48 protein-coding genes and 1 pseudogene are annotated in these 48,210 nt (G+C 74.9%); 21 read left to right on the forward strand and 28 right to left on the reverse strand.

All coding sequences use genetic code 11. The features are described from left to right. A partial coding sequence (locus JZ5iCDA_RS01730; protein ID WP_139122911.1) for a tetratricopeptide repeat protein occupies nucleotides 1-1,239 on the reverse strand: 1,239 nt, incomplete at its 3' end. 10 nt (nucleotides 1,240-1,249) lie between these two features. Continuing rightward, nucleotides 1,250-2,608 (reverse strand): AAA family ATPase, encoded by a 1,359-nt coding sequence (locus JZ5iCDA_RS01735; RefSeq protein ID WP_069385547.1) that lies wholly within the window; start codon nucleotides 2,606-2,608, stop codon nucleotides 1,250-1,252. 135 nt (nucleotides 2,609-2,743) lie between these two features. Here JZ5iCDA_RS01735 and JZ5iCDA_RS01740 point away from each other — a divergent pair, with 135 nt between their 5' ends. The 4 genes from JZ5iCDA_RS01740 (at nucleotide 2,744) to JZ5iCDA_RS01755 (ending at nucleotide 5,794) form a co-directional block, all read left to right on the forward strand. Continuing rightward, the gene (locus JZ5iCDA_RS01740) at nucleotides 2,744-3,220 is read left to right on the forward strand and encodes a hypothetical protein (RefSeq protein ID WP_069385548.1); all 477 of its coding nucleotides are present in this window, start codon (nucleotides 2,744-2,746) and stop codon (nucleotides 3,218-3,220) included. Further along, the gene (locus JZ5iCDA_RS01745) at nucleotides 3,217-3,549 is read left to right on the forward strand and encodes a winged helix-turn-helix domain-containing protein (protein ID WP_069385549.1); all 333 of its coding nucleotides are present in this window, start codon (nucleotides 3,217-3,219) and stop codon (nucleotides 3,547-3,549) included. The genes JZ5iCDA_RS01740 and JZ5iCDA_RS01745 overlap by 4 nt, the downstream gene beginning before the upstream one ends. 88 nt (nucleotides 3,550-3,637) lie before the next feature. After that, on the forward strand, nucleotides 3,638-4,270 hold the full coding sequence (locus JZ5iCDA_RS01750) for a DNA-3-methyladenine glycosylase I (RefSeq protein ID WP_069385550.1): 633 nt from the start codon (nucleotides 3,638-3,640) through the stop codon (nucleotides 4,268-4,270). A gap of 114 nt (nucleotides 4,271-4,384) precedes the next feature. Then, nucleotides 4,385-5,794 carry an L-serine ammonia-lyase gene (locus JZ5iCDA_RS01755; protein WP_069385551.1) on the forward strand — a complete coding sequence of 470 codons (1,410 nt, stop codon included), beginning with the start codon at nucleotides 4,385-4,387 and terminating at the stop codon, nucleotides 5,792-5,794. Nucleotides 5,795-5,959: 165 nt separating this feature from the next. On the opposite strand, the gene JZ5iCDA_RS01760 is transcribed toward JZ5iCDA_RS01755, so the two are convergent. The 7 genes from JZ5iCDA_RS01760 to JZ5iCDA_RS01790 form a co-directional block, all read right to left on the reverse strand. Continuing rightward, complete coding sequence (locus JZ5iCDA_RS01760; RefSeq protein WP_069385552.1) at nucleotides 5,960-9,868, reverse strand: LamG-like jellyroll fold domain-containing protein; 3,909 nt, start codon at nucleotides 9,866-9,868, stop codon at nucleotides 5,960-5,962. Nucleotides 9,869-10,063: 195 nt separating this feature from the next. Further along, entirely contained in the window at nucleotides 10,064-12,193 is a 2,130-nt protein-coding gene (locus tag JZ5iCDA_RS01765; RefSeq protein WP_083259543.1) for a glycoside hydrolase family 31 protein, read from the reverse strand. A 70-nt stretch (nucleotides 12,194-12,263) separates the two neighbouring features. Beyond that, nucleotides 12,264-14,228, reverse strand: coding sequence for a glycoside hydrolase family 127 protein (locus JZ5iCDA_RS01770; protein WP_083259544.1), 1,965 nt, complete (start codon nucleotides 14,226-14,228; stop codon nucleotides 12,264-12,266). A gap of 76 nt (nucleotides 14,229-14,304) precedes the next feature. Further along, nucleotides 14,305-15,123, reverse strand: a complete 819-nt coding sequence (locus JZ5iCDA_RS01775) for a carbohydrate ABC transporter permease (RefSeq protein WP_069385553.1) — start codon at nucleotides 15,121-15,123, stop codon at nucleotides 14,305-14,307. Further along, a complete protein-coding gene (locus JZ5iCDA_RS01780) occupies nucleotides 15,120-16,100 on the reverse strand; it encodes a carbohydrate ABC transporter permease (RefSeq protein WP_069385554.1) in 981 nt (326 codons plus the stop codon). The genes JZ5iCDA_RS01775 and JZ5iCDA_RS01780 overlap by 4 nt, the downstream gene beginning before the upstream one ends. A 58-nt stretch (nucleotides 16,101-16,158) precedes the next feature. Further along, a complete protein-coding gene (locus JZ5iCDA_RS01785; protein ID WP_069385555.1) occupies nucleotides 16,159-17,421 on the reverse strand; it encodes a sugar ABC transporter substrate-binding protein in 1,263 nt (420 codons plus the stop codon). 93 nt (nucleotides 17,422-17,514) lie between these two features. Next, nucleotides 17,515-18,546 (reverse strand): LacI family DNA-binding transcriptional regulator, encoded by a 1,032-nt coding sequence (locus JZ5iCDA_RS01790; RefSeq protein WP_069385556.1) that lies wholly within the window; start codon nucleotides 18,544-18,546, stop codon nucleotides 17,515-17,517. Nucleotides 18,547-18,757: 211 nt separating this feature from the next. Between JZ5iCDA_RS01790 and JZ5iCDA_RS19560 the strand changes: the two genes are divergently transcribed. Further along, nucleotides 18,758-19,336: a shikimate kinase gene (locus JZ5iCDA_RS19560; protein WP_171905265.1), complete on the forward strand. Its 579-nt coding sequence runs from the start codon at nucleotides 18,758-18,760 to the stop codon at nucleotides 19,334-19,336. Nucleotides 19,337-19,339: 3 nt separating this feature from the next. Here the strand turns inward: JZ5iCDA_RS19560 and JZ5iCDA_RS01800 are convergent, their stop codons facing one another. From JZ5iCDA_RS01800 to JZ5iCDA_RS01815, 4 genes are all read right to left on the reverse strand, one after another. Beyond that, a complete protein-coding gene (locus JZ5iCDA_RS01800; RefSeq protein ID WP_069385558.1) occupies nucleotides 19,340-20,212 on the reverse strand; it encodes an RNA polymerase sigma-70 factor in 873 nt (290 codons plus the stop codon). Beyond that, entirely contained in the window at nucleotides 20,209-20,856 is a 648-nt protein-coding gene (locus JZ5iCDA_RS01805; protein ID WP_069385559.1) for a carboxymuconolactone decarboxylase family protein, read from the reverse strand. Before JZ5iCDA_RS01805 ends, JZ5iCDA_RS01800 begins: the two co-directional genes overlap by 4 nt. A gap of 101 nt (nucleotides 20,857-20,957) precedes the next feature. Further along, nucleotides 20,958-22,316 (reverse strand): glycerophosphodiester phosphodiesterase family protein, encoded by a 1,359-nt coding sequence (locus JZ5iCDA_RS01810; RefSeq protein ID WP_069385560.1) that lies wholly within the window; start codon nucleotides 22,314-22,316, stop codon nucleotides 20,958-20,960. A 160-nt stretch (nucleotides 22,317-22,476) separates the two neighbouring features. Beyond that, the gene (locus JZ5iCDA_RS01815; protein ID WP_069385561.1) at nucleotides 22,477-23,790 is read right to left on the reverse strand and encodes a glycosyltransferase; all 1,314 of its coding nucleotides are present in this window, start codon (nucleotides 23,788-23,790) and stop codon (nucleotides 22,477-22,479) included. A 123-nt stretch (nucleotides 23,791-23,913) separates the two neighbouring features. On the opposite strand from JZ5iCDA_RS01815, the gene JZ5iCDA_RS01820 reads away from it, so the two are divergent. The 5 genes from JZ5iCDA_RS01820 to JZ5iCDA_RS01840 all read left to right on the forward strand — a co-directional run bounded on the left by JZ5iCDA_RS01820 (nucleotide 23,914) and on the right by JZ5iCDA_RS01840 (nucleotide 27,581). Then, nucleotides 23,914-24,573: a TetR/AcrR family transcriptional regulator gene (locus JZ5iCDA_RS01820; protein ID WP_171905266.1), complete on the forward strand. Its 660-nt coding sequence runs from the start codon at nucleotides 23,914-23,916 to the stop codon at nucleotides 24,571-24,573. Between the two features lie 31 nt (nucleotides 24,574-24,604). Next, nucleotides 24,605-25,204 carry a sulfite oxidase-like oxidoreductase gene (locus JZ5iCDA_RS01825; protein WP_069385563.1) on the forward strand — a complete coding sequence of 200 codons (600 nt, stop codon included), beginning with the start codon at nucleotides 24,605-24,607 and terminating at the stop codon, nucleotides 25,202-25,204. Next, nucleotides 25,197-26,033: a ferredoxin reductase gene (locus tag JZ5iCDA_RS01830; RefSeq protein WP_253181910.1), complete on the forward strand. Its 837-nt coding sequence runs from the start codon at nucleotides 25,197-25,199 to the stop codon at nucleotides 26,031-26,033. The genes JZ5iCDA_RS01825 and JZ5iCDA_RS01830 overlap by 8 nt, the downstream gene beginning before the upstream one ends. Before the next feature lie 278 nt (nucleotides 26,034-26,311). Then, the gene (locus tag JZ5iCDA_RS01835) at nucleotides 26,312-26,917 is read left to right on the forward strand and encodes a serpin family protein (RefSeq protein WP_069385564.1); all 606 of its coding nucleotides are present in this window, start codon (nucleotides 26,312-26,314) and stop codon (nucleotides 26,915-26,917) included. After that, nucleotides 26,808-27,581, forward strand: coding sequence for a serpin family protein (locus JZ5iCDA_RS01840; protein WP_083259546.1), 774 nt, complete (start codon nucleotides 26,808-26,810; stop codon nucleotides 27,579-27,581). The genes JZ5iCDA_RS01835 and JZ5iCDA_RS01840 overlap by 110 nt, the downstream gene beginning before the upstream one ends. A gap of 15 nt (nucleotides 27,582-27,596) precedes the next feature. On the opposite strand, the gene JZ5iCDA_RS01845 is transcribed toward JZ5iCDA_RS01840, so the two are convergent. Further along, nucleotides 27,597-28,436: an NAD(P)H-binding protein gene (locus tag JZ5iCDA_RS01845; protein WP_069385566.1), complete on the reverse strand. Its 840-nt coding sequence runs from the start codon at nucleotides 28,434-28,436 to the stop codon at nucleotides 27,597-27,599. Between the two features lie 48 nt (nucleotides 28,437-28,484). Beyond that, complete coding sequence (locus JZ5iCDA_RS01850; protein WP_253181911.1) at nucleotides 28,485-28,940, reverse strand: Rid family hydrolase; 456 nt, start codon at nucleotides 28,938-28,940, stop codon at nucleotides 28,485-28,487. A gap of 68 nt (nucleotides 28,941-29,008) precedes the next feature. On the opposite strand from JZ5iCDA_RS01850, the gene JZ5iCDA_RS01855 reads away from it, so the two are divergent. Continuing rightward, nucleotides 29,009-29,518 carry a MarR family winged helix-turn-helix transcriptional regulator gene (locus tag JZ5iCDA_RS01855; protein WP_069385567.1) on the forward strand — a complete coding sequence of 170 codons (510 nt, stop codon included), beginning with the start codon at nucleotides 29,009-29,011 and terminating at the stop codon, nucleotides 29,516-29,518. Between the two features lie 24 nt (nucleotides 29,519-29,542). On the opposite strand, the gene JZ5iCDA_RS01860 is transcribed toward JZ5iCDA_RS01855, so the two are convergent. After that, nucleotides 29,543-30,115: a pyridoxamine 5'-phosphate oxidase family protein gene (locus JZ5iCDA_RS01860; RefSeq protein ID WP_083259547.1), complete on the reverse strand. Its 573-nt coding sequence runs from the start codon at nucleotides 30,113-30,115 to the stop codon at nucleotides 29,543-29,545. 112 nt (nucleotides 30,116-30,227) lie between these two features. Between JZ5iCDA_RS01860 and JZ5iCDA_RS01865 the strand changes: the two genes are divergently transcribed. Together JZ5iCDA_RS01865 and JZ5iCDA_RS01870 are read left to right on the forward strand one after the other, a co-directional pair. Further along, on the forward strand, nucleotides 30,228-30,431 hold the full coding sequence (locus JZ5iCDA_RS01865) for a DUF2945 domain-containing protein (RefSeq protein WP_069385568.1): 204 nt from the start codon (nucleotides 30,228-30,230) through the stop codon (nucleotides 30,429-30,431). 3 nt (nucleotides 30,432-30,434) lie between these two features. Further along, the gene (locus JZ5iCDA_RS01870; protein ID WP_069385569.1) at nucleotides 30,435-32,027 is read left to right on the forward strand and encodes a phytoene desaturase family protein; all 1,593 of its coding nucleotides are present in this window, start codon (nucleotides 30,435-30,437) and stop codon (nucleotides 32,025-32,027) included. On the opposite strand, the gene JZ5iCDA_RS01875 is transcribed toward JZ5iCDA_RS01870, so the two are convergent. After that, on the reverse strand, nucleotides 32,024-32,911 hold the full coding sequence (locus JZ5iCDA_RS01875; protein WP_069385570.1) for a GNAT family N-acetyltransferase: 888 nt from the start codon (nucleotides 32,909-32,911) through the stop codon (nucleotides 32,024-32,026). The genes JZ5iCDA_RS01870 and JZ5iCDA_RS01875 overlap by 4 nt on opposite strands. An 87-nt stretch (nucleotides 32,912-32,998) precedes the next feature. Continuing rightward, nucleotides 32,999-33,442, reverse strand: coding sequence for an SRPBCC family protein (locus tag JZ5iCDA_RS01880; RefSeq protein ID WP_069385571.1), 444 nt, complete (start codon nucleotides 33,440-33,442; stop codon nucleotides 32,999-33,001). Nucleotides 33,443-33,582: 140 nt separating this feature from the next. Between JZ5iCDA_RS01880 and JZ5iCDA_RS01885 the strand changes: the two genes are divergently transcribed. Then, nucleotides 33,583-34,437, forward strand: a complete 855-nt coding sequence (locus JZ5iCDA_RS01885) for an SDR family NAD(P)-dependent oxidoreductase (RefSeq protein WP_069385572.1) — start codon at nucleotides 33,583-33,585, stop codon at nucleotides 34,435-34,437. Here the strand turns inward: JZ5iCDA_RS01885 and JZ5iCDA_RS01890 are convergent. Beyond that, complete coding sequence (locus JZ5iCDA_RS01890; protein ID WP_253181912.1) at nucleotides 34,404-34,853, reverse strand: hypothetical protein; 450 nt, start codon at nucleotides 34,851-34,853, stop codon at nucleotides 34,404-34,406. The two genes, JZ5iCDA_RS01885 and JZ5iCDA_RS01890, sit on opposite strands and share 34 nt — an antisense overlap. A gap of 138 nt (nucleotides 34,854-34,991) precedes the next feature. On the opposite strand from JZ5iCDA_RS01890, the gene JZ5iCDA_RS01895 reads away from it, so the two are divergent. The 3 genes from JZ5iCDA_RS01895 to JZ5iCDA_RS01905 all read left to right on the forward strand — a co-directional run bounded on the left by JZ5iCDA_RS01895 (nucleotide 34,992) and on the right by JZ5iCDA_RS01905 (nucleotide 37,031). Beyond that, nucleotides 34,992-36,074 carry an App1 family protein gene (locus tag JZ5iCDA_RS01895; protein ID WP_069385573.1) on the forward strand — a complete coding sequence of 361 codons (1,083 nt, stop codon included), beginning with the start codon at nucleotides 34,992-34,994 and terminating at the stop codon, nucleotides 36,072-36,074. Nucleotides 36,075-36,166: 92 nt separating this feature from the next. Continuing rightward, nucleotides 36,167-36,814 (forward strand): hypothetical protein, encoded by a 648-nt coding sequence (locus JZ5iCDA_RS01900; RefSeq protein ID WP_069385574.1) that lies wholly within the window; start codon nucleotides 36,167-36,169, stop codon nucleotides 36,812-36,814. A gap of 34 nt (nucleotides 36,815-36,848) precedes the next feature. Continuing rightward, a complete protein-coding gene (locus JZ5iCDA_RS01905; protein ID WP_069385575.1) occupies nucleotides 36,849-37,031 on the forward strand; it encodes a hypothetical protein in 183 nt (60 codons plus the stop codon). A gap of 10 nt (nucleotides 37,032-37,041) precedes the next feature. Here the strand turns inward: JZ5iCDA_RS01905 and JZ5iCDA_RS01910 are convergent, their stop codons facing one another. From JZ5iCDA_RS01910 to JZ5iCDA_RS01925, 4 genes are all read right to left on the reverse strand, one after another. Continuing rightward, entirely contained in the window at nucleotides 37,042-38,211 is a 1,170-nt protein-coding gene (locus tag JZ5iCDA_RS01910) for a hypothetical protein (RefSeq protein ID WP_139122914.1), read from the reverse strand. Nucleotides 38,212-38,306: 95 nt separating this feature from the next. Beyond that, nucleotides 38,307-38,666 (reverse strand): hypothetical protein, encoded by a 360-nt coding sequence (locus JZ5iCDA_RS01915; protein ID WP_069385576.1) that lies wholly within the window; start codon nucleotides 38,664-38,666, stop codon nucleotides 38,307-38,309. Between the two features lie 181 nt (nucleotides 38,667-38,847). After that, nucleotides 38,848-39,291, reverse strand: a complete 444-nt coding sequence (locus JZ5iCDA_RS01920; protein WP_069385577.1) for a DoxX family protein — start codon at nucleotides 39,289-39,291, stop codon at nucleotides 38,848-38,850. 80 nt (nucleotides 39,292-39,371) lie between these two features. Then, nucleotides 39,372-39,767 (reverse strand): RidA family protein, encoded by a 396-nt coding sequence (locus tag JZ5iCDA_RS01925; protein ID WP_069385578.1) that lies wholly within the window; start codon nucleotides 39,765-39,767, stop codon nucleotides 39,372-39,374. Nucleotides 39,768-39,898: 131 nt separating this feature from the next. Here JZ5iCDA_RS01925 and JZ5iCDA_RS01930 point away from each other — a divergent pair, with 131 nt between their 5' ends. Further along, nucleotides 39,899-40,909 (forward strand): helix-turn-helix transcriptional regulator, encoded by a 1,011-nt coding sequence (locus tag JZ5iCDA_RS01930; RefSeq protein ID WP_069385579.1) that lies wholly within the window; start codon nucleotides 39,899-39,901, stop codon nucleotides 40,907-40,909. Here JZ5iCDA_RS01930 and JZ5iCDA_RS01935 read toward each other — a convergent pair. Next, nucleotides 40,879-41,532, reverse strand: coding sequence for a response regulator (locus JZ5iCDA_RS01935; RefSeq protein ID WP_069385580.1), 654 nt, complete (start codon nucleotides 41,530-41,532; stop codon nucleotides 40,879-40,881). The genes JZ5iCDA_RS01930 and JZ5iCDA_RS01935 overlap by 31 nt on opposite strands. Next, nucleotides 41,529-42,830: a sensor histidine kinase gene (locus JZ5iCDA_RS01940; RefSeq protein ID WP_083259548.1), complete on the reverse strand. Its 1,302-nt coding sequence runs from the start codon at nucleotides 42,828-42,830 to the stop codon at nucleotides 41,529-41,531. The genes JZ5iCDA_RS01935 and JZ5iCDA_RS01940 overlap by 4 nt, the downstream gene beginning before the upstream one ends. A gap of 160 nt (nucleotides 42,831-42,990) precedes the next feature. Between JZ5iCDA_RS01940 and JZ5iCDA_RS01945 the strand changes: the two genes are divergently transcribed. Further along, nucleotides 42,991-43,716, forward strand: a complete 726-nt coding sequence (locus JZ5iCDA_RS01945; protein WP_216093385.1) for a ZIP family metal transporter — start codon at nucleotides 42,991-42,993, stop codon at nucleotides 43,714-43,716. Between the two features lie 6 nt (nucleotides 43,717-43,722). On the opposite strand, the gene JZ5iCDA_RS01950 is transcribed toward JZ5iCDA_RS01945, so the two are convergent. Both JZ5iCDA_RS01950 and JZ5iCDA_RS01955 read right to left on the reverse strand, forming a co-directional pair. Beyond that, nucleotides 43,723-44,367, reverse strand: coding sequence for a lysophospholipid acyltransferase family protein (locus tag JZ5iCDA_RS01950; protein ID WP_069385582.1), 645 nt, complete (start codon nucleotides 44,365-44,367; stop codon nucleotides 43,723-43,725). Nucleotides 44,368-44,404: 37 nt separating this feature from the next. Beyond that, a complete protein-coding gene (locus JZ5iCDA_RS01955; RefSeq protein WP_069385583.1) occupies nucleotides 44,405-45,817 on the reverse strand; it encodes an amino acid permease in 1,413 nt (470 codons plus the stop codon). Nucleotides 45,818-46,022: 205 nt separating this feature from the next. Here JZ5iCDA_RS01955 and JZ5iCDA_RS01960 point away from each other — a divergent pair, with 205 nt between their 5' ends. After that, complete coding sequence (locus JZ5iCDA_RS01960) at nucleotides 46,023-47,237, forward strand: cation:proton antiporter (RefSeq protein ID WP_216093386.1); 1,215 nt, start codon at nucleotides 46,023-46,025, stop codon at nucleotides 47,235-47,237. 47 nt (nucleotides 47,238-47,284) lie between these two features. On the opposite strand, the gene JZ5iCDA_RS01965 is transcribed toward JZ5iCDA_RS01960, so the two are convergent. Beyond that, a complete protein-coding gene (locus tag JZ5iCDA_RS01965) occupies nucleotides 47,285-47,614 on the reverse strand; it encodes a cupin domain-containing protein (RefSeq protein WP_069385585.1) in 330 nt (109 codons plus the stop codon). A gap of 38 nt (nucleotides 47,615-47,652) precedes the next feature. On the opposite strand from JZ5iCDA_RS01965, the pseudogene JZ5iCDA_RS19565 reads away from it, so the two are divergent. Then, nucleotides 47,653-48,042, forward strand: a pseudogene (locus JZ5iCDA_RS19565) (AraC family ligand binding domain-containing protein); the annotation flags it as partial. Nucleotides 48,043-48,210: the final 168 nt, after the last annotated feature.

Here is a 48,210-nt window from a genome sequence, read left to right on the forward strand (position 1 = left end):
GGCGACACCCCGCGCGTCGGGCCGGGCGAGGGTGCCGGGACCGACCGCCGCGACCACGACGGCGACGGGCGCCAGCAGGAGGCCCCAGCGCACGAGGCTCCGGCGCAGGCCCGCGCGCAGCGCGCCGACCCGCGCGAGGCCCACCGCGTCCGGCGAGAGGTACCCGAGCTCGTGGGCCTGCAGCAGGAGCGCCCGGTGACCGACGGCGGAGACCGTCCCGGCCGCGACGACCGCCACGGCGAGCACCACGAGCGCCCAGCGCACGACGACGGCGTCACGCACGACGAGCAGCAGCACGAGCGCCGTGAGCACGCCGGACCACGCGACGAGGACCATCCAGCCGGTCGCACGACCCGTCGGGGTCGCGCGCAGCGACCGGCGCACGAGCGCCCGCGGCACGCGCCGGAGCACGGGCAGCGTGCGCAGCGCCGTGATCCCCACCCACACCACGAGGACCCAGCCCCAGATCGCGACGGACCCCACGAGGGAGTCGCTCATCGCGAGCGTCACGACGAGCGCGGCCGCGCCCATGAGGATGACCGAGGTCGCGACGAGCCGCAGGAGCTCCTGCCACACGCGCAGGTGCAGGAGGTACCCGGCCTCGGCGTGGTCCGGGTCGAGCGCGAGGACGCCGCTCAGCCCGCGCGCGCTCGCGCCCGCGTCGGGCGACAGGCTCGCGTGGGCGTAGAGCAGGTCGGGGTGGTCCGGCGCCGCGGCGAGGCCTCGCTCGACGAGCTGGCGCGCCCCGGCGTCGTCGCCGAGACGGGACCGGAGCCGGGCGGCCGTGAGCAGCCGGTCGGGATGCTCGGGGGCGAGCTCGAGAGCGGACGCGATGCGCTCGCGCGCGAGCGCCCGGTCCTGCCGGCGGACCTTCCCCAGGAGGTGCACGTCGGCGAGCTGGAGGTGGTAGCGCGCGTCGTCCGGGTCGAGCTCGAGGGCGCGGGCGGCCGTCTCGCGCGCAGCGACCACGTCGCCCGTGTTCTGCTGCGCGATCGACAGCAGGTAGAGGGCGCCGTCCGCGTCGGGCTGTGCCGCGACGACCTGCTCGAGCAGGGGGACCGCCTCGGCGGAGCGCTGGAGGCGCAGGCGCACCCACCCAGCCGTCGCCAGGAGGCGCAGGTCGTCCGGCGTCGCGGCGAGCGCGGCGTCCACCTCGTCGAGCGCGCGCTCGGGCCGCCCCATCTGGACGAGGAGCTCGGCGCGCGAGACGACGGCCGACGGGTCGGTCGTGGTGCTCACCCGGCCCGCCTCAGAGCATGCGTCGCGCGCGCAGGTACGCCGCGAGGTCGTCGTAGCGGCCGTCGGCGTTGGCGAACGTCACGACGTTGCGCGCCGACTGCAGCCACGCCGTCGTCGAGGGCCGGACCTCCTGCAGCGCGGCGCGGACGTCGTCCATCGTCACCGGGCGCACCTCGCCGGACGCGATCGAGTCCATCATCGCCTTCTCCGCCGCCGAGCCGCACAGGTGCTCGAGGTCGGCGCCCGAGAAGCCGTCGGTCTGCGCGGCGATCGCCCGCAGGTCGATGCCCGCGACCGGTCGCCCCGCGAGGTGGTGGCGCAGGATCGCCTCGCGCGCGGGCTCGTCCGGCGGGAGGACGAGCACGACGCGGTCGAACCGGCCCGGGCGCAGCAGCGCCGTGTCGACGTCCCACGGGTGGTTCGTGGCGCCGAGGACGAACAGGCCGTCGTTGTCCGAGCCGATGCCGTCCATCTCCTGCAGGAGCTGGTTGACGATCGTGCGCATGCCGGACGAGCCCGAGTACTGGGCGCGCTTGCCGCCGATCGCGTCGACCTCGTCGAGGAACAGCACCGCGGGAGCCATGCGACGGGCGCGCTGGAAGATGTCGTGCAGGGTCTGCTCCGACTCCCCCTGCCAGCGGCTGAGGACGTCCGCGAGCGTCACGGTGAGGAACCGCGCGCCCAGCTCGCCCGCCACCGCGCGTGCCATGAACGTCTTGCCCGTCCCGGGCGGACCGTAGAGCAGCAGTCCGCCGCGCAGCGACTTGCCGAACGCCCGCGCGATCGCCTGGTTGCGCATGGGCTCGAGGAACGCCTCGCGGATGCGCTTCTTCACGGGCTCGAGGCCGCCGACGTCGGCGAGCGTGACCGTCTCGCGCGAGACCTCGAGCAGGCCCGAGCCGTCGTCGGGCTCGTCGTCGCGCGCGGGGACGGGTCGCGGGGCGGGAGACGTCGAGGCCCCGTCCGTGACGAACGGCGGCGGGACGCGCAGGTCGAGCTCCGACTCGAGGCGCGTCCAGTCGACGTCGCCCGGCGCGTCGGCGCCGACGGCCGCCGGCGGGACGGCTGTGGCTCCGGAGCCGGGGGCCGCGTCAGGGATGGGCGCCACCGTCGGGGCGGGCGCGACCGTCGATGCGGGCGCCACCGTCGAGGCCGGCGCGCCCGCGGACAGCTCCGCGGTGCCGCGCTGGAGGAGGTCGACCGCCTCGGCGCTCGTCGGGTCCAGGCGCAGCGCGACGCTCGCGTGCTCGACGGCCTCGAGGGCCCGCCCGGACGCGAGCAGCAGCGACGCGTAGCTCACCCGCAGCGGCGCGTTCTCGGGCGCTGCCCGGACGGCCGCGGACAGCGCGGACAGGGCGGCGTCGGACATGCGATCTCCTCGTTCGGCGGACAGGGCCGGCCCTAGTCTGCACCGCTCGGGCGACGTCCGACGCGCTTCCCGATGGGGAGTTGGCACCTGCGCACGTACTTGCCGCTACGGAAAGTACGTGCTTCGATGGCACCCATGAGCACCTCCGGAACCCCCGACGCCCTCGACCCCCGCACCCAGCTGGCCCGCGCCGCGGAGCTGACGACGCGCACGCGTGCCGCCGCGTGGCGCTGGGTCCGCATCTACCTCAGCGGCTGGGCGGCGAGCAGCGTGGCGCTCGTCGCGGCGATCGGCCTGGGCGGCCGCGTCGGCATGGTGGTCGGCCTCGCCGTGTGGGGCGCGCTGGTCGCCGTCGGCGTGACCTGGGCCCGGCGCCAGGGCTTCGCGCTGGCCGTCGCGGGTCGGCGCATCGGGATCGGGGCCGGGCTGTGGGCGGCGACGTACGGCGCGCTCCTCGCCGTCGGGCTGACGGTCTTCGCGGGCGACGCCCGCTACTGGGTCCCGGCCGCCGTCGTGAGCGCCGTCCCCCTCCTCGCGGCGGCGTGGTGGCCCGCCCCCGCTGCCGAGACGGCCGCCGACACCGGCGCCGACGTCCCGGCCGGTGCGCGATGACCGCCGCGGCGAGCCACCCGCGGCACGACCTCGACGAGCTCCTGCAGTCCCCCGTGCGCCTCTCGCTCGTCGCGGCGCTCGCGGGGGTCGAGAGGGCCGACTTCCGCGGCCTGCGGGACACGGTCGAGCTGAGCGACTCCGCGCTGTCCAAGCAGCTGTCGGCGCTCGAGACGGCCGGGTACGTCGCCCTCGCGAAGGACCGCGTCGGACGGCGACCGCGCACCTGGGTGAGCGTGACGCCCGCGGGTCGCGCCGCCCTGGCCGGCCACCTCGCCGCGCTCCGGGCGATCGCGGCGGTGACCGTCGACGCGCCGGACGACGAGGCCTGACCGTGCACAGCCCGGGTCGTCGGCCGTCCGCTCCACAGGGCGCGGTCGGTGGTGGTCGGGTGTCGGCCGTGCGGGGCAGAGTGACGCCATGACGACCGACGCCTCCGCCGAGCCCACGACCCCCCTCGCCGCGCCCGACGACGCCCCGGCCGCTCCCCCGCCCGGAGCCCGCTGCTTCGGCGACGGCGACGCGCTGTACGAGGAGTACCACGACACGGAGTGGGCGGTGCCGGTCCACGGCGAGGAGGCGCTGTTCGAGCGGCTCGCGCTCGAGGGGTTCCAGTCCGGGCTGTCGTGGATCACGGTGCTGCGCAAGCGGCCCGCGTTCCGCGAGGCGTTCGCGGGCTTCGACCCGGCGGCGGTCGCACGGTTCGGCGAGGACGACGTCGCCCGGCTCGTCAGCGATGCGGGGATCATCCGCAACCGGCAGAAGATCGAGGCGACGATCGGGAACGCCCGTGCGCTGCTCGCGCTGCACGAGAGCGGGCGCACGCTCGACGAGCTGTTCTGGTCCTTCGCCCCTCCCCCGCGCGACGAGCGCCCCCGCACGTGGACCGACGTGCCGTCGTGGACGAGCGAGTCGGTCGCGCTGTCGAAGGCGCTGAAGAAGGAGGGCTTCCGGTTCGTCGGCCCGACGACCGCGTACGCCGCGATGCAGGCGTGCGGGCTCGTCGACGACCACCTCGCGACGTGCCCGGTGGTGACGAGGCGGTCCGCGTAGTCCTCGCCCCGCCTCGTCCTCGCTCCGCAGGGACTGGTCCGCCTGAACTCGATCCGCCGCGGCGCCGCCATCGCCCGGCGCCCACATCGTGAGACAAGGTGCGACGATGGGGGCATGAGCCCGTACGTGTCCGTCCTCGACCTGTTCTCGGTGGGCCTCGGCCCGTCGAGCTCGCACACGGTCGGGCCGATGCGGGCGGCCAGAGCGTTCGTCGCGGGGCTCGAGGAACGTGGCGAGCTCGACCGCGTCTCCGGTCTGCGCGTGGTGCTGTGCGGGTCCCTCGGGGCGACCGGCGTGGGCCACGGCACGCCCGACGCCGTCGTCGCCGGGCTCGTCGGGCTGGACCCGGAGACGTGCGACCCCGACCTCGTCCCCGGCCGCTGGGAGAAGCTCGGCGAGGGGGTCCGGCTGCCGCTGCTCGGCCGGCACGAGGTCGTCGTGACGCAGGACGACGTCCGCCTCGCGCCCCTGACGCGGATGCCCGGCCACCCCAACGGCATGCGGTTCACGGCCGTCGCGACCGACGGCTCGGTCGTCGCGGAGCAGGAGTACTACTCGGTCGGCGGCGGCTTCGTGCTCACCGCCGACGAGGTCGGCGCAGCGCTCGACGCCGAGGCGGCCGACCGCGCCGCCGACGCGGACGACGTGCCCTTCCCGTTCGCGAACGCCGCCGAGCTCCTCGCCCTGTGCGCCCGTGAAGGCCTGTCGGTCGCGCGCATCGCGTGGGAGAACGAGGTCGCCCTGCGCCCGGCCGCCGAGGTCGAGGCCGGTGTCGACCGCATCTGGGACACGATGAGCGCGTGCGTCGACGCGGGCCTCGAGCGCGACGGCGTGCTGCCGGGGCGGTTGAAGGTGCGACGCCGGGCCCGCGCGCAGCGCGAGCGCCTGGAGGCCGCCGACGAGCGTGGCGAGGACACGACGATCGAGTGGCTGCAGGCGTTCGCGATGGCGGTCAACGAGGAGAACGCCGACGGGCGTCGCGTCGTCACCGCGCCCACGAACGGCGCCGCAGGCATCATCCCCGCCGTCGGGCGGCACTTCCTGCGGACCCACCCGCACGTCGCCGCGGACGGCGAGCGGCGCCGTCGGGCCATGCGCACGTACCTCCTGACCGCCGCCGCGATCGGCGCGCTGTACAAGCGCAACGCGTCGATCTCCGGCGCCGAGGCGGGGTGCCAGGGCGAGGTCGGGTCCGCGTGCTCGATGGCGGCCGGCGCGCTGTGCGCGGTGCTCGGCGGCACGCCGGCGCAGGTGGAGAACGCCGCGGAGATCGCCATGGAGCACAACCTCGGCCTCACGTGCGACCCCGTCGGCGGGCTCGTCCAGGTGCCGTGCATCGAGCGCAACGCCATCGCCGCGTGCACCGCCGTCTCCGCCGCCCGGCTCGCCCTCCAGGGCGACGGCTCGCACGTCGTCTCGCTCGACACCGTCATCGAGACGATGCGCCAGACGGGTGCCGACATGTCGACGAAGTACAAGGAGACGTCGACGGGTGGCCTCGCGGTCAACGTCATCGAGTGCTGAGCGCTGAGCGCTGAGCCGGGAGCAGCGAGCGTCCGCGCGTCAGGGGGGCGGGACGTGCCACCCTCCTGCCCCGCGCCGGTGGCTCACCCGCTCCCAGGGCCCAGAACGACGTTGGTGCCGTTATCCCGCGGATAACGGCACCAACGTCGTGTTCGGCCCGGTGGGTCAGCCGCAGGTGGCGCCGTCGAAGGCGTGCGTGGTGGTCACGCCGCCGGCGGTGACGGTCGCCTCACCGGCGTCGACGCCCGCGGAGCGGACGGCGAACGCCTGGTAGAGGCTCGCGTCGGGTGCGACAGCGTCCGACGCCTTCGAGCCGTACGGGGTCGAGAGCTCGACCGCGACGGCCGCGTCGGACGTGTTCGTCGCGCGCACGGCCACGTACGCCTTGCCCGCGAGGCAGCGGGCCTGGGCCGTGACCTCGACGGGGCTGGCGGGCGTCGACGCCGTCGCGCTGAGCGGCGAGACGGTGATGCGGTCGACGATCGGCGCCTCGTCGGCCCGCAGGTTGTAGTCCGCGGGCCACGTCTGCGACGCGTACGTCTCGCCGTCCCAGTTCGTCGCCTCCTCGGAGCGCAGCGAGATCGTGTTCTCGCCCTCGGCGAGGTCGAGAACGACCGTGCGCTCCCAGAAGTTGTTCTCGTGGAACGTCGGGACGAACAGCACGCGGTGCGCGTCGCCGGCGTTCACCGAGATGTCCGCGTGCCGCGCGACCGGGTTCGGGTTGTAGTGCGTCCCGTCCACCTGCTCCGGGTTGGAGAAGCGGAACACGACCGCGTGCGGCCCGGCCTCGGTGGCGTCGACGTGGAACGTCAGCGAGCTGTCGTTCCCCGGCGCACCGCCCACGCCGGCGACGGCCTGGCCGCCCTCGGCGAGGGACAGGTCGACGACGGCCGCGGACCCGGTGAGGTCGGCGTCCTCCGCCTGGTAGTCGGCCGTGGGCAGGACGCCCTCGCCCGGGGCGACGGTGAGCCGGTCGAGCACGAGCCCGTCGGCGCCGCCGGTGATGACCACCTCGTTGACGCCGCCCTGCAGGTGCGCCGCGACCTGCTGGCCGTCGGCGAGGTCGAGCACGTCGTGGTCGTTGACCGTGAGCGTGCCGTCGTCGCCCATGAGGAGGTCGACGCCGAACGTCGCCTCGGCGTCACGCTCGCCGTAGACCCAGAAGGTCGCCGACTCGCCCTCGCCGAGCCTGACGGTCCCCGAGCCGGAGACATCGCTCGATGCTCCGTCCGGCGCTCCATAGACGGGCTCGCCGCCCTCGGTCGCGGCCAGCTCGGCCTCGTAGACCGCCGTGGTCGCGTCGGGGTTGGCGAGCGACAGCGTGATGCGGTCGACGATCGCGTCGCCCTGCGTCGAGCCGTTCCCCTGGGTGCTCTGCGCCGCGAGGGAGATGGTGTGCGTGCCGGCCGTCAGGTCGACGGTCGTGTCGGCGTGGTCCCAGACCACCCACTTGTAGCCGAGCGGCAGGAAGATCTCCTGCTCCTGCTCGCCGTCGACGCGCACGAACACGTTCGTCGGGCCCTGCTCCTGCACGAGGCCGTACGTGTTCAGGCTGTTGGCGAAGACCGACAGGTCGTAGGTGCCGTCCTGCGGCACGGTGACCTCGAAGTCCAGCACGACGTCGGAGCCCGCGCGCAGACCGCCCACGTCGTATCCGCCGGACGTGTAGAACTTGCCCACGTCGGACGGCGAGCCCTCCGGGCCGTTCAGCGAGTAGCCGCTACCGGTGTGCGCGGCGTCCTCGGCCTCGTAGCTGCCCTGCCAGAGGGTCGGCGTGGAGGACGTCGAGTCGCCGACGCCCGCGGGCGTCACGACGATCTCGTACGCCGAGGACTCCTGGAGCTGCGGGAGCGCCTCGCCGTCGAACTCGACGACGACCTTGCCGTCGACGACGGGGAGCGTGAGCTCGGCGAGGTGCCGCGGCTGCTCGGAGTCGCCGAGCTGGCCGGTCCACGGGATCTCGCGGACGAACGCGCGGACCTCGTCGCCGAACACGTCGGTGGGCACGTTCACCAGCTCGACGGGCGCGGCGCCGTCGGCCCCGCCGAGGATGGTGCGCGAGACGGCGCGCTCCTCGTCGAGCGTCGAGACGCCCTGGAGCGTGTAGTTCTCGCCCGGGAACGGCGGCGTCACCTCGACGGTGTGGCCGCTCATCTGCGCGTACGCGTTGTACAGCCACCACTGGCCGTTGCCGCGGTTCTGCTGCACCGCCGAGTCCGAGAGGTTCCCGTTGATGTTCCAGAACGCGATCATCGCGTCGATCTTGGAGTCCTCGATCGCGGAGATCCACTGGATCATCTGGCCGGGGACGGACGTGTGGTAGTTGAACGCGTACTCGTTGACGTTGACCGGCAGCTCGGTGCCCTCGTATTCCGTACCGGCGAAGACCTCGGCCTCCCAGCCGCGGTACTTGGCGACCGACTCGCGGATCGCCTGCGGGTGCGTGAGCTCGTGCCACGTGATGATGTCCGGCACCGTGCCCGCCTCGACGGCGTGCTCGAGGAAGCCCCTTACCTGGCCGAACAGCTGGCTCGTGCCCGGGCCGGCGATCCGCATGTCGGGGTACGCGGCCTTGATCGTGCGGTACGTCTCGTCCCACGCGGCGAAGTAGTCGGTCGGGTCGTCGAGCCACGACGTGCGGTCGAGGCTCCACTCGCCGGTGCCGAACATGTTGCCCTCGGGCTCGTTGAACGGCTCGATGACGAGGTTGTCGCGGTACTCGGGGTCGAGCTCGCCGATCTTCGCGAGCTGGTCGTCGAGCACGCGCGCGTAGTCGGCGAGCTTCTCCTCCGGGGTGTCGCCCGGCCACTGGTACGGGAAGCCCCGGTAGTAGTCGGTGACGCGCAGGTACACGTCGCCGTCCGTCGCGTCCGCGAGCGGCTTGACGACCTCGAGCGCGTCGGACCCCGGGTGCTGGGCACCGTCCTGCGCCTTGGTCGCCACCGTGCGGACGTTCATGCCCTCGATGAGGTTGTCCGTCGGCATGCCCTCGCCGTACAGGCCGTAGAGCAGGCCGGACGCGCCGCCGAGGAAGTCACCGGTGTTCGTCCCGAGGTCGACGCGCAGCTCACCGCGGTGCACGGTGACCTCCGCGGTGACCGGGGTCCCCGCGGCGTCGCCCGAGACCGTGAACGTCCCCGTGGTGGCGTACTGCTCGGGCGCGATCTCGTCCCACACGACAGGGACGTCGCGGTCGTAGCCGTCGGAGAACGACCCGCGGACGGCGCCCGGGAGCTCGGGCGCGACGCCGACCGTCGTACGGACGTCGAACGCGTCGTCGGCCAGCCCGGTGGCCGTCGGGACGTCGTCGCCGACGAGCTCCGTGACCTGCTCTTCGGTCAGCGCCGACCGGTAGATGCGGAAGTCGTCCACGGCGCCGTCGAACAGCGGGTCGGGGTAGAAGGACCGACCGATGTACCCGGCCGACGTCGCTCCTGACGTCAGGAGGTCGCGCGCCGTGATCGTCGTGGGCGCCGACGCGACGGCCACGCCGTCGAGGTACGTCGTGACGCGGTCGGCCTCGGTGTCGAGCGTCGTGGTGAGGGTGACCCAGTCGCCGGCCTGGAGCGGCCCGTACCCGGTGACCTGCGCCTCGCCGCCACCGCCGTTCGTCGTGACCGCGGTGCGCAGCCGGCCGTCGCCGTTCGACGGCGTGGCGAACAGGTAGCGGGTGGTGCTGCTGCCGAGGTCGAAGACCCGCTGCCACGCGCCGCCGGTGCCGTCCCAGCGCACGCGCGCCGACACGGTGAGGTCGGTCGCGTCGGCGAGCGCGCCGCGCGGGATGGTCACGTAGCCGCCGGCGGCACCGCCGGCGAGGTCGAGCGCGGTGCCGCCGTCCTCGGCGTCCACCACGGCGGTGCTGCCGGAGACCGTGCCGTCGAGGCCGTTCCCGGACGCGTCGGGGACCGTGGACCCCGTGACGTCGTCCATCGTGTAGTGCAGGTCGGGGTCCGGCGTCTCGGCGGACGCCGGCAGCGCGAGCGCGCCGCCGAGCATGCCGCCCGTGAGCGCCATGGTCGTGGACAGCGCGACCGCCGTCCGTCGCGGCGAGCGCCGCGAGGAAGTCGTGCTCATCGTCGAGTACCTCTCTGGTCGTCGCGCGCCGTGCGGCGCACGCTCGGACGTCGTCGTTCGAGCTCTGCCCCTGCCGGGGCCCTGGTCCTCCTTCCGTCTCGTCGTCGTGCGGAGGGGTGCCGTCGAACCGGTTCGACGGCGTTCGTGCGGGCGGGTCGTGCGGGCGGCACGCGGGCGCTGACCCGCGCCCGCCGGTCAGGAGGCGGGCGTCCCGGGGGCCACCGCGCCGGTCGTGCGCCCGACGACGTGCGGCAGCGCGCCGTCGCGCAGGAACACGGGCACGACGTCGAGGGGCGCGTCCGCCCGGACGGTCCGCCCGCCGTCGTGCACCTCGCCGGTCGCCGCGTCGGTCCACCGCGCGCCCGCAGGCAGGTACACCTCGCGCTCACGAGCGCCCGCCTCGAGCACGGGTGCCACGAGGACGTCCGGGCCGAGGAGGAACTCGTCGTCCACGTCCCACGCCCGGGGGTCGCCCGGGAAGTCGTGGAACAGCCCGCGCATGACGGGCTGGCCGTCGGTGTGCGCGGCGCGCATGACGTCGCGCACGTACGGCCGCAGCGCCTCACGCAGGTGGACGTAGCGCTCGAGCACCCCGTACACCTCGTCGCCGAAGCTCCACAGCTCGTTCGGCCCGCCGGACCGCAGGCGGCGCGAGCCGTCAGCGGCCTCGACCTCCTCGTACGGGAGCCGGTCGCCGTGCAGCCGCATCACCGGGCTGAACGCGCCGAGCTGGAACCACCGCACGAGGAGCTCGTGGAACGCCGGGTCGGTGACGTCCCCGCGGTGGAAGCCGCCGATGTCCGTGGTGAACCACGGGATGCCGGCGACGCCCATGTGGATGCCCGCGGTGACCTGACGGGCCATGTCCTCGAACGTCGAGCTGATGTCGCCGGACCACACCAGCGCGCCGTACCGCTGACTGCCAGCCCAGGCGCACCGCACGAGGTTGACCACCTCCTCCTCGCCGTCGGCCCGCTGCCCGTCCCAGAAGGCCCGGGCGTAGAGCTGGGGGTAGAGGTTGCCGACCCGCAGGTTCGGCCCGAGGTGGTAGCGGTAGGCGTCGAAGTCGTAGACGCCGTACTCGGGCTCGGCCTCGTCGAGCCAGAACGTGCGGACGCCGTGCTCGCCGTAGTTGCGGCGGCACGTCTCCCACAGCCACCGCCGCGCCTCGGGGTTCGTCACGTCGAGGAACGCGCTCGGCCCCTCGAAGGACATCTGCACGTCGAGACCGCGCTCGGCGCGGACGAGGAGGTTGTTGCGCCGCAGGTGCGCATAGTTCTCGGACTCGAGGGAGACCTGCGGCCAGACGGAGACCATGAGCTCGACCCCGAGCTCGCGCAGCTCGTCGACCATCGCCGACGGGTCGGGCCAGAACTCGTCCTCGAACCGGTAGTCGCCCATCTTCGGCCAGTGGAAGAAGTCCGCGACGATCACGTCGAGCGGGAGACCGCGCCGCCGGTGCTCGCGCGCCACCTCGAGGAGCTGCTCGGCGTTCCAGTACCGCAGCTTGCACTGCCAGAACCCGAGCCCGCGCTCCGGCATCATCGGGGCGTGCCCGGTCGCGTCGGCGTACGCGCGCGTGATCTGCGCCGGGGTGTCGCCGGACGTCACCCAGTAGTCGAGCTGGCGCGTGGCCTCGGCGTACCACTCCGTCCGGTTCCGCGCGAAGGTCGCGCGCCCGATCGCCGGGTCGTTCCACAGGAACCCGTAGCCGGCGCTCGACAGCACGAACGGCACGCTCGCCTGCGAGTTGCGGTGCGCGAGCTCGAACGTCGAGCCCTTGAGGTCCAGCACGTGCTGCTGGTACTGGCCCATCCCGTAGAGCTTCTCGTCCGGGTCGGACTCGAACGACGCCGTGAGCTCGAGGTCGCCGCCGAGCCGCGGCCGGAACCGCCGCGCCACGAGGTCGAGAGACCCGCCGCGGTCGTGCTCGCGCAGAAGCAGCCTCCCGTGGCGGTCGTAGAACGCGAGCTCGCACCGTGAGCGCTCGTAGCCCACGGGCTCGTGGAACCACCGCGTCACGCGCAGCTCGACGCGCAGGCCGCCGACGACGAGCGTCGCGCCGTCCTCGCGGGTCTCGACCTGCACGTCGTCCGGCTCGTCACCGCCGCCTGCGGCGGCCATCACCTGGTCGCGCGGGAGCAGCGCGTGCTCGGTGTCGACGACGTCGCCCATGAGGGTCGCGCGCACACGGACGCTGTCGCGCCCCCACGGCTCGACGACGAGCGTCTCGCCGTCGCCGCGCCACACGAGGCGGGTGCCGTCCACATGGACGGGCGGCTGGCCCGCGGTGCTGTCGGTGCGGTCGGTGCTCGCGGTGCTCATCCGGTCTCCTTCGACGATGACGGTGACTGATGTCCTGGTGTGCCGGCTGTCCTGGTGGTGCCGGCGGGCGTCAGAGGGTGGGCAGGAACACCCGCATGGTCGACGGCCCGCGCTCGGCCCAGCGGTGGTACGGCACGAGCGGCAGGTCGACCTCCTCGCGCGGCGTCGCCGTCTCCGGCGCGCCGGAGTACGGCAGCCCGTGCCGGTCCGCGCGGGGCGGGACGACGGACCCGCGCACGACGGCGCCGTCCCCCTCCGCCCGCGGGGCGACCGCCGGGTCGACGCGCACGTCCTCGAGGGCGACGCCGTCGGGCAGGTCGGTCGACTCGAGGCACAGGACGAGCGGGCCGCGCTCGACCGCGACGCAGCCGCGCACCGCGTCGACGCGGGGGTCGGGCCAGGTCAGGCGCGGCGCCGTCGGGAGGTCGAGCACGACGACGTCGCCCGGCGCCAGCGTGCCGCGAACCTCGGCCCAGCCCGGCGCGACGGGCCGGGCCTCCTGCCCCGGCGCGGCGAGCGTCGCACCGTGGGCCCAGGACGGCACGCGCAGGCGCAGGCCCACCTCGCGCTCCGGCGCGGCGAGCACCTCGACGCGCACCACGCCGTCGTCCGGGTACCGCGTCTCGACGCGCACGGCGAGCTCCCCGCCGTCGTCGAGCGCCGCGCCGACCTCCCCGGCCGCGTGCTGCAGGAGCGTGAGCTCGTCGCCCTCGACCGACGCGACGTACGTGTGCCACGACGCGAGCGTGCGCGCGACGTTCGTCGGGCAGCACGACACGTCGAACCAGGGGGCGCGCACGCCGCCCTCGGCCCGCGGGTTCTCCGCGTCGGGCTCGACGTCCTGTCCCGGCACGCGCTGGTGCAGGGGGTTGGCGTAGAAGAACGCGCGCCCGTCGGAGCGCGGGGACGTCGCGACGACGTTGTAGAAGGTGCGCTCCATGAGGTCGGCGTAGCGCACGTCGCCCGTCGCGAGGTAGAGCCGCCAGGACACCATGCCGGACGCGACCCCGGCGCACGTCTCGCAGTACGCACGGTCCGACGGCAGCTCCCAGTCGTCGCCGAAGCCCTCGTCCTGGTGACGCGAGCCCATGCCGCCCGTGAGGTAGGTGCGCCGCTCGACGCTGCGCTCCCACTGCCGCGTCACGGCGTCGAGGAGCCCGGCGTCGTCCGTGTCGACAGCCACGTCGACGGCGCCCGCCGCGAGGTAGAGCGCGCGCACGGCGTGGCCACGCCACACGTCGGCCTCGCGCACGGGCACGTCGTCCTGGAAGTAGGCGGGGCTGAGCAGCGGGATCGGCGTGAGCGTGCCGTGCCCGCGGCGCTCGACGAACAGGCGGGCCTGCTCGGTGTAGCGCGGCTCTCCGAGCGCGCGGCCGAGCTCGGCGAGGCCGACCTCGATCTCCGGGTGGCCGCAGACGCCCTGACGCCCGTCGGCCCCGAACTCGGCGCAGACCTGGTCGGCCACGCGCCGCGCCACCTCGACGAGCCGGTCCTCCCCCGCCGTCCGCAGCCGCGCGACGGCGGCCTGGAGCAGGTGGCCCGCGCAGTACAGCTCGTGCCCGCGCTCGAGGTCGCTCCAGCGCGCCGCCTGGCCGGCGTGCCCGAAGCACGTGTTGAGGTAGCCGTCGGCGTCCTGCGCCGCCGCGACGCGCTCGACGAGCCGCTCGTACGTCGCCTCGAGCGCCGCGTCCTCCGTGCGGCCGAGCTCCCACGCCATCGCCTCGAGCAGCTTGTAGACCTCCGAGTCCGAGAACTGCCAGCCCGGCCGCTCGCGCTCGGTGCTCCCGGCGGCGACCGCGTCGAAGTTCGCGAGCCAGCCGAGGCGCTCCATCCAGGTGAGGCAGTGGTCGAACGTCGCGCGCGCGTTCGTCTCCTGCAGGTCGCCCCAGAACCCGCCGGCGAGACGGACCTCGCCGATCCCGAGGCCCCGGCGGCCCGGCGTCGGCGGGACGACGGGTCGCGCCCGTCGCGCGTCGACGGCGGGTCCCGCCGCGCCCGGGGCGGGCGGCGTGGTGAGTGTGGCGTGGTCGGTCACGAGGAGTCCTTCGGTGGTGGATCGGGCCGGGCGGGCGCGACGCCGTGCAGGGTGCGCACGGCGAGGGTGCGCGCGCTCAGTCCTTGACGGCGCCGGCGGTGACGCCCGCCGCGACGAAGCGCTGGGCGAGGACGAGCAGCACGGCGGCGGGCACGGACGCGACGACGGCGGTCGCCATGATCGCGTTCCACTGCGTCGTGTTGTTGCCGATGTAGTTGTAGATGCCGAGCGTGATCGGGATCATGTCGCCGTTGCGGTTGAGCGTGGACGCGAAGATGAAGTCGGACCACGCCCACAGGAAGGCGAACAGCGCCACGGTGACGGTCGAGTTGCGGCTGATCGGCACGACGACCGACCAGAACGCGCGCCACGGGCCGGCGCCGTCGACGCGCGCCGCCTGGAGCAGCTCGCGCGGGATGCCGGACATGAACGCCGTGTACAGCAGCACGCCGAACGGCACCGCGATCGTCGAGTCGGCGATGATCAGGCCGGGGATCGTGTTGAGCAGGTCGAGCCGCACGTAGATGGCGTAGAAGCCCATCGCCATGACGACGGCCGGGATCATCTGCGCGACGAGCAGCAGGAAGTTCAGGGTCCGCCGGCCCCGCAGGTGGAGCTGGGCGATCGCGTAGCCCGCCGGGGCGGCGATGGCGATGGTCAGCACGACGGTGCCGAGACCCACGACCAGGCTCGTGCCCAGCGCGGGCAGCTGCTGCTCGAAGACCCGGGTGTACCCCTCGAACGTCGGGTCCCACGGGAACCAGTGCGGCGGGTTCGCGCGCAGGTCCGACGTCCTGGTCAGCGAGACGTTCGCCATCCAGTAGACGGGGAACAGCATGACGGCGGTGAAGACGATCCCGAGGACGGTCTTCCACCAGGGACGGGTCGTGGTCATGACGCCTCCTGACGGCGCTGGAGCTGCAGGTGCAGGAACCCGAAGACGAGCGCGACGAGGATGAGGATGTTGCCCACGGCCGCCGCGGGCGAGAAGTCGGGTTGGCCGGTGCCGAACGCCTCCCGGTATGACCACACGGCGAACGTGGTCGACGCGTCGCCCGGACCGCCGGTGGTCATGACCCAGATGACGTCGACGACCTTGAGCGTGTAGATGAGGCCGAGCAGGATCGTGATCGCGGAGACCGGGCGCAGCAGCGGCAGCGTGATGCTGCGGAACTGGCGCCACGCCCCGGCGCCGTCGAGCGACGCCGCCTCGTACACGTCCCCGGGGATGTTCTGCAGGCCGGAGTACAGGATGACGAGGTTGAACGGGATGCCGAGCCAGACGTTCGCGATCGTCACGGCGACCAGCGCGGTGTCGGGCGACGTCAGCCAGTTGATCTGCTCGACCCCGAACGCGCCGAGCACCGAGTTGACGATGCCGTTCTCGCTGCTGAGCATCCACGCCCACGTGGACGCCGACACGATGAGCGGCAGGAGCCACGGCACGAGGAACAGCGCGCGCAGCACGTTCGACAGCCGGAAGCTCGACCGGAAGAACACCGCGAGCGCCAGGCCGATGACGAACTGGAACGCGATCGACACGAACGTGAAGACCACCGTGTTCCACAGCGCCGTCGGGAACGTCGAGGACGCGAACACGTCGGCGAAGTTCTCGAAGCCGACGAACTCGGCGTTGCCCTGGACGAACGCCCGGATGTTGTAGTCGTGCACGCTGAGGTCGATGTTGCGCCACAGCGGGTACGCGTAGAAGAGCACCAGGTAGACCAGCAGCGGGGCCGCGAAGCCCACCGCTGCCCACTGGCTGGCGTTCGGTCCCCGCCGGCGGCGGCGCTCCCCGGGGGCGGCGGGCGTGGTGCCCGCCGCTCCCAGGGTGCTCTCGCTCGTCCCGACGGCGGTCGGGAGGGTCGTCATGACTCGTCCTTCGCTCGAGTGGTGTGATCGCTCACAACCGCGCGTGGTGCGCGCGGCGTCAGCTCGTGGCGGACTCGGCCTCGGCCTGCGCGGTCTCGAGGGCCTCCTGCGGCGTCGCCGCGCCGGAGAGCGCGTCCTGGACCGCGCCCCACAGCGCCTCGGAGATCTTCGGGTAGTCCGTGCCGAGGTTGTCGCTCGTACGGCCCTTGGCGCTGCGCACGGCCTCGACCCAGGTCTCGAGCTCGGGGTTCTCCTCGAGGAGCTGCTCCTGACCGGCCTCGGTCGGGGGCACGTAGTACGCGAACGTCGTCGCCGTCTCGACGAAGCCCTCGGGCGTCGTCATGCACTCGACGATCTGGCGGGTGATGTCGTAGCGGGCCTCGTCCGACTGGACGGGCGCGACGATGAACTCGCCGCCCGTCGGCGCGGGGGCGACGCCGCCGTCCTGCGCCGGGAGCTGGATGACGCCGGTCTCGAACCCGGCCTCCGCCGCGCTGTTGACCTGCCACGTGCCGTTCTCCACGAACGCGAAGTTGCCCGTGAGGAACTCCTCCCACGTCGTGTTCTGCGAGTTCTGGATGACCGAGTTGGGGGCGTAGCCCGCGTCGAGCCACCCCTTCCAGAGCTCGAGGGCCTCGACCGCCTCCGGTGAGTCGAGCTGCGTGAGGTCGGCACCCGCGCCCCAGAACCACGGCAGGAACTGGAAGGACCCTTCCTCGGTGCCGATGCCGGCGAACGTGATGCCCTCGTGCCCGGCGGCGGTGACCGCCTCGAGCGCGGCGGTGAGCGAGGCCCAGTCGGTGATCGACGCCGGGTCGACGCCCGCGGCGTCGAGGATCTCCTTGTTGTAGTACAGCGCGAGGGTGTTGGCGCCGATGGGGATGCCGTACTCCTCGCCGTCGACGACGCCGGCGGCGAGCAGGTTCTCGTCCACCTCGGACGTGTCGAGGCCGAGCTCCTCGGTCGTGGTGAGCATGCCGGTGTCGGCGAGCGTCGAGACGGCCGGGTTGTCGAGCAGGATGACGTCGGGGGACGTGCCCTCCTGCGCGGACAGCAGCGCCTGGTTCGTCAGCGCGGTCGTGTCGTACGCGGTGCGCTCGATCGTGACGCCGGCGTCCTCGCCGCACTGCTGGACACGCTGCTCCCAGTCGGACGAGCCGTCGTGCTGGGGGTACGGGTCCCACCAGGTGTACGTCGAGTCGTCACCCGATGCGCTGTCGGTCGACCCGCCCGACGAGCAGGCCCCCACGAGCGCCAGCGTGACGGTGGTGAGCACGGCGGTCGTCGCGAGGGCGACGGGCTTGCGCCTCGTGTTCTGCATGCGATGTTCCTCCTTGAACGTGGCCGGCCGACGACGTCGGCGACCAGGCGTGCGGGGGCCGCGCTCCGGTGGCGGCCCCTCTCGGTCCGGGACCTAGGCCCCTGTGCGCCGGGGCGGCGCCCCCGTGCTGCCCCGGTCGACCAGCTCGGGCGAGACGAACCGCACGACGTGCGGCTCGTCGGGCCCCACCTCCCCCTCGATGCGCCGCACGAGCTGGCGCACGGCCATGCGGCCGAGCCGGTCGGGTGCGGACTCCACGGAGGAGAACGGCAGGGAGAACGTGCGGGCGAACTCGTCCGAGTAGCGCCCGACGACGGACAGGTCCGCGGGCGCGGACAGGCCGCGCTCGTGCAGGACCGTGGGGAGCGCCGCGGCGGCGGCCTCGTTGTTGACGAGGAGCCCGGTCGCGCCCGGGTGGGCGTCGAGCAGCGCGTTGAGGTCGCGCCCGACGTCGGGCTGGCGCGACGAGCCGAACGCCGCGTGGAGCGTCACGCCGCGGGCACGCGCCGCTTCGAGGGCGGCGTTCTGCAGGCGCCACACGTACGCGCCGCCGCGTTCCACGACGTGCTCGGGCTGGGACACGAGCACGAGCTCGCGGTGCCCGAGGCGGTGGAGGTGGTCGACCATGAGGCGGCCGGCCTCCTCGAAGTCGAGGTCGAAGACGTCGACGCCGCTGCAGTCGGCGGGCAGTCCCACGAGCGCTCCCGGCTGGGACGCGGCGCGCAGGATCGGCAGGCGCTCGTCGTCCTCGGCCACGTTGAGCAGGACGACGCCGTCGACCATCCGCGAGTCGGTCATCCGGCGCAGCGCGCGCGTCCCGTCCGCGTCGGTGGCGAGCAGGATGTCGTAGCCGTGCTCCCGCGCGGTGTCGGAGACGCCGAGCATGTACTGGAGCATCGCGGGCGCGAACTCGTCGGGAAGGAACTGGGCGAGGAGACCGATGACCATCGTCCGGGTGGTCGCGAGGGCGCGCGCACCGGCGTTGGGCGTGTACCCGAGCGTGCGCACCGCGTCCTCGACGCGCCGGCGCACGTCCGCCGAGATCGCCCTCTTCCCCGAGAGCGCGTACGACGCCGTGCTGCGCGAGACGCCCGCGATACGGGCGACGTCACCGATGGTGGCCACTGTGCCTCCTCCTTGCGAACCGGTTCGACAGTAGCGCGCTCGTTCGAGCTCGTGCAAGCGTCGCGCGGGTGAGGAAACATCACGATCTGGCGACACCGCTGTCGAACGGGTTCGACGAGATCCGGCCGCTTCAGGCCGCGGAGGCCGCGCCGACAGGACGACTGCGCAGGTCATGGCGCCGACGCCGGGGACGCCGTGGGAGCATCGGGCCGTGCCCCGCCGACCACCCGCGATCGTCCTGATCGGCCCGCCCGCCGCCGGCAAGTCGACGCTCGGCGAGCTCGTCGCGGCGCGGCTCGGCGTGCCGTTCGTCGACGTCGACGAGGTCGGCGACCGCTACTACGCCGAGGTCGGGTGGAGCGTGGCGCGCCTCGTGGAGCGCGTCGGCGCCGTCGGGCGGGTCGCGGCCGAGCGCGAGTGGGAGCCGGCCCGGGCGCACGCGGTGCGCCGCGTCGTCGCTGACCATCCCGGCGCCGTCGTCGCCCTGGGGGCAGGCCACACCGCGTTCACCGACACCGAGCACCTCGGGACGGTGCGCGCGGCGCTCGCCGACGTGCCGCACGTCGTCCTCGTGCTGCCGTCGGTGGGCCGCGACGCCGCGCTCGCCGAGCTGCGTCGCCGGTCCCTCGCGTCGAAGGGCACCGACTGGGTGCGCGACGGGCACGACCTGCTCGCGGGATGGGTGGACGACGCGGGGACCCGGTCGCTCGCGACGTCGACGTTCGTCACCGGCGGCGAGCCGCCCGGCGCGTCGGCCGGGCGGCTCGCCGCGCTGGTCCGCGGCCGGTGAGGGCTACCGCGCGAGAGGCGCCTCGGCGTCGAGCCGGGCGAGCTTGTCGGGGTTGGCCACGCCGAGGATGCGCGTGACGCGGCCGTCCTCGACCACGAGGCTCACCGCGGCGGCGAGCACGCCGTCGACCTCGACCCGCAGGCCGGTGGCGCCGTTGAGCCACGCCCTCTCCATCGCGAACGCGCCACGGGCCTTGCCGATGCCCCCGACGAGGTACCGGGCGATGCGGTCCGCGCCCACGACCGGGCGACGCGCCGCACCCGCGATCCCGCCGCCGTCGGGCACGAGCACGACGTCTGGAGCGAGCACGTCCATGAGCGCCTGCACGTCGCCGGTCTCGAGCGCGGCGACGAACCGGTCGACGACCCGTTGCTGCTCGGCCCGGTCCACGTGGACGCGCGGGCGTCGCGCGGCCACGTGGTCCCGCGCCCGGTGCGCGATCTGCCGGACGGCGGCCGGGGACCGGTCCACGGCCTCGGCGATCTCGTCGTACGGCAGGTCGAACACCTCGCGCAGCACGAAGACGGCGCGCTCCGCCGGGCTCAGCGTCTCGAGCACCGTGAGCATCGCCATGGACACGCTCTCGGCGAGCTCGACGTCGTCGGCCACGTCCGGGCTGGTGAGGAGCGGCTCGGGCAGCCACTCGCCGACGTAGTCCTCGCGCCGGCGGGCCAGCGTGCGCAGCCGGTTCAACGCCTGGCGGGTGACGACGCGCACCAGGTACGCGCGTGCGTCGCGGACCTCCGCCCGGTCCACGCCGGCCCACCGCAGCCAGGTCTCCTGCACCACGTCCTCGGCGTCGGCCGCCGAGCCGAGGAGCTCGTACGCGACCGTGAAGAGCAGGCTGCGGTGGGTGACGAACGGGTCGTCGCTCATGCGGTCAGACTGCCATCCCCGGCGGCCCCGGCCCCGGTCGCGCGGCTCGCGAGCGGCGGGAGCCCGCACGACGCCGCGAACTCCTGCGAGCGGATCCCGAGCGCGATGTTCATGCGCCCGGTCGCGTTCATCATCGCGGCCTTCGCCGTGAGCTCGACGAGCGCCGCCGGCCCGAGCTCGTCGAGGAGTGCGGCCGACAGCTGGTCGCCGACCTCGACCGGGGTGCGGCACATCGCCTCGGCGTACTCCATGACGCGGCGCTCGGTGGGCGTGAAGACGTCCGACTCGCGCCACCGCGGCACCTCGCGGGCGCGGACCTCGTCGAGCCCGTGGTCGTGCGCGAGGAAGTAGTGCAGGTCGAGGCAGAAGCTGCACCCGACGGCCGCGGCGGCGGCCATGTGCGCGAAGGTCGACAGGGTCGGGTCGAGCTCGCCCCACTTCTCGGACCGGCGCCCCAGCGCCATGAAGTCCTTGAAGACCTTCGGGTGGTTCCACAGGACGCCGGCCGAGTCGGGCACCTGGCCGAGCATCCTGCGGCTGAACGTCCTGACCGCCGCGCCGTAGAGGCCGGTGATCTCGATCGCGGGCACCCGTGCGGCGCCCGCCGTGCTCGTCGTGCTGGTCGTGCTCGTCGTGCTCGTCATGGCTCCTCCTGGTGTCTGGTGCGTTCGGCATCAAGACACCGGGCGGGCCGGGCGTGTGACACGCGCGGCCCGCCCGGTCGGAGGACGGCAGTCGGCTCGGTTCAGCAGGTCACGCCGTCGTACGGCACGGTGCGCGCCGCGTCGTGCCCGACGCCGGCCCCCGGCGACGCGGTGACCGTCACCTCGCCCGCGGGCACGCTCGTCGTGCGCGCGGCGACCGTGCCGTACGCGGCGACGTCCGGCCGCACGGCGGTCCGACGGACCTCGCCGTACGCGGTGGCGAGGCGGACGTCGACGGGCGACGGCTCGCCGTTGACGGCGTGCACCGCGACGTACGCGCGGCCGTTGAGGCACCGCGCGTCCGCGACGAGGTCCACGAGCTCCGTCTCGCCCGCCCACGTGTGGCCCTCCGGGAGGTCGTACCCGCGGTCGGCGAGGACGTCGCGCAGCACGTCGGGCCGGTCGGTGATGAGGCCGTCGACGCCGAGGTCGACGAGGTGCTCCATCGTCGCGCGGTCGTCCACGGTCCACGGCACGACCCGGATGCCCGCGGCGTGCGCGTCGGCGACGAGCTCCGCCGTCGTGAAGGGCACGTAGCCGGGGTCCTCGATCGAGCCGTTCTGCGGGTCGCCGTGCACAGGCGAGAGCGCGTCGGCGCCGAACGAGTCGACGGCGGCGACGAGGTCACCGTCGAAGTCATCGATGTCGATGCCGCCGAGCCACGGCGACGCCCCGGGCATCCCCACCTGGAGGAACTGCTGGCCGTTCGTCAGCGCGACGATCGGCAGCTCGGGCATGACCTCCCGCACGCGCATGAGCGAACCCCAGTCGAAGCTCTGGATCGTCACCTGGTCGGCCATGTCCCACTCGCGCACGAGGTCGGTGACGACCTGGACGAACTGCTCGCGCGGCGCCGTCTCGTGCGGCGCGCCGGCCTCGACCTTGGTCTCGACGTTGAGCACGACGTCGTCGGCGCCGTGGTCGCGCACGAGCTGGAACACCTCGGTGAGGAGCATCATCCGGGCGCCCGGCGACGGCTGCTGCTCGGGGAACTGCGGCTTCGTCACGGACCCGCAGTCAAGGGTGCGCAGCTGCGCGAGCGTGAGGTCCTTGACGTACCGCCCGACGTACGGGAACTCGAGGTCGCCCGGCGTCGCGGGCGCGGTGTCGCGGCAGACGGCGGGGTTCGTGCGCCGGTCGTGCGTGACGACCGCCTCGCCGTCCTGCGTGATCTGCACGTCGAGCTCGAGCGTCGTGACGCCCATGCGCAGCGCCTCCGAGAACGACGCGACGGAGCTCTCCACGTGGAGCCCGACGCCGCCGCGGTGCGCCTGCACGTCGAACGCCGGGAGGTCCGACCCGGGCGGCGGTTCGGCGGGCGCGGCGCTCGACGAGGCAGCGGTGCCGCAGGCGAGCAGGGCCGCCAGCGCGGCGGCCAGGGCGGGGGTACGACGGTTCACGGGTCCGTTCCCTTCTCCGACGACGGGCACGCGGCCGCGTGCCGCGCCCACGACGCTAGGCACGGGAGGTGGCAACCGACCGAGCGGGAGCCGACGGCCGGGTGAACAGGGCGTGCCCGGTGGGCCGCCGCGGGTACCTCGGGGGCTCCGCGGGCCCGGCCTACCGCCCGCCCGCGCGCGCCGTCCGGCCGGGGCTCGCGACGAGCTCCTCGACGACGTCGACCACCCCGTCCGTCCCGGGCGACGCGGCGATGCGCTCGCCCAGCCGGGTGCTCGCCCGTGCGTAGGACGGGTCGTCGAGGACCCGGCGGACGGCGCGCCGCACCCGCGCGGGACGCGGGGCGTTCGTGCGGAGCCGGACACCGGCCCCGGACCACGCGACGCGCGCCGCGACCTCGGCCTTGTCCTCGGTGCGGCCCGCGACGACGAGCGGGACACCGTGCCGCAGCGCGTGGTGCACGCCCCCGTAGCCGCCGTTCGTCACGTACGCCGACGTGCGCGGGAGCAGGAGCTCGTAGGGCAGGTACTCCGCGGCGCGCGCGTTGGCGGGCAGGTCACCGAGGGTCTCCACCGGCCGGCCACCGGTGGCGGCGACGACGAGGACGTCCTCACCCGCGAGGGCGTGGAGCGTGGGCAGCAGGAGCTGTCCGGGGTCCGCGTTGGCGACCGTGCCCTGCGTGACGTGGACGACCGGGCGCCCGCCGTCGAGGTCGCCCCACCAGTCGGGCAGCTCCGTCGCGGGCGTCGTGCCCGACGGCGCGGGCGGCCCGACGAAGCGCACGGGCGTCGCGACGTCGGGCCGCGGGTACTCGAACTCCTCGACGGTGAGCTGGACGACCACGTCCGCGTGGGAGGGCCAGCTCAGGAAGAGGCCCGGGAGCGGGTCGTGGCCCGTGGCGCGGACGAGGTCGTCCGCCGCGCGCTGGGCCGGGGCGAGGGAGCGCTCGACGACGCGCTGGAGCGCGCGGTTGCGCAGCACCCCGAGCGAGCCGCGGGCGGGCGTCAGGCCCAGGCCGAACGGCGCGGTGCGGTCGCTCGTGAGCCCGAGCGGGAAGATCCCGAGGGCGAGGAGCGGCGGACGCGCGGTGCGCGGGGTGGCCGCCAGTCCCAGGGCACCGAGGAACAGCGGCTCGACCAGCACGGCGTCGGCGGGCTCGGCCGCGAGCGCCTCGAGGACGGCCCGGTGCTGCGCGACGCCCGGGCCGACGAAGATCTCGAGCATGTCGTACCGGATGGCGTCGATCCCGGTCCGCCCCTCCCGGCCGGGGAAGTGCTGGTCGAGGCGGCGGTCGTCGAAGTCGGCGGCGCGCGGGAGCGTCAGGTGGCGCGCCCCGGCGGCGCGGACGGCGTCGGCGAACCGGGCGCCGGTGAGGAACCGGACGTCGTGCCCGCGGGCGACGAGGCCGCGGGCCACGGCGAGCAGCGGCGTGACGTGGGCGTGGACCGGGGTGGAGCAGAGCAGGACGGAGGCCATGGGAGAGACCCTTCGAGGACGGGTGGCGCGGGTGCGGGGAGAGCGCGCGGACCGGGCCGTCCGGGCGTGTGGCAAAATCGGTAACCGTTCGGAGTATTCACCACCATCTGGGGGTAGTCAATAGTGGTCCGCCGCACCTACACGTCCGACCTGCGTGCCGAGCAGGCGGCGCGCACCCGCGACCGGGTCGTGCGCGCGGCCGCCGCCGAGCTCGGCGAGCACGGCTACGAGCGGACGACGCTCGCGCGCGTGGCCGAGCGCGCCGGGGTGTCGCTCGAGACGGTCAAGGCGCACGGCCCCAAGCGCGCGCTCCTGCTCGCGGCGTTCGAGGTGACGTTCGCCGGGTCGGAGGGCCGGGAGTCGCTGGCCGAGCGCCCCGAGGGCCGTGCGGTCCTGGCGACACAGGAGCCCGAGGCGTTCCTCGACGGCGTCGTCGACCTCGTCGCGACCGCCAACGAGCGCGCCGCAGGGCTGTGGTCCGCGTTCACGACCGCGGCCCGGTCGGACGACGCCGTCGCGGCCGAGCTCAGGGCCCTCCTCGAGCGGCGGCGTGCCGACCTGCGCGCGAGCGTCGACCTCTTCGTCGCCCACGGGTTCTCGCTCAGAGCTCCGCGCGACGTCGCGGCCGAGACCCTGTCCTACCTCCTCGCGCCGGAGGGGTACGCGCACTTCGTCGACGGCGCGGGCTGGTCCCGGGAGGCGTACCGGGCGTGGCTGCGGGACGCCGTCGTCCGTCTCGTGGCGGCACCGCCCGGCGACGACGGGCCGCCGTCCGACCGGTGACGCGGCGCCGGGCGCGGGTCTACCGTGAGCCATGGCCACCCTCACCCCAGGCTTCCACGGTCGCCCGCGGCCGCAGGGCGTCGCCCTGCCGCCCGGGCAGTACGTCGAGACCGGCTTCCCGGTCCTCTCCGCCGGCCCCACCCCGCGCGTCGACACGGCCACCTGGCGGCTCGACGTCGTCACGGAGTCGGGCGACGCCCGCTCCTGGACGTGGGCAGACCTCATGGCGCTCCCCCAGGACGAGCCGACGGTCGACATCCACTGCGTGACGCGCTGGTCGAAGTTCGGCACGACGTGGCGCGGCGTCTCGCTCGACACCCTGCTCGCCGACGTCGAGTCGACCGCGGACTTCGCGATGATCGGCTCGTACGGCGGCTACACGACGAACCTGCCGGTCTCCGAGCTGCTGGGTGGGAAGGCGTGGATCGCGCACACGTTTGACGGCGCGCCCCTGCACCCCGTGCACGGCGGCCCGGCCCGGCTCCTCGTGCCGCACCTGTACTTCTGGAAGTCCGCCAAGTGGGTCAACCGCATCACGCTCATGCCCATGGACGAGCAGGGGTTCTGGGAGCAGCTCGGCTACCACGACCTCGGCGACCCGTGGCGCGAGCAGAGGTACCAGGGTGACTGAGGCCGTGTCCTCGGGGCCCTCGGGCCCGTCGACCGGGACGGGGACGAGCACGGGGTTGCGCCTCGGCGCGCGCTACGCCATGCCGTCGGGCTGGCGCGTCGCCCGGCTCGTCGACGCGTGGGCGGAGAGTCCGACGGCGCGCACGCTCGTCCTCGAGGTCCCGGACTGGCCGGGGCACCTCGCCGGGCAGCACCTCGACCTGCGCCTCACCGCCCCCGACGGGTACACGGCCGAGCGCAGCTACTCGATCGCCGGCCCGGCGAGCGACGCCGCGGCGTCCGCGCGCGTCGAGGTGACCGTCCAGCGCGTCCCCGACGGCGAGGTCTCCGGGTACCTCACCGACGCCTTCACCGTGGGCGACGCGATCGAGGTGCGCGGACCGATCGGCGGGTGGTTCGTGTGGTCGCCCGAGCGGCACGCCGGGACGCCCGTCCTGCTGGCCGCCGGCGGGTCCGGGCTCGCCCCGCTCATGGCGATGATCCGGACGCGCCGCGACGACGGCGACCGCACGCCGTTCCGTCTCGTGTACTCCGTACGGACGCCGGACGACCGGTTGTACGTCGACGAGCTCAGCCGCCTCGCCCGCACGGGCGACGGCCTGGAGGTGCAGGTGGCGTTCACGCGCGCCGCACCGCTCGACGCACGGCGCGAGCCCGGGCGGCTGACGCTCGCCGAGCTCGCCGCGTGGGGATGGCCGCCCGAGCTCGAGCCGGCGTGCTTCGTGTGCGGGCCGACGGGCTTCGTCGAGGCGGTGTCGCGCACGCTCGTCGCCCTCGGCCACGACCCGGCCCGCGTGAAGACCGAACGCTTCGGCCCGGCGTCGGACTGACCGCCCTGTCGTCCGCGAGATAGAGGGAATCCACCGAGATAGAGGGCAATCGCCCTCTATCTCGGAGAGAACCCTCTATCTCGGCGTGGGGCCGGGCGGCGGGAGCTGGGCGCGCGCCTCGCGCAAGACCTGCCCGGGTCGCGACACAGTCCGTGCAGAGCCGCGCCGACGAGACCTGCTCCGTCGGCGCCGGAGGCGCGGACGAGGGGACGGCCATGGCGCCCACGACGGAATCGGTCGCACGAGCTCGCCGCGCACCGGCGGAGCGCGCTCGCGACATGCTCGCGGTGACGGCCGCGCTCGCGCTGCTCGCCGCGTGCGGTGCGCCGCGGTCGACGCCGCCCGAGCTGCCGATGGCGACGGCGGACGTCGAGCGGCAGGTCGTCACGGTCGCCGACGCCGGTTCGGTCCCGGACGTCGTCGCCGCGACGGATTACGTGGGCGCCACGATGCTCGCGTCCGCACCGCTCGAGGGGAACGTCGTCGTGTCGCCCGCGAGCGCCGTCGTCGCGCTGTCGATGCTGGCGGAGGGTGCGCGCGAGGAGACCGCCGCGTCGCTCGACGAGGTGCTGGGCGCCGTCGGGCCGGAGCGCACGGCGGCGGTCGGCGCACTGCTCGCGGCGCTGCAGGCGCACGACGGCGACCCGGCGACCGTGCAGGCCGACGAGCTGCCCGAGGAGCCGCTCGCGCACGTGGCGAACCAGGTCGTCGTCGACGACCAGGCCGACATCCACGACGCCTACCTCGAGGCGCTGGGCCGGGTACGGCGCGGGCGTGCTGCACACGGATCTCGGCACCGACGCCGGGCTCGCGCCGCTGTCGGACTGGGTGCGGTACCACACGGGCGGCCTGATCGAGGAGTCCGCCATCCGGCCCGACGGTGACCTGCGGCTCGTGCTGCAGAACGCGGTGCTGTTCGCGGCGCGCTGGGAGGAGCCGTTCGAGGAGTCGGAGACGGCCCCGCAGCCGTTCTTCCTGGGGTCGGGCGAGGAGGTGCAGGCCGAGGCGCTGCGGCAGACGAACGACGCCCGCTACGCCGAGGTCGACGGGTGGCGCGCCGTCCGCCTGCCGTACGTCGACGCGTTCCACGCCGACGTGCTGCTCCCGCCGCCCGGCACCGACCCGGCGTCGATCACCGCGGAGCAGCACGCCGCGCTCCGCGAGGCGCTCGACGCCACCGCGCCCGTCGCGGTGGACCTCACGATGCCGACGCTCGACGTGCCCGCCGACGAGCCGATGGACCTCGCCCCAGCACTGGACGCGCTGGGCCTCGGTGGCCTCTACGGCTTCCCCACGCTCCCGGACCTGACCGGGATCAGCGACCAGTACCTCGTCGTCTCGCAGGCGTGGCAGCAGTCCGTCCTGCAGGTCGACGCCGAGGGCACCGTCGCGGCCTCCGTGACGGAGATCGGCTTGGGGGAGGTCTCCGCCGTCGTGCCCGTCCAACCGGTCGCGCTGCGCGTCGACCGGCCGTACGTGTTCTCCGTGGCCCACTCGGACACCGGCTGGACGCTCTTCACGTCCGCGATCCGCGACCCCCGCCACTGAGCCCCGCGCCCGCGGCTACGTGCCCGACCACGCCCCTGACGCCGCCGCGTCGGCGAGGAACGCCTCCAGGGGACGAGCCGGCCGGCCCGTCAGGCGCGGCACGTCGTCCGTGACGACGGCGAAGTGCCCGGCGCGCACGCGCTCGTACGTGAGGGCGGAGAGCTCTCGCTCGAACCCGGTGAGCCCGTCCAGGGCCTCCTCCGCCCCGAGCTCGGTGTAGACGACCGGCCGGCCGAGCGCCGCGGACAGGAGCTCCGCGGTCCGGGCGTGGAGGACGGCCTCCGGGCCGGACAGCTCGTACGTCCTGCCGGCGTGCTCCCGGTCGAGCAGGGCGAGCTCGGCGACCTCGGCGATGTCGCGCACGTCGGTCCACGCCACGGGCGCCTCCGCGTGCGGGAAGGCGAGCTCACCGCCGGCGATCTGGTCGCGCAGGAACCGGGGGTCCGTCATGACCTGCATGAACCAACCCGGCCGCAGGACGGTCCAGGACCGGCCGCTCGCCCGGACGGCCCGCTCCACGCGGGAGGACCAGCCCTGCGCCCCGGACTGCTCCAAGTCGCGCTCGGACAGCAGGACGACGTGCGTCGAGGCCGACGTCGTCGCGAGGTACGCGGCGACGAGCTCGGGAGCGTCCGCCCGGAGCGGCACGACGACGAAGACGGCGTCGACGTCCGCGTTGGCGCGGGCCCACCCGTCCGGCCGGTCCCACGAGAGCTCGACCGAGACCACGCCGTCGTGCGTGACCCGCGCGGGGTCCGTGCTGCCGCCGAGGAGCTCGACGTCGTCGCGCGGCACCAGCCGGTCGGCCAGCGCCGACCCGGTCTTCCCGCGGACGGAGGTGATGAGGATGCGCATCGTGCCTGTCCTTCCGTTCGGATCCTGTGGTCGGGTGCGGTCTACGGGTCAGGAGCCGGCGCTCTCCGGCACGACCGCGGTGACCCGGATCTCGACGCGCATGCCGACGGCGCCGAGGGCGGCGACGCCGATCTCGGTCCACACCGGCGCGCGGTCGCCCATGCGCTCGCGGAACTGCTCGACCATCACCGCGGTGTGCTCGTCGCCGATCTCGTCGGGACGGGTGGGGACGTGAAAGCTGTCGACGGCGACGACGTCGCGCCAGGTGGCGCCCGCCAGCGCGAGGGTGCGCTCGACGTTGTCGAAGGCTCGGACGATCTCCTCCCGCAGGTCCTCGGGGAAGCGGATCTCGTCGTCCCAGCCGCCCTGACCGGAGATGTGGACGACGTCGCCGACGCGCACCGCCTGCTCGTAGTGGAGGCGCTCGCGCATCGTGTCGCCGTAGCCGGGGGTGGCGAAGAACTGCGGGGTGACCATGGGGTGCTCCTCGAAGATTGACTTCATGTGTGAAGTGAACGTAGCACCTCGTCGCTTCATCTGTGAAGTGATTGCACGCTGCTAGAGTCGCCTTCATGCCGGAACCGCCCCACGACGCGCAGGCCGGCGCGGACGCCGGGGACGAGCCGCGCTGGCTCTCCCCGAGCGAGAAGGAGGCGTGGACGGGCGCCGTCTCGCTGATGCTCCTGCTGCCGAACCGCCTGGAGTCGGCCGTGCAGCGCGCGGCCGGGCTGACGCTCTTCGAGTACCTGACGCTGAGCCACATGTCGGAGGCGCCGGACCGGCGCCTGGTGATGAGCGAGCTGGCCTACCTCACCAACGGCTCCCTGTCCCGGTTGTCCAACGTGATGAAGAAGTTCGAGGCCCGGGGCTGGGCCTACCGCCACCCCGACCCGGACGACGGTCGGCGCACGATCGCGGCCCTCACGGACGAGGGCTGGGCGAAGGTGGTCGAGGCGGCGCCCGCGCACGTGCAGTCCGTGCGCGAGCACGTGCTCGACCCGCTGACGGTCACCGACCAGCGGGCGCTCGCCCGGATCGCGGCGAAGCTGCGGACCCGGCCGGAGGACTTCGCCGCCTCGTGAGGCGTGCCGGGGTTCGGCACGTGCTCAGCCCAGGGGCGGGCGCGCGCCGTCGAACCGCCAGCGCATCGCGGCGTGCTCGGCCGTGCGCCCGTAGGCGAACACGACGTCGGGCCGGACGGCGAAGACGTGCGCCTGGCCGCCGTCGCCGTGCCAGAACGACCCGTCGCGCGCGGTGAACGCCCAGTCGTCGCCGTACTTGCAGCGCCAGCGCTCGGCGAGGCGGTGCAGCGCGGCGTCGTCCGTCACGCGCTGCGCCACGCCCTCCACGACGACGTCGAGCGCGTCGACGTACGCGTTCGTGCCCGTGGTGAGCACGACGCGCGGGTTCTGCGCCAGGTTGCGCGCCTTGCGCTCCTCGGGGCCGGTGGTGACGTGCAGGCACCCGTCGGCCGCGACGGTCATGAGGGGCGTGACGTGGGGGCGCCCGTCGGGGCGGACGGTCGAGATCCACGAGATCTCGGCGCGCTCGAGCACGCGGCGCACGTCGGCCCACGGCACAGGCTGGGCGTCGGGCGAGCTGAAGCCCGGGACCAGGGTGCCGGCGGGGCCGTCCTGCTCGTCGGTGGCGGCCGGGGCCGGTGTCGGGTCGGCGGTCATGTCGCGTCCTCTCCTGATTCCTCGTGGGGCGGACGGCCCACCGGTCGCCCGGCCGGTCGTCCCATGCAGCGACCGGCGCGCGAGCGCGAACTCATCGGCCTACCGTCGGGCCATGGGCATCTCTCGCGGGGACCACGTCTCCTGGAACACGTCCCAGGGCCGCACGACCGGCCGAGCCGTCGAGAAGCGCACGGAGCGCTTCCAGCACGACGGGCAGTCGTTCGTGCCGACCGACGACGACCCGTACTGGATCGTGGAGTCGGACAAGAGCGGGGCGCGCGCCGCGCACAAGGAGTCCTCGCTGAAGAAGGCCTGAGCCGTGCGCACCGTCGACGCCGTCGTCATCGGCGCGGGCCCGAACGGTCTCGTGGCCGCCAACGCGCTCGTCGACGCCGGGTGGGACGTCCTCGTCCTCGAGGAGCAGGACACCCCCGGCGGCGCCGTCCGGACGGCGGAGGTCGCCGCGCCCGGCTACCGCACCGACCTGTTCAGCGCGTTCTACCCGCTCGCCGCGGCCTCGCCCGTCGTGCGCGGGCTGGACCTGCACCGGCACGGGCTCGAGTGGACCCACGCGCCGTCCGTGGTCGCGCACGCGCTCGACGACGGACGCGCCGCCGTCCTGCACCGCGACCCCGACGCGACCGCGGCCGGCCTGGAGACCTTCGGCGCCGGCGACGGCGACGCGTGGCTGCGGCTCGTCGAGGGCTGGAACCGCATCCGCGACCCGCTCCTCGACGCGCTGTTCAGCCCGCTGCCGCCCCTCGTCCCCGCCGTGAAGCTGCTGCGCCGCCTCGGCCTCGCCGGATCGCTCGACCTCGCGCGGCTCGCGACTCTGCCGGTGCGGCGGTTCTCCGACGAGACGTTCCGCGGCGAGGGCGGCCCGCTGCTGCTCACGGGCAACGCCATGCACGCCGACGTCCCGCCCGACGCGGGCGGCAGCGGCATCTTCGGCTGGCTCCTCGTCATGCTCGGCCAGGACGTCGGCTTCCCCGTGCCCGTCGGCGGCGCCGGGGCGCTCGCCGACGCCCTCGTCGCCCGCATCCGCGCGGGCGGCGGCGAGGTCGTCACCGGCACTCGCGTGGACCGGATCCACCTGGCCGGGCGCCGCGCCGTCGGCGTCCGCACCGCCCACGGCGAGCACGTGCGCGCCCGGCGGGCGGTCCTCGCCGACGTCGTCGCGCCGTCCCTGTACCAGGACCTCGTCGGCGTGGACCGGCTGCCCGCCCGGCTCGTGCGCGACCTCGAGCGCTTCCAGTGGGACCACCCGACGTTCAAGATGAACTGGGCCCTCGACCGCCCGCTGCCGTGGACCGCCGAGGGTGCGCACGGCGCCGGGACGGTCCACCTCGGCGTCGACCGGCTCGGGTTCGTCGACGTCGCCTCCGACCTGTCCAAGGGCGTCCTCCCCCGCCGGCCCTTCCTCGTGCTCGGCCAGATGACGACCGCCGACCCCACCCGCTCCCCGGCGGGCACCGAGTCCGCGTGGGCCTACTCGCACGTCCCGCACGGACTGACGTGGACGCCCGAGACGGTCGCGGAGCAGGTGGACCTCGTCGAGGGCGCGCTCGCCCGCGTCGCGCCCGGGTTCCAGGACTCGGTCGTCGGCAGGTACGTCCAGAGCCCGGTAGACCTGCAGGCGGCGAACTCCAACCTCCAGGGCGGCGTCGTCAACGGCGGCACGGCCGCCATCCACCAGGAGCTGTTCTTCCGCCCGACGCCCGCGTTCGGCCGCCCCGAGACGCCGTTCGACGGCCTGTTCCTCGCGAGCGCGTCCGCCCACCCCGGCGGCGGCGCGCACGGCGCGTGCGGGTGGAACGCGGCGCGGGCGGCGCTCGCCGACAACGGCCCCACCGGCGCCGTCCGCCGCGCGCTCCACCGCACGGCCTGGGACCGGTTGCTGCGCGACGCCTAGCCGCGCCCGGCGAGGTCCGGGCCCGGGCGGCGCCGGTCCCGCCGCTCCCCCAGCCGCGCGAACCCCGCGGACACGTAGGTCGAGACCGCAGCGGTGTCGGAGGCAGGGGTGCACACCAGCGCGCTCGACGCGCCGAGGTCGCGCAGCGTCCGCACCGCGGCGCGCGTCACCGCCCGGCCGTTCCCGCGACCGCGGAAGCCGGGATGCACGCCCATCGGCTCGAGCAGCCCGGGGCGGCCCGGCCCGGCCGACCACACCGTGACGACGCCGACGGCGTGGCCCGCCGCGTCGTGGGCGAGCAGGCTCCGCGCGTCGGCGTACGGCAGCCCGCCCGCCATCGCGCGCCAGCGCTCGGCCGTGAACGTCGAGCCTGCGAACGACGCCCGCATCAGGTCCGCCCACACGGGCGCCCGGTCGGCGTCGGCGACCTCGACCCGCAGGCCCGGCTCCGGCGGCGGGACCACGAGGTCGTGACGCAGGAGCGCCCACGGCTCGTCCGTCACCCAGCCGTGGTCCCGCAGGCGATCGTCGACCCGGGCCCCGACAGGCACCTCGACGAACGCCTCACCCGCGGGCAGCACCCCGCGCTCGACCCGGACCACGTCGTCGGCGAGGCGGCGCGCGAGCTCGTCGTCCTCCCGGAGCTCGGGCGCGACCGCGAGCCGCAGCAGGCTCGATCCGTCCAGCAACCCGGCCGCGACCAGGTCCCCGTCCCGGCTCCACGTCCGGAGCGCCGAGGCCGTCGCCCCGGCCCCGAACCGCCAGAACCACCCGACGTCTCCCGGGTGCAGCTGCAGGGGCGCGTCCTCGACCTGCCACCGGCGCAGCGCCTCCACGACCGCGCCGAGCTCGTCGACCGTGGGCGTGCGCAGCTCGATCACCATGTCCCGATCACCATGTCGTGATCCCACCCCACCGGGCGCCCGTCGCGCACCGGAATTCCGGTCGCCGCGGCGCGGGAGCGGCCGTCCTCAGCGCCCCGCGCGCCCCTCCGCGGCGAACGCGAGGCGCCGCAGCGTCTCGGTGTTGCGCGGCGTCAGCACGGCGCTGCGCAGCGGCCTCGGCACGAGCTTCCCCGGGCCGTGCGTCGCGTCCTCGTCCATCCGCACGGTGCACCGGTCCGGCCCCGACGGGACGACCGTCACGCGCACCCGCGCCTCGCCCAGCGGCCAGCCGCGCGCCTGCATGTCGATGCCGCGCTCAGGGTCCCACGCGCGCACGACGGTCTCGTCGTCGATCAGCACGGGCCAGGCGCCGACCGAGTGGTGGATGCGGGACCCGGGTGCGGGGAACGACGCGTCCACCGCGCGGATGCGGGACGTGCCCACCACCCAGGACGCGTACGTCCAGCCGTCGGCGAGCACGTCGAGGACGGCGCTCGCAGGGGCGCGCACTTCGCGCGAGAGGCTCACCATGCCACGACGGTAGCGACGACCGTCCCGCTGGCAACCGGCGGCGGCCCCGCCGCGCGTGCGGGACGCGTCACGGCTAGCGTCGGGCAACGCCGGGCGGGCGTCGCGCTGCCGAGCGCGGGCCCGTCCACGGGAGGATCGTCATGGCCGTCGCCCCTACCCGACCGCTCGCCGTGCTCACGGGCGCGACCGGCGGCATCGGCCGCGCGCTCGCGGACACGTTCGTCCGCCACGGGTTCGACCTGCTCGTGTCCGCGCACGACGACGGGGTCGACGCGCTGCCGGCCGAGCTCACCGCGCCGCCGGCCCACCGGATCCACGGCCCGTCCCCGCAGGCGGCACAGGTCGTGCCCGGCGCCGTCGTGACCGCGGTCCGGGCCGACCTCACGACGTCCGACGGCGTCCGCGCCCTCGTCGCCGCCGTGCGCGGCAGGGGGCGCCCGGTCGACGTCCTCGCGCTCAACGCGGGCGCCGCGCACGGAGGGGCGTTCGTCGAGAGCAGCCTGCAGGGCGACCTCGACGTCGTCGCCCTCAACGTCACCGCGACCGTGCACCTCGCCAAGGAGCTCGTGCCCGCGATGGTCGAGCGCGGCGCCGGCCGCGTGCTCATCACGGCGTCCACCGCGGCGGCCATGCCGGGGCCGTGGTTCGCGACGTACGCGGCGTCCAAGTCGTTCCTCGTGTCCTTCGGCGCGGCGCTGCGCCACGAGCTGCGCGGCACCGGCGTCACCGTGACCACGTTCCTCCCCGGCCCGGCCGACACCGCGCTGTTCGTCCGCTCCGGCATGGGGCGAACCCGGGTCGGGCGCGGCACGAAGGACTCCGCGTCGACGGTCGCGGCGACGGCGTTCCGCGGCCTCATGGCCGGCCGCGCCACGGTCGTCATGCGGTCGATCAAGCCCGTCCTGCAGGTCGTCGCGGGCGCCGTCCTCCCCCGGCGCCTCGCCGCGGTGGCGCAGGCGGTCTACACCTCGCCGCGGCCCGGACCCACGTCGTGACCCGGCTCCCCGTGCGTGCGCCGCTCCTGCTTCATGCGGGCCTCGAACAGGTGCCGGGCGCCGCCGGCGAGCTCGTCGCGCGCCCGGCGCTCGTGCTCGCGGAACGCCGTCCAGTACCCGTCGTCGTAGTCCTCGACGATCTGGAACGTCCACCGGTCGCCGACGACGTTGCGCCCGACGACCTCCCGCTCGATCCGATCGGCGACCTCGTCGTGCCCGGCCGCCCGCAGCTTCTCGACGGCCTCGCCGAGCGCGAGGTCGGCCTCGCCGGTGAGCTGGTGGAACGTGTACAGGTGCCCGCGGGCCCTCTCCACCGTCTCGAGCGCCTCGCTCAGCGCACCGAGCGCCTCGACGGTCGCGTCGTCGACACCTTCGGGGGTGGGGTGTCCGGGCAGGTCCTGCACGTCGTCGGTCACGCCGTCACGCTAGGGGCGGTGCGGCCACCGCGCACCCGGGCCCGGACCGCCCCGGCACCCTGCGGTGCCCGGCCGCAGAGCACCGCCGCCTGTGACAGGGTGGAGCCCCCGCCCCCCGACCGGAGACCGCACGCGCTGATGACCGCGACCACCACCCCGCCCCCGCCGACCGTCACGACGGAGCCGTCCCCGAGCCAGCGACCCCACCGGGCGGCGCGGCTCGAGAACCGGTGGCGCGCCGTCGTCTCCCGGTTCCAGAAGGCGCGCGGGTGGCGCCCGCGCGTCGAGCCGTTCACCGGGTACGGCAGCCAGCAGCGCGTCCGCGTGCTGGGCCGCGTCCTGCTCGCGAGCCCGGCCTACGACCCGGCCACCTCGGCGGACCGCCGCGGGTGGCGCTACTTCTTCACCGCCCCCGCGCCGCGCGAGGAGGTGCGCGTGCACGTCGGTGACGTGACGGTCGACGTCGTCTCCGACCGCAGCGGCTACGTGGACGTGACGGTCGACGTCGTGCTCACCCCCGGCTGGCACGACGTCACGTTCCGCCCCGCCTCGGGCGAGGTGGCGACCGGCCGCCTGCTCGTCGTCGGCGACGGGCGGCGGCTCGGGGTGGTCTCCGACATCGACGACACCGCCATGGTGACCGCCGTGCCACGTCCGCTGCTCGCGGCGTGGAACACGTTCGTGCGGCACTCGAGCGCGCGCGTGCCCGTGCCCGGCATGGCCGTGCTCTACCAGGGCATCGCGGCCGCGAACCCCGGGACGCCGTTCGTGTACGTCTCGACGGGCGCGTGGAACACCGCGGCGAACTTGCGCCGGTTCCTCCAGCGTCACGGCTACCCGCCGGGCCCGCTGCTCCTCACCGACTGGGGGCCGACCAACACGGGCTGGTTCCGCAGCGGTCAGGAGCACAAGAACACGTCGATCGACCGGCTGGTCCGCGAGCTGCCGGACGTCGACTGGCTGCTGATCGGCGACGACGGCCAGCACGACCCGGAGATCTACACGCGCGCCGCGCGGCTTCACCCCGAGCACGTGGTGGCCATCGCGATCCGCCAGCTCACGCCCACCCAGCAGGTCCTGTCCCACGGCTCGCCGCTGCCCGCACCGGCCGACGACACGGAGCGCGTGCGCCGCGAGGCGCCCGTGCCCACCGCGCAGGGGCCCGACGGCGCCGCGCTCGCCCGGTCGCTCTCCGAGGCCCTGGCCGCCTACCGCCGCTGAACGACCGCACGTCCGCGGGCGCTCAGCCCCCTGGCGCGCGGTCGTCGCCGCACTCCCGTGCGCCCGCCGGGGCGAGGTGGGACGCTGGTCGCATGAGCACCGGACCCGTCCGACGCAGCACCGACGCGCTCGGGGACGACGCCGTCGCGGCCGCCACGGGACAGCCGCGGGCGACGTGGTTCGCGCTCCTCGACGCCCAGGGGGCGACGGCGTGGACGCACAAGGACATCGCCGCGTGGCTCGTCGGCGAGCAGGGTGTCGACGGGTGGTGGGCGCAGTCCCTCACGGTCGCGTACGAGCAGGAGCGCGGGATGCGCGCCCCAGGCCAGCGGTCCGACGGGACCTACGAGGTCAGCCCCAGCCGGTCCGTCGCCGGGACGCTGACCGAGGTGTACGCCCTCGTCGCGGAGGACGAGTCCCGGGCGCGCTGGCTCGACCCCGCGCTCGCCGACGTCGGCGCCGGCGAGCGCCTCGAGGTGCTCGGTGCGACACCGACGTCCTCGGTCCGCCTCGCGTGGCCCGTCGGCGCGGTCGGCGCACCCGCGGACCGGCCCGGCCGCGTCACGGTCACGCTCTACCAGCCGCGGACGCCGGACGGCACGCCCGCGGGCAAGGTCCGCGTGAGCGCGCAGCACGGCGGGCTGACGTCCCCCGACGACGTCGAGGCGCTCAAGGCGTTCTGGTCCGACCGGCTCGAGGCGCTGGCCGGGCTCGCCGGGCAGACGACACCGCCGAGGTAGGCAGCGTCGCGGCTCGAGATGCCGGCCCGCCGTCGTGATGGTTGCCAGAGGCTACGACGACACCGAGCGGTGCTCCGCCCAGCCTGGGCCCCGGCGGCCCCACGCCCGGCGGGGTGTCCGCCGGGCGTGGCCGTGGATCGTGCTGACCGCCGTGGCGGGGCTCGTCATCGTCCGCGTCGTGCGGCTCGTCGCGCGCCCCGCCGACGACGCGGGGTGACCCGCGGGCCCTACCCGCGGCCGCACGTGCGGCACGTGCCGCGGCGGCGGAGCCAGTACGCGTACGTCGCGGCCCCCAGCGCCACGGACCACAGCGGCCACAGCAGCGCCGGCCCGACGGCGCCCCACGAGTCGGCCGTGAGCGCGAGCTGACCGCCCTCCAGGCCGGCCGCCACGAGCGACAGCCCTGCCGGCAGGACAGCGACCGCGACCACGGTCGCCGGGACGACGGCGAGCAGCACCGGGACCCTCCGGCCGGCGAGGCCGACCATCCAGCGCGGGAACACCTCGCCCCAGCGCTGGTAGAGGCCGAGCGTGAGCACGGCGCCGACGAGCGCGAAGCCGCCCAGGCCGAGCGCCGCGATCCAGCCGTCGTTGCCCGCGAGCTCCGCGACGTCGTCGGGCGCGAACCCGAGCGGGATGCCGAGCACCCACGCGATGCGCGTGACGGCGTAGAACGTGGGGATCGCGGCCGCGACGAGCGCAGCCACGCGTCCCCAGCGCGCGGCGGACGCCGGTGCGGTCCACGCGGGGTCGGCGCCGTCCGGTCGGCGTCCGCAGGACTCGCACGCACCCGCGGCGCGGCGCACGAACCGGGCGGTGGATGCCGCGAGCAGCGCGCCGCCGAGGAGGACGGCGACCTGCAGGAGCGTCCCCGGCGTGACGAACTCCTGGAACGCGGCGCGCAGGTCCGGGTCGAACGGGGCCATGACGAGCGTGACCGGCAGGTAGCCGAGCCGCGCGAGGATCGACGCGTCGACGAGCGCGACGGCTCCGGCGAGGACCAGCGCGACGGCGGCGACCGTCACCGTCCGCACGGGTCGCGCCACCGGGTGGCGCCGCCCGCCGAGCCACGTCCAGGCTGCGAGCGCCGCGCCGACGAGCGCGAGGACCGCGACCCACGGCGTGAGCGTCTCGCCGGGGAGCGCCTGCAGGGCGCCGAAGCCGGTGTCGTTCGCGGACCCGACGGGGAGCGTGCCGCCGAGCAACGTCACCCCGAGCGTGAGGGCGCCGCCGGCGGCCCACCACGCGGTGGCCGCGGGGGCGACCCAGCCGCCGCGGCGGCGGTGCGGGTGCGGCGGGACGTCACCGTGCGGGTGACGGACGTCCGGGGCGGGCGCGGCCGGGCCGGCGGCCCGGCAAGAGGTGGGAGGTGTCGAGGGCGGAGTTCGAGTGGTCATGACTCGACCCTCGCGCCGCCGAGAGCCGTGCGGATCCCCCCGCCCGGTGACCGTCCTCCCCCGCGCGGGTGATGCCGCGCGCTCCCGACGACGTCTCAGTCCGCGAGGACGAGGCGGACCGGCTCGGCGTCGACCTCGACGGTGGTCACGCCGGTGGCCGGATGGTCGGTGGAGACCTCGATCACCTGGCTCACGGCCGTGACGTCGGCGGTGCACTGGCGCGAGCCGCTCGGCCCCATCGAGACCGACAACGTCGACGCGTCCTTCCACACGATGTCCACAGGGACGTCCACACAGCTCGAGCTGCCCCACGTCGTCACGGTCAGCAGAGCCGGCTCGCTCGACGTCTCGAGCAGCGCGTTGGTCCCGCCCACCGGTGGTGGCGCGATGCCCGACTCCCCGGCCGGGAAGCGGTCCACGGCGATCGATCCCCCCGCCGTGCCGTCCTCCGGCACGCCCGGATCTGGTGACGACGCCGTGCACGAGCCGAGGAGCACGCAGCTGGACATCACGAGGAGCAGCGATGCGTGACCCCGTCGTCCGCCCACGATGTACCTCCCCCGGCGTGACCGTCCGGCCGTGACGGCAGCCGTCATCCTGCCGCACATCGGATCGCGGACCCCGTGGTCGCGACGCTCAGTCACGGCGGCGCGCCCGGCGCAGGGCGGCGAACGCGCCGGTCGACCACAGCGCCCACGCGACGAGCACCGGCTGGAAGAACAGGCGGGCGAAGCGCTTCTCGTCGGTGTCGAGGCCGAAGCCGTCCTTCGCCTCCGCCCACTGCGCGACGTTCCCCGGGAAGATCGCGACGAAGAACGTGGCGGCGACCAGTCCGACGACGACCTTCCACCGCGGCAGCACCACGAGCGACCCGCCGAGCACGATCTCGACGACCCCCGACGCGAGGACCGTGACGTCCTCGTCGACCGGGAACCAGCCCGGCACCTGCGCCTGGAACTCCTCGCGTGCGACGGTGAGGTGGCTCGTCCCGGCGCCGACGAGCGCGAGACCGAGCGCCACCCGCGCGAGCGTGGCGGGCACGGACGTGCGGGCGGGCCGCGTCAGCACGGAGAGGTCCATCGCCCGATCGTCGCACCCTGGGCCGAGGTCCGCAGGCCGCTCGTGCCGTCCCCCGGGCACGAGCGGCCCCACGGTCGGCGTCAGTCGACGGCCGTGCCCTCCAGCTCGACCAGCTGCCCGGGAATCGCCAGGCGCGTGACGCCGAGCATCGTGGTGGCCGGCGCCACCTGGGCGGCGCCCAGGCGCGCCGCGAGGACCCCGTAGTGCTGGAGCAGCAGGTCCACGTCGGTGGTGAACACGCCCAGCCGGACGAGGTGCGCGAGCGACATGCCCGCGTCGGCGAGCACCGCCTCGAGGTTGTCGAGACTCAGTGCGAGCTGCTTCGCCATGTCGCCCTCGTGCTCGGGCGCGCCGTCGGCGTTCGTCGCCGTCTGCCCGGAGCAGTAGAGGGTCCGGGTGTGCCCGGAGACGAGCTCACCCTGGTTGAACCCCAGCTCCTGCGACCACGTCACCGGGTTGATCGCCGTGCGTTCCATGTGTCGTCACTCCGTCCGTCGTGTCAGGGAAGCCGTGCATCGCGGCGGGTGCCATGACGCGTCGACCTCGTGACGACGACCCTCCCTGGGAATGCCGACACCCTGTGTCATGTATTCGGTACGGTCCTCGTGTGCGCGCGGACCGGCTCGTCTCGCTGGTGCTGCTGCTGCGCCAGCGGGGCCGGCTGAGCGCGGCGACGCTCGCGCGCGAGCTGGAGGTCTCGACGCGCACGGTGCTGCGCGACGTCGAGGCGTTGTCGGCGGCTGGCGTCCCCGTCTACGCCGAGCGCGGGCGCCACGGCGGCTTCGCGCTCCTGCCCGGCTTCCGGACGGAGCTCACGGGCGTGACCCACGAGGAGGCCCTCGCGCTCCTGGCCGCCGGACCGGGAACGGGCGAGCGGGTCCTCGGGCTCGGTCCGGCCCTCGCGTCGGCCCTGCGCAAGGTCGTCGACGCGCTTCCCGCCGGCCACCAGGCCACCGCGAACGACGCCGCGCGGCGGTTCCTCGTCGACCCCGAGACCGACCTGCTGTCCCGACGACGCGTCACCGAGGCGGTCCCGGAGGCCGTCGTGGTCGTCGTCCGCCGCGCCGTGCTCGCCGGACACCGGCTCCGCATCCGCTACGCGGCCACCGGCGAGGAGCCGCGGTGGCGCACGGTGGACCCCGTCGGGCTGGTCACCGTCCGCGACCGTGCCTACCTGCTCGCGACGCGGTCGGGCGCGGACCGCACGTACCGGCTGTCCCGGGCGTCCGACGCCGAGGAGCTCCCCGAGCCCGCGGAGCGCCCGGCGCACGTCGACCTCGATCGCGCCTGGCGCGAGCGCTCGGCACGGTTCCTGTCCGGCGGCGACCACGTCACCGCGCTCGTCCGGGTCGCCCCGGCGCGGCGCGAGGAGCTCCTCGACACGGCGCTCGCCGTCCGGGCCGAGGAACCGGACACCGCCGGCCGGCTCCGGCTCGACGTGACGTTCCAGGACCTGCGGCACGCGGTGTGGGCGCTGTGGCAGCTCGGGACGGACGCGGAGGCGCTGTCCCCGCCGTCGCTGCGCGCCGCCCTGCGCGACCGCGCCGCCGCGCTCGCCGCCCGCTACGAGGACCCGGAGCCCGGCCCTCAGCCGACCCGCACGAACCCCGACTCGTAGGCGCGGACCACGGCCTGCGTGCGGTCCCGCACCCCGAGCTTGGCGAGCACGTTGCCCACGTGCGTGCGCACCGTCTCCACGCCCAGGTAGAGCTCGCCCGCGATCTCGGCGTTCGACAGCCCGGTCGCCATGAGCCGCAGCACCTCACCCTCGCGCTCGGTGAGCCGGGCGGCGCGCAGCTCGTCCCCCGCCGGCGGGCGCGCGGTCGCGAGCCGGCGCACCGCGTCGGGGAAGAGGAGCGACTCGCCCTGCGCGACGACGCGCACCGCCTGCACGACCTCCTCCGGCCGCGCGCGCTTGAGCAGGAACCCGTGCGCGCCCGCGCGCAGCGCGTCGAGCACGTGGTCGTCGTTCTCGAACGTCGTCACGACGAGCACGCGCGGCGCGGGCTCGCGCGCGAGCAGCGCCTGCGTCGCGGCGATGCCGTCGACCCGCGGCATCCGCACGTCCATGAGCACGACGTCGGGCCGTGTCGCCGCGACGAGTCCCGGCACCTCCGTCCCGTCCCCGGCCTCGCCGACGACCGCGAGGTCGGGCTCCGTCTCGAGGATCGCGCGCAGGCCGGTGCGCACGAGCGGCTCGTCGTCGACGAGCACCACGCGGGTCGGCTCGGCTCCCGTCATGTCGCCGATCCTCCCAGGGGGAACGTCGCGCGCACGACCCACGTGCCGCCGTCGGGCCCCGGGCCGGCGACGAGGTGGCCGCGCAGCAGCCGCACGCGCTCGCGCATCCCCGGGAGGCCCCGCCCGCCGCCGGGTGCCCGACGGCGCCCGTCGGACCCGACCGGGTTCCGCACCTCGACCCGCAGGAGCGCGGGCGGCCCCTGCTCGACGGCGACGGCGACGGTCACCTGGGCGCCGGGCGCGTGCCGCAGGGCGTTGGTCAGCGCCTCCTGGACCACGCGGTACGCCTCCTGCGACGTCGCGCGCGGCACGTCGTCGAGCCCGCCCGGCCCGGGGACGAGCCGGACGTCCGCCCCGGCCCGCCGGGCGTCGTCGAGCAGCACGTCGAGGTCGGCGAGCGTGCGCGCGGGCGACCGGACGGACCCGCCGCCGCCCGGTCCGGCCTCCGCCCGCAGGAGGCCGAGCACGTGGTCGAGGTCCGCCATCGCCGACCGGCCAGTGTCCTCGATCGCGGCGAGCGCCCGGCGGGCCGCATCCGGGTCGGTGTCGAGCAGGCGCGACGCGGCCGCGGCCTGCAGCGTCGTGACCGTGAGGGCATGACCCACGGAGTCGTGGAGCTCGCGCGCGAGCCGGCCGCGCTCGGCCGCGCGGTCGGCCGCGGCCTCGAGCTCGGCGATCCGCTCGGTCTGGTCGGGGCCGAGCAGCGGCCACGCGGCCTGCCGCAGGAGCGCCCGCGCGCCGACGGTCACGTACGGGAGCGCGACGAGGAGCAGCGCCGCGACGACGGCCCACGCCCAGCGCGGCACGACCTCCCACGGTCGCCAGTCGGTGAGGAGCACCGGCTCGACGCCGGCGGCGGACAGCACGAGCTGCGTCGCGACGGGCACGGCGAGCAGCACCACCACCAGCACCGCCGCGCCGAGGACGAGGTGCAACCCGTACCAGGCGGCGGCACGCCAGCGCGTGGGCGCAGTCGGGGACGCGGTGCCGTCCGGCGTCGGCACGTCGACGTCGAGGAACGTGCGCACGGCCGCGATCTCCAGCGCACGGACCGGCGCGAGGAACGGCGGCGTCACAGCGATGGCCGCGGAGACGACCGCGAGCACGGTCGTCGCGACGCGCGGCGTCTGCGCGGACGCGAACATCTGCACGAAGCCCGCGCCCAGCACGAGGTACGCGCCCGCGACGACGCCGCCGATGACGAGGTAGACGCCGGCGCGCACCGTCGCGGCGCTGCGCAGCGGCGCGACGACCACCCGCCAGGAGCGGAGCGCTCCCGGCCGTCCCCTTTGCGTCATGCCCCCATCCTGGCCGGGCGACCGGTGGGGCGCCTCCCCCTCCCGGGTGATCGGGCGGCGTCGGACGGCGCCGGCGCAGCGCCGTCCCCCGGGGTGTGGTGCGGCGGCGGTGCGGTGCGGCCGCGTGCGGCTCCCCCGCCCTGCTGCTCCACTGGGTGACGTGGAGGGCTTCTGGTGGGGACTGCTCGCGAGCTCCTCGCTGCTCCTCGGCGCGGCGCTCGTGCTGTGGCGGCCGCCCGGGAAGCGGCTGGTCGGGCTGGTCATGGCGTTCGGCGCGGGCGTGCTCATCAGCGCGGTCGCGTACGACCTCGTCGAGGACGCCTCGACGCGCACGAGCGGCTGGGTGCTGCTGGCCGGCCTCGCGGCGGGCGCGCTGACGTTCTTCGTCGGCGACCTGCTCATCGACCGCGTGGGCGGCGACGGACGCAAGCGCTCGACGGGAGTGCAGGCGCAGGGCCAGGGCGGCGCCATCGCGCTGGGCACGGTGCTCGACGGCGTCCCGGAGTCGGTGGTGCTCGGCTCGACGCTCGTCGGCGGGGGCGGCGTGAGCATCGCGATGCTCGCCGCGGTGTTCCTGTCCAACCTGCCCGAGGCGATGTCGGCGACGTCGGGGCTCGTGCAGGCAGGAACGTCGAAGAGCCGGCTGTGGCTGCTGTGGGGCGGCACGACGGCGGTCTCGGCCGTCGCGGCCGGCGCCGGCTACCTCGCGCTCGGCTCGGCGTCGGGCGCGACCGTCGCCGTCGTGCAGGCGTTCGCCGCGGGCGCGCTCCTGACGATGCTCGTCGACACGATGATCCCCGAGGCGACGGAGTTCGGCGGGCCGGTCACCGGGCTCGTCACGGTGCTGGGCTTCGCGACGGCGTTCGGGCTCGGCTCGATCGGCTGAGCCCGGTCAGGCGGCGAGCTCCTGGCCGCTCATGCGGTGGATCGACGCCATGACCTCGTCGGTGAGCTCGCGCCGCGCCTGCGCGGGGGTCGCGCCGGACGTGATCTGGCGCGCCGGGTCGATGGGCATGCCGAAGTGCACCTGGACGCGGTGGATGCGCGGCAGGCGCGCGCCGACCGGCTGCACCTTGTCCGTGCCGCGCACCGCGACGGGGACGACGGGCGCGTGCCCGGCGAGCGCGAGCCACGCGACGCCCGTGCGCCCCTTGTGCAGCCTGCCGTCGCGCGAGCGCGTGCCCTCGGGGTAGATGCCGAACGCACCGCCGTGGGTGAGCACGTCGAGCGCGTCCTCGAGCGAGCGCTGGCCGGCGCGGGGGTCGTCGCGCTGGACGGGGATGTGACCCATCTTCGTGAAGAACCACCGGGACAGCCGGCCCTTGAGCCCGCGCCCCGTGAAGTACTCCGCCTTGGCGAGGAACGTCACGTGCCGCGGCGCGACGATCGGGATGATGAGCGAGTCGATGAACGACAGGTGGTTGCTCGCCAGGATGACCGGGCCGCGGCGCGGCACGTTGTTGCGGCCGGTGACCTGCGGACGCAGCAGCACGAAGGCCAGCAGCGACAGGACGAGCTTGAGCACCCGGTAGGTCATCCGCACATTGTGCACGACCCCGCGCGGGCGCCACAGGTCACTCCGGTGATGCGGAGCGCTGACCGGTCCGGGCGAGGCGACGCGCCCGCCCGCGGCGCGTGAGCGCGTAGAGCGCCAGGAGGACGAGCACGAGGCCGGCCGTCGAGACGAGCTGGGCGCGCGCGGCGTCGTCCGTGAGCATGAGGACGGCGAGCGCGGCGAGCCCGACCAGCACGGCCCAGGTGAGCCACGGGAAGCCCCACATGCGCAGGGTCATCGGCTCGCCGGAGGCCTGCGCCTCCGCCTCGAGCCGGCGGCGCAGCCGCAGCTGCGACACGGCGACGAAGACCCATACGACGAGGAGCGCGGCCCCGACGGCGTTGAGCAGGATGCCGAGCAGGGCCTCGGGCAGCGCCCAGTTGAGCCCGACCGCGACGAGCGAGAAGAACACCGAGACGAGCACCGACACCCACGGGACGTCGCGGCGCGAGACGCGGCGCAGCGCCGTCGGGCCGTCGCCGCGGCCGGCGAGCGAGTACGCCATGCGCGACGTCCCGTACACGTTCGCGTTGAACGCCGAGAGCAGCGCGACGACGACCACGACCTCCATGAGCCGCGCCGCGCCGGAGAGGCCGGCCAGGTCGAGGACCGCGACGAACGGGCTCTCCGCGAGCGCCGGCGAGTCCCACGGCAGCACGAGCACCATGACGGCGACGGAGCCCAGGTAGAACACGAGGATGCGCCACACGATGCTGCGGGTGGCGCGCGCGACGGCGGTGCGAGGGTCCCGCGCCTCGGCGGCGGCGATGGTGACGATCTCGATGCCGCCGAACGCGAAGACGACGACGAGCAGCCCCGCGGCGACCCCGCCCCAGCCCTCGGGCGCGAACCCGCCCTGGCCGAGGAGGTTGCTCGTGCCGACGGGGTCGGTGCCGGGCAGGAGGCCGAGCACGAGGAGGACGCCGACGACGAGGAACCCGACGATGGCGGCGACCTTGACGAACGCGAACCAGAACTCGAACTCGCCGAACTGCCGCACGCCCCACAGGTTCACCACCGCGAACACGACGACGACGGCGAGCGCGACGCCCCACTGCGGCACGCCCGGGAACCAGCCGGTGACGATCTGCGCCGCGCCGGTGATCTCGGCGCCGAGCACCATGACGAGCATGAACCAGTAGAGCCACCCGAGGACGAACCCGGCCCACGGGCCGAGCGCCTCCTCCGCATACACGGAGAAGGAGCCGCTCGCGGGCCGCGCGCTCGCCATCTCGGCCATCATCCGCATGACGAGGATGACGACGACGCCCGCGATCGCGTAGGACACGAGGACCGCCGGCCCGGCGGTCGCGATCCCGACGCCCGAGCCGAGGAACAGCCCCGCCCCGATCGCGGAGCCGAGGCCCATCATCGTCAGGTGCCGCGCGCGCAGGCCGTGCCCGAGGCGGTCGGTCGTGGTGGGGGTGCTCATGGTGCGTCCTGCGTCGGGGGTCTGGACAGGTCAGCTGCCGGTCGGCCGCCGCCCGACGCTACCCGACGACGTCCGGCCCCACACGCCGGTCGCGGTCGAGCGCTGCGCGACGCCGTGCGGGATGCTGGTGCCGCGCAGTCCGTACCGCCCCGCCCGCACCGCCACGTCCGCACCGCCACGTCCGCACCGGCCGATGGAGGCCCGCGTGAACCCGTACGCCGAGCTGGTCCCGGTCTTCCTCGTGGCCCTCGCCGCGCCCCTGCTCGCCGGGCTGATGCCCGTGCGGAGCCGCGTGCCGCAGGTCGTGCTGCTGCTGCTCGGCGGCGTCGTGATCGGTCCGCAGGTGCTCGACGCGTCCGGCCCCGACGCGGTGACGCTGCTCGCCGACCTCGGCATGGGCTTCCTCTTCCTCCTCGCCGGCTACGAGCTCGAGCCCGAGCTCCTGCGCCGGCCCGTCGGGCGGCGCGCGGGAGGGGCGTGGGTCACGTCGTTCCTGCTCGGCGGTGCAGCGCTCATGATCCTGCCCGGTCACCAGCCGCCCGAGCTCCTCGCGGCGGGCGCGATCGCCCTCACGACGACGGCCCTCGGCATCGTCCTGCCGATCCTGCGGGAGGACGGCCGGCTCGGCGGCCGGCTCGGGCGGTCGGTCCTCGTGCTCGGCGCGTTCGGCGAGCTCGGCCCGATCGTCGCGATGGCCGTGCTCCTGGGGACGCGGAACTCCGGCACCGCGGCCCTGCTGCTCGCCGTGTTCGCCGCCCTCGCGCTCGCGCTCGCCGCGCTCCCCGACCCCATCCGGCAGGGCTTCGGCGGGCGGCTCATGTCGCTGTCCGAGCACGGCACCGGCCAGAGCACGCTCCGGCTCACCGTGCTGCTGCTCGTCACGCTCCTCGCGCTCGCGCAGTCGATGGGCTTCGACGCCGTGCTCGGCGCGTTTGTCGGCGGGATGGTGCTGCGACGCTGGGCGCCGGGCGACGTCGAGGCGCTCGAGAAGAAGCTCGACGCGGTCGCGTGGGGCGTGTTCATCCCGGTGTTCTTCGTCAGCTCCGGCATGGGGCTCGACGTCGACGCGATCGTCGCGGAGCCGCTGCTGCCCGTGATCTTCCTCGCGGCGATGCTCGTCGTGCGAGGCGGCCCCGTCCTGCTGTGGCTGCGCGGCGCGCTGCCCCGCACCGAGCGCGTGCAGGCCGCGCTCTACTCCACGACGACGCTCCCGCTCCTCGTCGCGCTCACCGAGATCGCCGTGGACGACGGGTCGATGCCGTCCGACGTCGGTGCCGCGCTCGTCGGCGCGGGCGTCCTGTCGGTGGTGACGCTGCCGCTCATCGCGAGCAGGCTCGGCACGCGCCGCACCGAGCCGGCCCCGGCGCGGGACGACGGGGCGGCCGAGGGCCCGCCGGAGGACGTCGTGCAGACCGTGTGACCCGGGCCGCGGGGCGGCGCCGGTCAGCCGGCCGCTCAGCCGGCCGCTCAGCCGGCCGAGGAGGGCCGCGTCTCCGCCGGCGAGAACACCACGACGACGGTGAGGTCCTCCACGACGTCGACGAACCGGTGCTCCTCCCCCGCCGGGACGAACAGCACCGAGCCGGCACCGGCGTCGACGGTGCGGTCCGGCGTCCACAGGCGCCCTCGCCCCGACAGCACGACGTACACCTCGTCCTCGCGGTGCGGGCCCTGCGGGTCGTGGGCGCCCGCCGGGATCACGTACGTGCCCACGCTCATCGCGGGCACGCGCAGCGTCTCGACGTAGCGAGCGGCCTCCGGCACGGCGGCGGTCGGGTCGGGGGTCAGGTCGTGCACGTCTCCTCCTCGGAGCGGGTCGTCGGTAGCGTGGGCGCGTGGACACGGTAGCGGCGGGCGTCCGGCTGCGGTTCGGCGACGGCGCCCCCGGGATCGAGCGCCTCGAGGCCTCGCTGCGCGGCGAGGCGTTCTCCCCGCACCGCCACGACACCTACGCGGTCGGCGTGACCCTCGCCGGGGTCCAGACCTTCCGCTACCGCGGCGAGCAGCGGCACTGCCTCGCCGGGCAGTGGCACGTGCTGCACCCCGACGAGACGCACGACGGCGCCGCCGGCACCGACGACGGCTTCGGCTACCGCATCCTCTACGTCGACCCCGCGCTCGTGCAGGCGGCGCTCGGCGGGCGCGCCCTGCCGCTCGTCACCGACCCCGTCGTGCGCGACCCGCTGCCCGACCTGGGCCGGCACCTCGCCCGCCTGGACGAGCCGCTCGACGGCCTCACCGCGGCCGAGCTCGCCACCGCCGTCGCCGACGAGCTCGCGCGCGTTGTGGAACAGGTACAGGCCGGCGTCGACCAGCGACGCGGACGCCGACACGCTCATGCCCGCGCGGTCGAGGTAGCGCACGTGCTTCTCGACGAGGTGCCACCCGCGCGG

Source organism: Cellulosimicrobium cellulans (assembly GCF_001722485.1).
Taxonomy (GTDB): domain Bacteria; phylum Actinomycetota; class Actinomycetes; order Actinomycetales; family Cellulomonadaceae; genus Cellulosimicrobium; species Cellulosimicrobium cellulans_A.

Bases quoted from the DNA above. Each gene is read 5' to 3' on its own strand.
- JZ5iCDA_RS01735 (WP_069385547.1), bottom strand. From the start codon at position 2,608: ATGTCCGACGCCGCCCTGTCCGCGCTGTCCGCGGCCGTCCGGGCAGCG.
- JZ5iCDA_RS01740 (WP_069385548.1), top strand. From the start codon at position 2,744: ATGAGCACCTCCGGAACCCCCGACGCCCTCGACCCCCGCACCCAGCTG.
- JZ5iCDA_RS01745 (WP_069385549.1), top strand. From the start codon at position 3,217: ATGACCGCCGCGGCGAGCCACCCGCGGCACGACCTCGACGAGCTCCTG.
- JZ5iCDA_RS01750 (WP_069385550.1), top strand. From the start codon at position 3,638: ATGACGACCGACGCCTCCGCCGAGCCCACGACCCCCCTCGCCGCGCCC.
- JZ5iCDA_RS01755 (WP_069385551.1), top strand. From the start codon at position 4,385: ATGAGCCCGTACGTGTCCGTCCTCGACCTGTTCTCGGTGGGCCTCGGC.
- JZ5iCDA_RS01760 (WP_069385552.1), bottom strand. From the start codon at position 9,868: ATGAGCACGACTTCCTCGCGGCGCTCGCCGCGACGGACGGCGGTCGCG.
- JZ5iCDA_RS01765 (WP_083259543.1), bottom strand. From the start codon at position 12,193: ATGAGCACCGCGAGCACCGACCGCACCGACAGCACCGCGGGCCAGCCG.
- JZ5iCDA_RS01775 (WP_069385553.1), bottom strand. From the start codon at position 15,123: ATGACCACGACCCGTCCCTGGTGGAAGACCGTCCTCGGGATCGTCTTC.
- JZ5iCDA_RS01780 (WP_069385554.1), bottom strand. From the start codon at position 16,100: ATGACGACCCTCCCGACCGCCGTCGGGACGAGCGAGAGCACCCTGGGA.
- JZ5iCDA_RS01785 (WP_069385555.1), bottom strand. From the start codon at position 17,421: ATGCAGAACACGAGGCGCAAGCCCGTCGCCCTCGCGACGACCGCCGTG.
- JZ5iCDA_RS01800 (WP_069385558.1), bottom strand. From the start codon at position 20,212: ATGAGCGACGACCCGTTCGTCACCCACCGCAGCCTGCTCTTCACGGTC.
- JZ5iCDA_RS01805 (WP_069385559.1), bottom strand. From the start codon at position 20,856: ATGACGAGCACGACGAGCACGACCAGCACGACGAGCACGGCGGGCGCC.
- JZ5iCDA_RS01815 (WP_069385561.1), bottom strand. From the start codon at position 23,790: ATGGCCTCCGTCCTGCTCTGCTCCACCCCGGTCCACGCCCACGTCACG.
- JZ5iCDA_RS01825 (WP_069385563.1), top strand. From the start codon at position 24,605: ATGGCCACCCTCACCCCAGGCTTCCACGGTCGCCCGCGGCCGCAGGGC.
- JZ5iCDA_RS01835 (WP_069385564.1), top strand. From the start codon at position 26,312: ATGCTCGCGGTGACGGCCGCGCTCGCGCTGCTCGCCGCGTGCGGTGCG.
- JZ5iCDA_RS01845 (WP_069385566.1), bottom strand. From the start codon at position 28,436: ATGCGCATCCTCATCACCTCCGTCCGCGGGAAGACCGGGTCGGCGCTG.
- JZ5iCDA_RS01850 (WP_253181911.1), bottom strand. From the start codon at position 28,940: ATGAAGTCAATCTTCGAGGAGCACCCCATGGTCACCCCGCAGTTCTTC.
- JZ5iCDA_RS01855 (WP_069385567.1), top strand. From the start codon at position 29,009: ATGCCGGAACCGCCCCACGACGCGCAGGCCGGCGCGGACGCCGGGGAC.
- JZ5iCDA_RS01860 (WP_083259547.1), bottom strand. From the start codon at position 30,115: ATGACCGCCGACCCGACACCGGCCCCGGCCGCCACCGACGAGCAGGAC.
- JZ5iCDA_RS01865 (WP_069385568.1), top strand. From the start codon at position 30,228: ATGGGCATCTCTCGCGGGGACCACGTCTCCTGGAACACGTCCCAGGGC.
- JZ5iCDA_RS01875 (WP_069385570.1), bottom strand. From the start codon at position 32,911: ATGGTGATCGAGCTGCGCACGCCCACGGTCGACGAGCTCGGCGCGGTC.
- JZ5iCDA_RS01880 (WP_069385571.1), bottom strand. From the start codon at position 33,442: ATGGTGAGCCTCTCGCGCGAAGTGCGCGCCCCTGCGAGCGCCGTCCTC.
- JZ5iCDA_RS01885 (WP_069385572.1), top strand. From the start codon at position 33,583: ATGGCCGTCGCCCCTACCCGACCGCTCGCCGTGCTCACGGGCGCGACC.
- JZ5iCDA_RS01895 (WP_069385573.1), top strand. From the start codon at position 34,992: ATGACCGCGACCACCACCCCGCCCCCGCCGACCGTCACGACGGAGCCG.
- JZ5iCDA_RS01900 (WP_069385574.1), top strand. From the start codon at position 36,167: ATGAGCACCGGACCCGTCCGACGCAGCACCGACGCGCTCGGGGACGAC.
- JZ5iCDA_RS01910 (WP_139122914.1), bottom strand. From the start codon at position 38,211: ATGACCACTCGAACTCCGCCCTCGACACCTCCCACCTCTTGCCGGGCC.
- JZ5iCDA_RS01920 (WP_069385577.1), bottom strand. From the start codon at position 39,291: ATGGACCTCTCCGTGCTGACGCGGCCCGCCCGCACGTCCGTGCCCGCC.
- JZ5iCDA_RS01925 (WP_069385578.1), bottom strand. From the start codon at position 39,767: ATGGAACGCACGGCGATCAACCCGGTGACGTGGTCGCAGGAGCTGGGG.
- JZ5iCDA_RS01935 (WP_069385580.1), bottom strand. From the start codon at position 41,532: ATGACGGGAGCCGAGCCGACCCGCGTGGTGCTCGTCGACGACGAGCCG.
- JZ5iCDA_RS01940 (WP_083259548.1), bottom strand. From the start codon at position 42,830: ATGACGCAAAGGGGACGGCCGGGAGCGCTCCGCTCCTGGCGGGTGGTC.
- JZ5iCDA_RS01950 (WP_069385582.1), bottom strand. From the start codon at position 44,367: ATGACCTACCGGGTGCTCAAGCTCGTCCTGTCGCTGCTGGCCTTCGTG.
- JZ5iCDA_RS01955 (WP_069385583.1), bottom strand. From the start codon at position 45,817: ATGAGCACCCCCACCACGACCGACCGCCTCGGGCACGGCCTGCGCGCG.